Raw genomic sequence first — 57,671 nt, forward strand, 5'->3', positions numbered from 1 at the left:
TAGGATATCATCCAGAAGCTTTGTTACCTCTTCCGAACGGTGTGGGTTTTCTATGATGTATTTAGCAAAACGATTGGTGATTTTCTGAATCATTTTGCGGGTCAGATGTAAATCTTCCTCATCTATTTCACCATTCTTCCGGGCAACCTTATGAATTTCATTTTGTTCAATTTTTTTCAGGTTGTTTTTGAAGACATGGATGTGTGGTGCCATCTTTCTTTTTTTCTCCCATTCTATGAAGTCCTTAGACATTTCTTTAATAATGATTTCTGCTTTAGGAATCTCCTTCTTGCGTTGTTCCATTGTCTCCTGAATCTGAACAGAAAGAGCATCAACATCGATAAGTTCTACTCCGGCAACATCCGCAACTGTTTTGTCAACGTTATTCGGAATGGAAAGATCTATAACCAGAATATCTTTTTTAGGCATATTCTCAGGGTAAAGGATAGGCTTACTTGCACCAGTTGCAACGATAAGAATATCGGTTTGTTCAAGTTCCTTAGGGAAGTCCTCGAAATTGATATGAGGAATATGATATTTTTCGGCAATCTTCTCTGCTTTTTCGGCAGTTCTGTTTGCGATTTTTACTTTTGGCTTGTAAATATGTTTTACAAGATTTTCAATTGTATTTTGCCCGATTTCACCAACACCCAATAATAAGATGTTTTTCTCAGGAAGTTGTTTCTGAGTTTTCAGAATATAATGAACCGCAGCATAAGAAACAGAAGCTGCCCCATTGCTGATCCCGGTTTCATTCTTTATTCTTTTCGATATCTGAATAGAAGAGTTAATTGCTCTTTCCAGATATGCGTTGGAATGTAGTTTGTATTCTTTGAAACGGTTGTAGGCATTTTTGATCTGAGAAATAATCTCAAAATCTCCGATAATCTGACTTTCCAGGCCAGCAGCAACTCTGAAAAGGTGATCCAGAGCATCAGTCCCTTTTTTTACAGTTACAAACTGCATGAAATCCATTAATTGTACACCAACGGTTTCACAAAACAACTGAGCCACAAACATATAATTATGTGTTGTGGTATAAATTTCGGTTCTATTACATGTGGAAACGACAAAAGCGTCACCCATTTCGCGATCGTGAATATGATTAACAAAACTTTTTATATGATCGTCGAAAAAGGCAAATCTCCCTCTGGTAACAGCATCGGCTTTCTCGAAACTAATACTGAGAACCGTAAATTGTGAGGTTTGATATGTATTCAATTTGGCTGCCATTATATCAGGGTGCAAATTTAAGCTATTAATTGTTAAAAAGAATTGATATGTATAAACGGTGAAATGACTTTCATTAGATTTCATTAATTTAGAATAGTTACAAATTATACAGCCTTCATAATTTGTGTCTAAGAGCGCTTTAAGATGCTGCGCTTTACAGACTATTTGTCTATATTTGATACTATATTTCGAGGAACGTTGGTTATGAAAAGATCTCTATATTGTTTTTGCTTTTTATTGTTTTCTGTTTTTTATTTTTCACAACAAACTGAAGAGTTCAGAGAGGTCAAGAACTTTTATGATCAGCATCAGTTAAAAGTTAACGAAGAGTTTAAACGGAGGCTGGGGCTGGTTCGAAATTTCGAAGAAAAAATAAAATTGGAAAGTGAATACGGTTTCTTTATCAAGAAGTTGGATAGTGTCCGTAATCAGGCTTATCTTGGAGTTTTAATCAAGACGAAAAACCTTGAACAACTGGCAAAGCTAAAGAAAGAAGTTCCCCAGAAAAAAGAAGTAATTGTAGAGAAAAATCCTGATCATGCAGCTGAGTATCCGGGTGGAATTGATAGGCTGAGAGAAATAGTAAGCAGTTCTTTTTATTTTGATGCTGATGTAGATCGTAATGCTGTGTTGAAAAGCGTTGTTACCTTTGTTGTTGAAAGGGACGGAAGCATTGCTCAGGTAAAATCCGAAGGGGATAATATTGTCTTCAACAGACAGGCAGAAATATGTATGTATCTTGTTCCGGATAAATTTATCCCGGGAACATTGCATGGCGTAGCAGTACGGTCCAGGTTTACCTTTCCAATTACTATGAAATTTGATTAGATGTTTACAGACGAATATTTTATGAAAATGGCCTTTCAGGAGGCACAGGCAGCATTGGAAAAGGATGAAGTACCGGTAGGTTGTATTGTGGTGTATAATGACAGGATCATTGCCAGAGCACATAATCTTACAGAACTACTGAATGATGTAACAGCTCATGCCGAAATGCAGGCGATAACAGCTGCCGCGAATATGTTGGGCGGAAAATACCTTATAGACTGTACAATGTATGTAACGCTTGAGCCTTGTGTAATGTGTGCCGGAGCACTGGCATGGTCACAGCTTTCAAAAATAGTGATAGGAGCGAGGGATGAAAAGAGAGGATTTATCAATAAAGGTTTATCACTTCATCCTAAAACAGAAATAATTTCCGGAGTTTTGGAAAATGAATGCTCGGCACTCATCAAAGATTTTTTTAAATCGAAACGTTAGACGATAAGAGAGTACATTTGTAAGTCAAGGTATTCATTTCCCTTTTTCACATGTTGTTTTAAAACAGCTTCCTTCTGCATGCCAATTTTTTCCATAATCTTTCCTGAAGCCGGATTGTGAAGAAAATGTGTGGCATAAATCTTATGGAACTTTAACTCTTTAATTCCGAAATTCAGAATTGCAGATGCTGCTTCTGTGGCATAACCTTTGTTCCAGAAAGGAACAGCAATCCAGTAGCCTAATTCAGCTTTATCATCTGCTCTGTCATGCAGGCCAATGGCACCAATTATTTTTCCGTCTTTTTCGCGTATAGCAAAGGTATAACCTGTTTTGGCTACCAAAGCATCATCAGACATTTTTATCCAGATCTGGGCATCGGATTCAGTATAAGGGTGTGGGATATTAGAAGTATTGTCAGAAATAATTTTTTCCTGTAAATATTCTGTAATCAACGGAATATCTGATTCTTCCAAAGGAGAAAGAATCAGACGTTCTGTTTCTATTTTCAAAGGAATTTGCATTTTATATTTTATAAATCTTTACCTAAATAATAAAGTCCTTTAAGAGTATGTAGCCTGTCTGCAACATGAATTTTTTCTGTCAGAGGCTTGTATACATGTGATACACCGCCTGTTGCAATTACAAAACAGTTGTCATTTACTTCGTTATTGATTCTGTCTACAAAGCCTTCTACCATCCCAAGGAAGCCGTAAACCATTCCGCTTTGCATACAGGTTACCGTATCTAATCCCAATACAGATTTTGGTTTCTTTAATTCAATTTCAGGCAGTTGGGCCGTCTGATTAATCAATGAATTAAGTGAGGTAATAATACCGGGAGCAATAATAACGCCCAATGTTTCACCTGTTTCGGCAACGCAGCTCGCCGTAAGTGCGGTTCCGAAATCCAGAATAATCTTTTTTCTGTCTGGATAAAGATTGTGTGCTGCTACAAGATTTGCGTAGATATCTGTACCCATCTGTTTAGACTTGGCTTGTACACCAGAAGGCGTACTGCGGTCTACCAGAATAGGTTTCATGTTATGGATCTTGTGTACAGCTCTGGAAATATCATATGTAAGTTGAGGCACAACAGAACCAATGATGATTTTCTCAATATTATCAATATCAATTTTATTATACTGATAAAGCGTAAGAAACTGAATAAAGAGTTCATCGCTTGTACGGTATGGTTTTGTATTGATTACCCAGGAAATCTCACAACTGTCCCCGTTAAATAAACCGAAACGGATATTGGTATTTCCGATATTGATGACTATTGATTTCATAAAACTATTTTACCTCGATAATATTATCAGCAGGGTTAACATCTGCTAAACGCTGACTGAAATCGATTCCGATAGCCTGAAGCTGAGCTTTTCCGTACGGAATAGTCAATTCATAATCTTTCATTGTCCAGTTCCAGAAAGGCATTACGGTAATAGGACCATAGATATCTGTAGTTTTAGCCGTACGCATCATATTAAGCGGGATGTGGTATGTTAATACCTTTTTATCCTTGGTTAAGACATTGAAATCTATAGGCATCGGAAGGGTCCCGTTATTTGTTAATGTAATTGTTGTGGAAGCATCTCCGTATTTTACACTTTTAATACCATAATCAATCGTTTTTGTAGTGTTGATCCAGTAATTTTGGAACCACTTCAAATCCATTCCGGAAATTTTTTGTGCGATGTGTATGAAATCTCTATCTGTAGGATGCTTCATGCTCCAATCATCATAGTATTTCTTCATTGTTTTCGAAAGGTTCTGCTCACCCATAATGTAGCCTAATTCTACTAAGAATAATTCACCTTTTACATAAGAAGCAAAAGTATATGCTGTTCCATCATCGTGGTGATCTCCTAACCATGAAGCAGGTTCTTCTTTTCCTGTTTTTACAAATTTTATATAGTTATTGATGCTGGAAACAAAAGGATTAGCCTGTGGTTTAGCAGGAGGGAAAAGCTGGTTGCTCACATAAGCCTCTGCATAGCTTGTAAATCCTTCATCCATCCAAGGTCTCACGCTTTCGTTAGTAGCCAGCATTTGCTGGTACCAGGAATGGGATCCTTCGTGGAACATAAGGCCGCATAAATCTTTTACCGATTTGGCTTCTCCTAAGATCATGGTACACATCCCGTATTCCATTCCTCCATCTCCACCTTGTATAAAGGAATAAGTAGGCCAGGCATATTGCCCGAACTGTGCATTCATTATCTGGAAATACTTGGTTACATAGGGCTTAGCTTCTTCCCAGTATTTTGTTTTTTCCGATTTCTGATAGACAAAATAGACTTTAGGTCCGCCTAATACAGTGAACTCGTCAACGGAATAATCTCTGTCCGCAGCCCATGCAAAATCCAGAATATTTTTAGCTGTCCATTTCCATGTTGCCTTACCCTCCTGGTCTGCTTTTACATTTGATGCTGCGGTATAACCTTTTACTTCCGTAGGATTCTCCAGATTTCCTCCGGCACCTAATACGTAGTTTTTATCTATTTTTATTGTAACGTCAAAGTCTGAAAACGGAGCGTGGAACTCTCGTCCGATATAGTCGAAAGCTGCCCAGCCATCATAATCGTATTCAGAAATTTTAGGGTACCATTGTGTCATCGTCATATCTACCCCTTCGCTATTATTACGGCCGGCTCTACGGATTTGCATTGGAATATTAGCATCCCATTCCATAGATAAAGAGGTGGTACTGTTAGGCTTTAAAGGCTCATTAAGGATAACTTTCATTACAGTTTCCTGTATTTCAAATTTTAGATCCTTTCCGTTTTGTTTAATCCAGTGAATATTTTGGCGGCCTTCCTGATCTGTAGGAATTGATGCTAAACGTGATACACCATCTTTTTGTAATCTTTTATCAGAATTTTTACCCTGATTCCTTACTCTTTCATCCATCATGGAGCCAGATTTGAAGGCATTCCAATAAAGATGCATATAAATAACTTTTAATTCGTCAGGTGAATTGTTGGTATACTGAATGCTTTGTTTTCCAAGGTAAGTGAACTTAGTAGCATCTACATCAATATCCATCTTGTACTTTGCCTTTTGCTGATAGTAAGGCCCTTTTTGAGCCAATCCCAGTCCGAAAACCAGCATAAGAGCAATAGAAAGGAAGTTTCTAACCATTTTATTAATTTTTCCCAAAGATAAAAAATTATGATAAAGGGATTGCTGTTTTAGAAAGGATACTGTTCATTCAGTGATAAAAAGAGAATATTTACAGGTGAAAAAGAGAAGGTATTTGGTGTGTTTTTACTATCAGACATTTTATTTATGAAAAATATTTTTTTTAGTTGTTAGAGTTCTGATAATGAAAAAGTTTTATTTTGGTTGGACTAATCAATAAAATATTTATTATGAAAAACCTGAAAGCTATTTCTTTATCAAGAAGACAATTGAAAAACATCAGTGGAGGAACTCAGAAAACATGTGCAGATGTACCGTGCAGGCCTGGAACGTGTAATTTTAATAATAGCTACGACGGCTATGTAGCTTGTTTTATTAACTATACTAAAGTTAATGGTTCTGTGGGATTTGGACCGTTGGGTTGTTGGTATGAATTCTGTCCGGGATCATGATAATTAAAAAAGGGACTCCAGAAGAGTCCCTTTTTTAATTATTTTTTATCCCACCACAATTTGGTGCCGCCAGTATCTGGCCCACCGAGTGTGGCTGCTGCTCTTTGATAACCAGGTCCGTTATTTTCACGATATTTCAATGGAATAGGTATCCTTCTGATGAAATCTTTTGTGCTAATTGTTCCCTGACTATTATTAATAATATTAGGTAATATTTTAGGATATCCCGTTCTTCTTTGCTCTGCCCAAGCTTCAGAACCGTCTGGATAAAGAGCTATCCATTTTTGAGTAATAATACGTTCCAGCTTCCTTTCGAAGCTATCGGCATCATTCCATTTGATAGTAATTGTACTTAGTACAGGATCTCCGGCAGCAACACTATTGGTTGCGTTTTTAGGATCTGTATAAGGTTGCTGAGTGGATGTAGCATCGTTTATATAAGTGCTGTATGCACCAGATTTGCCCCATTCATCCAAAGAAGTTTGTACTCCTTTTTCATAGTTTGTTTTTGCATCTCCTGCTCCGGCATAGCCTCTAAGTGCAGCTTCAGCTTTGAGAAACCATGATTCAGCTGCTGTGAATAGTTTAGCCTGGCCATTAGACTGAGAAAAATAATCTCCGTATGCAGATTGTGCAATGTTGTTGGAGAAATTGCCATAACGGTCTTTACTGCCTCCGAGATCAATTCCCAAACGTACTCCCGCATATTGATCTTTCACGCTCGGATCTGTTGCTTTGGTGATATAAGAGGAAATCCTAGGGTCATTATAGCCATTAAGATAAGAGGTTAAGGATGCTCCGGATTTAGAGTCACCATAGTTAAAAATAACAACATATACAGGTGATATAGCTCCATAGCGAGCTAGTGCATTTTGACTATTGTTATCAATAAGCCCAACCGGAGAATTCAATGCTTCTTCTGCATATTTTCTTGATGCTGCAGGGTCCGCATATGACATACGCATTGCAAGTCTTAGCTTTAGAGAGTTGGCAAATTTAGCCCATGATAGAGCAGTACCATTAAAAATTGCATCAGACTTCTGAATAACAGCTTTATCTTCTACACCTAGGTTTGACTGCAGCGCTTCAATATCTTTGGATAAATCCTGCATGAAATATTTGTAGGCATCTTGCTGAGAGTCATAGTCTACAGAATAATCCGGATTAGATTTACCAAATTTACTATAGATTACTGGTCCATGTTTGTCAGATACAACTGCTGAAGACAATACTTTTATGATATTGAACACAGCATAACTCCCTTTGAAATCAACATTAGGATATAGTTTTTTTTGTGTTTCTTCAAAATCAACATAGCGCTGCATGGCTTCTTCAAGTTGATTTTTCATAATCCATTCATTCCATCCACTATTCATGAAGTAATTATTGTTCCAGTTCCAGCCTCCGGTTGCAGTACTAAAATAGCCACTGTAAAAATCTGAATTCAGATTATTCTGAAGCTGGTACATGTAATCTGTCTGATAAATAATATTTCTTTGTGCCTGATTTAATCTGTTGACCAGGCCAGTGAAATCTGCCTGCAATACTCCATCCGTAACATTAGCGTACTCGGAATTGATGTCCTTAAAGTCGCTAGTGCAGGAGGATACTCCAATTAATGCAATGAGAGGTAAATATGTTTTTAATATGTTAAGTTTCATAATTTTAAAAATTTAGTTTTACAGAAAGTCCTAAAGAACGTGTGATTGGCATTCCATATACGTCTACACCAACACCTCCGGGATTAACTCCTGAAACTTGTTCCGGATCAAATGGAGCTTTTTTGTAGAAGAAGAATAGATTGGAGCCAATAAAGCTGACAGTTGCATCCTGCATATACTTAGAATTCATTTTGAAAGTATAGGATAAAGAAACTTGTCTCAATCTTATCGCAGTAGCTTTATAGATATAAGCTTCATCTATATTAGGTGCGTCTTGTCCACCAATTCGTTCGTAATATTTTTTAGCATCTGTTTTTCCGGTATATGCTGTACCATCTTCATATACGGCATTCGGAATACTTACACCACCATTTTTTCTGGCATCAGCAGATCTTTGACTTACTCCCGCATAATCATAAGCAGCTTCTGCAAGACTTAAAACGTGTCCGCCAAATTTCCCATCAATTAAGAAGCTTAGATTAATATTCTTGTAATTAAAGGAGTTATTAAGACCAATAATAAATTTGGGGTTAGGATTTCCAAGGTAGATGTTGTTGTCGGTATTAGTTAATGGAGCACCGTCTTTGTCTACAACAATTTTACCATCTGCATTACGCATAAATCCTTTCCCGTAAAGGTCCCCAAAAGAACCTCCAACTTTCAGCTTATTATAGTTACCTCCGGCTAGTGTAAACAATGATTTACTTGCATCGTAGAAGTTGGCAGGAAGTAATTCCTTTATCTTGTTCTTATTTGCCGAAGCATTTAATGTAGCTGTCCAGTTGAATGAAGAGGTTTTAAAAATATCATAGGATAAAGAAGATTCAAATCCGGTATTCTGAATTTTTCCTGCATTCATATCTATCAGTGTTCCAGATTGCTTACTAAGTCCCGGAGCTGCTTCTACTTTTGTTAAATACTGGTTAGATACATTTGAGTTATAATATGTAAAATCAAAATTTAATCGATTGTTGAACATTCTGAATTCAGTACCAACTTCAAACGTCCTGTTTAATTCCGGCTTAGGAGTAAGTTCCGGGTAACGTTGCAAATCAGGAAGATTCGCGCTGTTGCCAAATACTCCGTTATTAAATGTAGGTTGTGGATTTGCAAAGGTCGGTTCCAGAGCGTTACCAACGGTAGCATAAGAAGCTCTTAATTTCCAGAAAGTAATAGCTTTTGGCATTTGGAGAATATCACTCATGATAAGGTTTCCACCAATAGACTCATAATCAAATGCATTTTGGGAGCTTCCAAATAATGTAGAAGACCAGTCATTACGGAAAGTTAGATCTATATATGCCAGTTTCTTATAACCAAAAGTTGTACTGGCAAATACAGAAGTAGTTTTTCCATGTGGATAATAGATCTTGTAAGTGTCTGTAGGTGTCCAGTTGAGGTTGTTTAATTCAAAATAATTGGCATTTTTTAAATTATTGTTTTGAATAGCAGTGATCTTATCTTTCTTGTCGTTAACACTTGTACCAACTGTAAAATCAAAACTGATGTTATCAGAAATATGTGGGCTACCAATTAATAAAAAGTCTCCGTACAGGGCTGTAGTTTCGAGTTGGTCGTAGTAGAGTTTTCCATTTGGATTAGCAAGAAGCTTTGCTGTGTTGGCATACAGATTCCTACTGGTTTCGGAATTGAAGTAAGTATAATTACCTCTTAGTTTTGCTGTTAACCAGTCGTTGATAGCGTAGCTTAAAGCGACAGAGGTATATAGGTTTTTATTATTGGAGGTAACCTTGTTTCTGTTAAGAATCCAATATGGGTTTTGAGAATATTGTCTTGTGCTCCCGGTTTTGTCAAACCAGTTTTGATCCTGTATATATCGGGTTCTGTCCAAATATTCATAATCTTTATATTGGTCGAAGTCTACTCCTCTTGGCAATGTGTAAAGCTGGAAAAGAGGATTAAAATAAAGTCCCGGAGCAATTCTGTTTTCCACCTTCTGAATAGATCCCATTAAATTGGCATCTAAAGTTAACTTGTCATCAAAGAATTTACTTGAATTTCTAAAGTTAATGTTGTATTGGTCAAACTTGGAATTTGGAACAATTCCTTTGTTGGTTGTATTAGCAAGAGAGAAGAAATTTGTAGACTTTTGAGTACCTGCTGAAAACGTAATACTGTTGGTCCATGTTGTCCCAGTGCGAAGGAAATCTTTTACATAATCTTTAGAGGAACCTTCCTGTCCCCAGCTTCCTGTAGAGCCTGCAGAACCTGTACTAGGATCATAAGGTGTGGTTTGTAGATAATTGTGCTGCAGTTTTGGAAGGCTATAGGCTTTGTCAAAAGTAAGACTGGAAGAAAATGAAATATTGCTTCTTCCTGCAACTCCTTTTTTGGTGGTAACCAAAATGGCACCGTTACTACCCTGGGAACCATATAGTGCTGCAGCTGAAGCTCCTTTTAAAAAGTTGATGCTCTGGATGTCTTCAGGGTTGATGGTACTGAAAATATCTCCTGAATCTGTTCCTCCATTATAGGCATCTGCTGTTGGAGCCCCGGGACCACCTCCGATAGAGTTGGTTACCGGTATACCATCAATTACTAATAGAGGGGAGCTGTTTCTGGTAGACTTGTCTCCTCTCATAATTACTCTTACAGATCCACCAGCACCGCCGGATGCTCTGTTAATTTGTACATTGGATACTTTTCCGTTGATGGAGTTTAGTAAGTTTGGAGTTTTGACTTCTGTAAGGTCATCTCCTCCAATTTGCTGTGAGGAATATGTCAGTGATCTGGCTTGTCTTTTAATACCCAGAGAGGTGATTACTACCTCTTGAATATTGGCTGTTTTTGTAGAATCTTTAGCTTTTCCTTCCTGGGCGTATAGGCCAATAGAGGATGCTAAAAGAACCATCATAATGGATCGTTTTTTCATACTAACTTAAATTTTATAATTTGGACTAATAACTTCTTGCGTCAAGTTTATATTAACACAATGTTAACGAATGTAGGAATAAAATTTAATGAATTGTTAAATAAGAAAAAAATTAATCTATTTATTTATTGTAAGTATGAACCTTTTTACTTTTTACTGTTATGACGTTAAAATTTGAATTGAAAAAGCTTAAATATATTTATGGTAAAACTAGTATTATGTTAGTTTTATTATCTAATTTTTAAAGCTAAACAGTGAAATTGAATTGTTGGATAATTATTTATATAAATTATTGAAATAAATTCAATGATTGTTTTTGTCGATTGATGACTAAATAAAAGCGGCAAGGGTATATATAATAAGCCCAACTAATCCACCTACTATAGTTCCGTTGATCCTGATAAACTGAAGGTCTTTGCCTACTTCTAATTCTAATTTTCGGCTCAGTTCCTTGCCTTCCCAGTTGCCAACAGTAGTACTGATAAGTTCAGATACTTTTCCGGTATTTTTTAGAATGAGCCTGTAGGCGTTAAAACGGATCCATTGATCTATTTTGTTTTGTTGAGATTCGTTTTTGTTCAGGTCCTCTGCAAACTGACGTATGTTTTTCTGAGCATATTGCTTTAGTGCAGAATGATCATTGTCCAGCTCTGACATCAATGTTTTCTTTAGAGAATGCCATATATCTGTAGCATAATCATTTAATTTATCCTCATTCAGAATGGATGCTTTTATTTTACTCAGCTCGTTTTCCCATCGATCAGAGGTTTTTATTTCGTTTGCAAATTGATAAATACTTTCTGAAATTTCATTTCTGACTTTATGATCAAGATTGTTTTCTATATCTTCAAAAAAGCTGGCTAGTCCAGTAGTGATTTTGTTTGCTATTTTATTATCAACAAATTTTGGAACCAGAGAATAGCTGCTTTGGTGGACTTTGTCGCGGATCAATTCATCATTTTCAAGGATGTAATTCTTGATTTTTGAGGACAGAAAGGTTATAATTGCTTGTTGCTCACCTTTCTCCAAAAGATAGAAAATACCATTGGAAAGGATATGGTTGATTTTTAAATTTTCTCCAGCCTCTTTTATTTTTCCGGCAATAAAGCTGACGATATCCGGATCCTGAAACTGGGAGATGGCATTTTTCAGTAAAACAGCAATTTCTTTAACCAGTATTTCCTGATTCTTTTCTTTTAAAAGCCATTCACTTAGAAAACCGGTTACTTTTATTTTTTCTATATACGGACGGATATTTTCTGCAGAAGCAAAATTTTCGACCACAAAGTTCCCGAGATTATCTCCGATTTTCTGTTTACTGTTCTCAATCAGATTGGTATGTGGTATTTTTATACCCATAGGATAATGAAATAGTGCCGTAACAGCAAACCAGTCTGCAAGAGCTCCCACCATGGCTGCTTCGGAAAATGCATGTATATAACCGATCCAATGAGAGGTATATTGCTTCTGTAGTATAGTTGTTGTTATAAAGATACAGGCCATCAGAAGAAATAATCCGGTAGCCAGAGCTTTGTACTTAAAGAGTTGTTTTCTTTTTTGTGATTCTGTCATCTGAACAAATTTAGTAAATTTGAAATATGAAAACCTGGCACCTTATATTTAATCTATGCATTCTGAGTTTGTTCTTACAATGCTCAGAAATGAAAGTGCCTGTTAAAACCAATTCTATGAACACAGAAACATCAAAAAACAATCCATACTACTCCAGAACAGACAAAACAAAGTTAAATGTGTCTAATGAAGAGTGGAAAAAGATACTGTCTCCGGATCTTTATGCGGTTGCCAGAGAGGCTGCAACGGAACGCCCTTTTACCGGGAAATATAATGAAACGGATGAACTAGGAGAGTATTACTGTGCTGTATGTGGAAATCATCTTTTTCGCTCATCTTCAAAATTTGCAAGTACTTGCGGATGGCCTAGCTTCTTTCAATCTGAAAAAGATGCAGTGAAGTATAAAAGAGATTCCTCCCACGGAATGGAAAGAATAGAGGTTGTTTGTGGCAGATGCGACTCTCATTTGGGTCATGTTTTTAATGATGGACCGGAGCCTACGGGAGTACGCTATTGTATGAATTCTGTTAGTCTGGATTTTGTTCCGGATAGTGAATCTCAGCGTTAAAGTTTCTTAAATAAAGTTAAACTTGTGTCTATTTAAAGTGTTGATATTGAATTTGTTCTAATTTTGCCGAAGCAATTTTCAAAAAAGACATCTTAAATAGTATTACATGAAGAAATTAATCATTTCATTAATTTCTGTTTATGTTGTGTCAACCTCTTTTTTTGTCAACGATACCAATTTTGAGGAATCAAAATCTTTGGTAAAGAAAGACGTTGCTGTGACAGTAAAAAAAACAGAAACAAAACATGAAGCTGTCTCTTCCTCCTCAGTATTGTACGAGGCAATTGACTTTACCGGCTTCAACAAATTATCAGAAACAGTTTTCGAAAAAGCATATCTTGGATATGTAAATCTTAAAAAGGCAGGAAAAGTGCCTGAAAACAGTAACCTTTTAACAATCTGCGATTTTAGTCTGTCATCCAATCTGAAAAGATTATGGGTAATTGACATAAAAGAGAAGAAGATTATTTTCAACTCTTTGGTGGCGCATGGAAAGGGTACCGGAGAAGAGTTTGCGGAAAAGTTTTCAAACAGAGAAAGTTCACATCAGAGTAGCTTAGGTTTTTACACAACCGAAAATACCTATGAAGGCGATAATGGATATTCTCTGAAATTAGAAGGATTAGATGCAGGCTATAATGATGCTGCATATAAAAGAGCAATAGTAATGCATGGTGCAGATTATGTTAATGAAGCATTTGCAATACAGCACAAGCGCATAGGAAGAAGCTGGGGCTGTCCGGCTGTGCCAAGAGATATAGCTGCTTCTCTTATCGATGCAATAAAAGAAAAAAACATACTGTTTATTTATTATCCAGATCAGAACTACCTTGCTTCTTCACAGTGGTTGAAAACTCCTGTTGAGAATCTAAGCATGGAAAAATCACGTTTAGCAAATAACTAAAAAGAGCGCCGGTAGGCGCTCTTTTTTAATTTAGTTCAATAGGATTATTGTTCTTTTTCTGTTCTTCTTTAAAACGGTCCTGCATTTGTTTCATCCGCTGAGGATCCATGTTCATTCTTCGGCCGTTTCCTCCTCCGCCACCTGAATTATTGGTAAAGAAAGATCCGGGATCGTCCTGGAATCTTTTTTCCATTTTCAGGTAATCAGCCTTTTTCACAGTTATTACTTGACCGCCTCTGTTTTGAATAACATATGGTTCTGCAATTTTTTTAGTCTGCATCAGATCAAAAGAGTAGTCGCCATTATTATCTTCAGCTTTTACAATAAGGCCAGGCAAACCACTGAATTTATAAGGCCCGTCCTGAAACGGAACTTCAGTCGTAAACCATGCATACCAGGTTCTGCCTCCGTATTGTGTTTCTGCTTTTTGGGTATTGTATTCTCCGATTTTAGCCGTTTCATTTAGTATTTTCCACTGGAACGGCTGAGTTTCAGAATAAGAATACTGATCTCGACCAATTCTGTTTTTAAGAGTTATATTTTGCTTTGGATAATCCTTCTCAATAATATAATTAATGGCAGAACGAAGATCTTGCATCTGAGTACGGTCAAAATTTCTTGTCTGGCGCATACGATCCATTATAGAGTCCCTCTGTATTGTTTTAGCACTATAGAATATAGATCCTTGTGGTGTTACATCCAAGTTGGCCTGTTCTGTTTTAATGTCTCCTTTGTTAGTAGCGTCAGGCTTCATGCTTACCTGATACACAAACCTTGTACTCTGCGAAAATGCAAGAGAAACAATAAATATTGGTAATAGTTTGAATGCTTTCATTGTAATTATTTCTGCCTTTTTGGATTATAAAAGTGTGACAATGTTAAAAGTGATAATGAATTTTAGAAATATTTATTTAGTCAAACTCGATTGGGTTATTGAAACTGTTTGTTCTTTTATTTACTTCGTCTCTGTATTTTTTATCGGCATTGAGATCTGAATCTACTCTTTGAGATGTGCCATTAGCACTTACAGGAGGTGCTGGACGAAAAGCTATTGGATCCGCATTAACTTTTTTATAAACTTTAAGAAATTCCTCTTTTTTTACAATAATAGGCTGTTTCCATGGAGTTGGAGCTTTGTATAAGTCAGAGATTTTTCTGGTTTCTATCAACTCAAAAAGATAATCTCCTTTTGAATCTTCAGCTTTTACAATAAGCCCGGGAAGGCCGCAAAATTTATAAGGCCCATCCTGAAAAGGAACCTCTGTGGTAAACCATGCATACCATGTTCTCCCTGCGTATTGAGTCTGGGCTTTTTGGGTATTATAGGTGCCAATCTTTTTTGTCTCTGTGGTTATTTTCCAATTAAAAGGTTTTAACTCGGTATAAATAAAAATGTCTTTAGCAATTGCTGCGTTATATGATACTTCTTGTTTTTTGTAGTTTTTTTCGATTCGGTAACCAATATTTGATGCCGTCATATTAAACTGTTCTTTGGAGATATACCCAATTTGACTTTTTTTATTTGAATCCATTATAGAATCCCGCAGAATAGCCTTTGCAGCATAAAAAACAGAATTAGTTTTACCGATGTCCAGATTAGCAAGTTCAGATTTTACCTGATCCCGTTGGGTTGAATCTGTTTTCATCCGGACTTGATAAACAAACCGGATGTTTTGTGTAAAATAAAAGCTTGTAATACAAAAAATGAATAATTGTAAGGTTTTCATAGTAATGGTTTTATGTCGGTTTAATGATGTATCCTGTAAAAAGTTAAAGCTATCTATTCTTGTTATAGATAAATATATGATGGACGGATTTGAATTTGGTATTATTTGTCTTAATTTTGCAATCTAAATTTATTCTAAATTATTGAAATAATGATAAAAGTATCCGATCAGGCAAAATTAAAAGCTGTTCAGTTAATGACTGAGGATGGCTTTGATCCAACACAAGATTATATCCGTGTTGGAGTGAAGAGTGGTGGATGCTCTGGATTGGAGTATGTTCTGAATTTTGATAAAGAAAAACACGATATTGACCAGGTTTTTGAAGACAACGGGATCAAAATTATCGTAGACAAAAAGTCATTTCTTTATCTGGTAGGGACAACTTTAGAATATTCCGGAGGACTTAATGGGAAAGGCTTTATCTTCAATAATCCAAATGCATCAAGAACATGTGGATGTGGAGAAAGCTTTAGTTTATAAATTTATAAAAATACAGGAGACATCGGAAATTAGGACTTTTTTGTCCATAATTTCCAAAACAAAATAAATAATGAGTAAATACACAGAAGACGACCTAAGGGTTGACCTCGAGAATAAAAAATATGAATTCGGTTGGGAAACAAAGATCGATTACGAAGATTTCCCGATTGGACTGAATGAAGATATTATTCGTGCTATTTCGGCAAAAAAAGAAGAGCCAGAATGGATGACGGAATGGAGACTGGAATCTTACCGTATCTGGTTGAAAATGGAAGAACCGGATTGGGCAAATATTAAGTATGAAAAACCTGATTTCCAGGCTATTCGTTATTATGCTGCACCAAAAGTTAAACCGGAATTGGCTAATCTTGATGAAGTAGATCCGGAATTACTGAAAACTTTTGAAAAGCTAGGTATTTCAATTGATGAACAAAAACGTTTAACAGGTGTTGCTGTAGATATCGTAATGGATTCCGTTTCGGTAAAAACTACATTCCAGGAAACACTTGCTGAAAAAGGAATTATATTCTGCTCTATATCCGAAGCGATTAAAAATCACCCGGATTTAGTAAAACAATATATTGGTAAAGTTGTACCAAGAGGAGATAACTTCTATGCTGCACTTAACTCTGCGGTATTCTCTGACGGTAGTTTCTGTTATATTCCAAAAGGGATAAGATGTCCAATGGAACTTTCAACTTATTTCCGTATTAACCAGGCAGGAACAGGCCAGTTTGAAAGAACGTTGCTTATTGCTGATGAAGGAAGTTATGTTTCTTATCTGGAAGGGTGTACAGCGCCATCCAGAGATGAAAACCAATTGCACGCTGCCGTTGTAGAGCTAATCGCAATGGACGATGCTGAGATTAAATATTCTACTGTACAGAACTGGTATCCTGGTGATGAAAGCGGTAAAGGAGGGGTTTTCAACTTCGTAACAAAAAGAGGTCTTTGTGAGAAAAGAGCAAAAATCTCCTGGACGCAGGTTGAAACAGGATCTGCCGTTACATGGAAGTATCCGTCTTGTATTCTGAAAGGTGACTATTCTGTAGGAGAATTTTATTCTATAGCAGTTACCAATAACCATCAGTATGCAGATACCGGAACCAAAATGATTCATATTGGTAAGAATACCAAATCGACAATTATTTCTAAAGGTATTTCTGCAGGTAAGTCTAACAATTCATACCGTGGACAGGTGAAAGTAATGCCTTCTGCAAAGGGAGCAAGAAACTTCTCACAATGTGACTCGTTGTTAATGGGTAACGAATGCGGAGCACACACTTTCCCTTATATAGAAATTAAAGACCCTACTGCTCAGTTAGAGCACGAAGCAACAACTTCTAAGATTGGAGAAGATCAGATTTTCTACTGTAACCAGAGAGGTATAGATACCGAAAGAGCAATTGCATTAATTGTAAATGGTTTTAGTAAAGAAGTTCTGAATAAGCTGCCAATGGAATTTGCTATTGAAGCACAGAAACTTTTAGAGATCTCATTAGAAGGATCAGTAGGATAAAAAAATAATCAACAATAATTTACCACATTTAACATGTTAAATATAAAGAATCTTCATGCAGGAATTGAAGAAAGAGAAATTTTAAAAGGAATCAACTTAGAAATAAAACCAGGTGAGGTTCATGCTATTATGGGGCCTAACGGTGCCGGAAAGTCTACACTTTCTTCTGTTATTGCAGGGAAAGAAGAGTATGAAGTAACTGAAGGTGAAATTCTTTTTGAAGGTGAAGAAATTCTTGAAGATGCTCCGGAAGAAAGAGCACACAAAGGTATTTTCCTTTCTTTCCAATACCCGGTAGAAATTCCTGGAGTTTCGGTAACTAACTTCATTAAAGCAGCAATGAACGAAACCAGAAAAGCAAAAGGTTTGGAAGAAATGCCTGCAAAAGAAATGTTGGCGTTAATTCGTGAAAAATCTGAGCTTTTGGAGATCAAAAAAGATTTCCTTTCCCGTTCTTTAAATGAAGGGTTCTCTGGTGGAGAGAAAAAGAGAAATGAAATTTTCCAGATGATGATGTTAGATCCGAAATTAGCTATTCTGGATGAAACGGATTCAGGTTTGGATATCGATGCGTTGAGAATTGTAGCAGACGGTGTAAACAAATTCCGTAACGAAGGAAACGCTGTTTTAGTTATTACTCACTATCAGAGACTACTGAACTACATTCAGCCAGATTTTGTACACGTATTAGCAGATGGTAAGATTGTAAAAACAGGAGATAAAACTTTAGCATTAGAGCTTGAAGCGAAAGGTTATGACTGGCTTATCTAATCCTTAGAAGGAGAGTAAGAAGATCATAATCAAATTCAAACTTAAATCATTACAATGTTACAAGAACAAGTTTTACAACAACACGAAGCTTTTTTAGAAACCCTAAAACACCGCTTTCTAGATGATAAAAGAAAGGCGGCCCTGGCTAAGTTCCAGGAGATAGGATTTCCTAAAAAGAAAAACGAAGAATATAAATATACCAACCTTGCGGAAATCGTTAATAAGGAATATAATTTCTTCCCTAAAAAAGAGCATAATGTATCTAAAAAGGACTTAGATGCTTTACATATTGGTGAAGAGAATTTTGATTATATTGTTTTCATTAACGGAGAGTTACGCAAAGAGTTTTCAAAGATTTCAATTGAAAATGTAGAGTTTTTATCTTTCAATTATGCGTTGAATGATGAAAAGCACAAAGAAGTTTTTGAAAAGTATTTCAATACAATTACCCATGAGGATAATCCATTTGCAGACCTTAACCTTGCGTACTGCAAATATGGTTTTTTCCTTCATGTACCGAAAAATACAGTGATTGAAAAACCAATTCATGTATTTTATTTATCACAAAATCAGGAAGAAAACACTTTCTACAATACAAGAAATTTACTAATTGCTGAAGCAGGATCTAAAGTTGAGGTTATTGAAAGCCATCATAACTTCGATGATACATTTACCTTCACCAATTCTGTAACCGAGATTTTTGTTTATCCAAATGCTAAAGCAGACTGGCATAAACTACAAAATGACAGCGATACTTCTTATTTAGTGGACAATACCTATGCAAGACAGGAGAAAGACAGCCTTGCGACAGTAAATACCTTCTCTTTCGGAGGTAAGCTGGTAAGAAACAACCTGGATTTTATTCATAACGGAGAGAATATCAACAGCTTTATGAACGGAATTACGATCATTAATAACGATCAGTTAGTAGACCACCATACAGCTGTACATCATAACTTCCCTAATTGTGAAAGCTACCAGAATTATAAAGGTGTTTACAATGGTAAATCACATGGAGTATTCAATGGGAAAGTATTTGTAGATAAAATAGCACAAAAAACCAATGCTTATCAGCAAAACAACAATGTTTTGTTAAGCGAAGGAGCAACAATAGATACCAAACCTCAGTTAGAAATCTTTGCAGATGATGTAAAGTGTTCTCACGGCTGTACAGTAGGACAGCTGGATGATGAAGCATTATTCTATCTTAGAGCCAGAGGTATCTCTAAAAATGAAGCAAGAGCACTATTGCTATATGCCTTTGCTCATGATGCAATGCAGAATATTGACATTGAACCTCTTAAGTTAAAAGTTTCTAAGCTTTTAGCTGAGAAGTTAGAAGTAGATATCGAATTCTAATTAACATAAAGATGATACTAACTACCACCAACACAATCGAAGGACATCCAGTAAAAGAATACAAAGGAATTGTTACCGGAGAAACCATTATCGGAGCGAATGCTCTTAAAGACTTCATGGCAGGATTAACCGACTTTTTCGGAGGAAGATCTACTACCTATGAAAAGGTTCTTATCGAAGGAAAAGATACTGCTTTAAGAGAGCTACAGGAGCGTGCGGTACAAATGGGTGCTAATGCAGTTATCGGAATCGACTTAGATTACGAAACTGTTGGACCTAACGGTGGTATGCTAATGGTAACAGCCAGCGGCACTGCGGTAGTTATATAATACAGTAATGAACCTGGAGAAGATCAACTTTAATCTCAATGCTTATAAACAGCATGGCCAGATTCTGGAAGCCGCAGACTTTGTGGTACACCAGTTTGGTTTGGAGAATAAAGATTTTTCAGGATTTGGTTTTCGGGATGAGATGGAACCAAACTCTATTTTGTTGACCACAGAAGGTACTTTTGGAGAGGCTCAGAAAATTATAATTCCCCGGAACCTGTTTGATTTTGATTTAGCTCTTGTAATGAATGTGATTGCCCACGAGATGGTTCATGTTTCACAAAGAGCAGCTAAAGACTTTGTTGAAGATAAAAATGAAAGAGAATGGCAGGCTTATTATGAAATGCTGTTTCATAAACGCTTTCCTCAGTTACCGGAACTTTCCGACTTTCATAAAAAATTCTTTGCAGACAAAGCTCTCGTATATTACGGAAGAATGGGTGAAGGCTCTGAACTTCAACAGAAATATGCTGATGAAAAAGCAGAAGTTGATGCCTATATAAAGGCTTTAACAGAACAAAAAAACTAAAAGTAATGTTTGATGTACAAGAAATCCGTTCGCAGTTTCCTATTCTTCAGGAAAAGGTTAATGGTAAAGATTTAGTTTACTTGGATAATGCAGCAACCAGCCAGAAACCTAAAATGGTTTTGGATGCTATTAATAACTACTACGAGCATTACAATGCAAATGTTCACAGAGGTATTCATACACTTAGCCAGGTTGCTACAGAGATGATGGAAGATGCCCGTAAGAAGGTACAGCATTTTATCAATGCGGAGCATGACTATGAAGTGCTTTTTACTAAAGGTACAACAGAAGGTATAAACCTTGTTGCTTATGCAATTACTGATCTTATTAAGAAAGATGACGAGATCATTATTTCTTACCTGGAGCATCACTCTAATATTGTTCCTTGGCAGATATTGTGTCAGAGAACGGGAGCAAAACTTCGTGTAATTCCGATGAATGAAGACGGTATTTTGCAAATCGATGTTCTGGATGAATGGCTTTCTGAGAAAACAAAACTTGTTTCTGTAAATCAGGTTTCCAATGCCCTAGGTATTGTTAATCCGGTTGATGAAATCATCAGAAAAGTAAGAGCAAAATCTAATGCTTTTGTATTCATAGACGGTGCGCAGGCTGCACCACATTTCGAAATAAATGTACAGGCAATGGACTGCGATTTCTTCGCTTTCTCAGGTCATAAAATGTACGGACCAACAGGAACCGGAATTTTATATGGTAAGGCAGCCGTTTTAGAACAGCTAAACCCATTCCATGGTGGTGGCGAAATGATTGACCATTGTACATTTGAGAAAACAACTTACGCAGGACTTCCTTTCAGATTTGAAGCCGGAACACCAAACATTGCAGGTAATATTGCATTGGGAACAGCGGTAGATTTTATGGAGAAAGTTGGAAGATCCAATATTGCAGCACATGAACATGCATTGTTGGAATATGCACAACGCAAGCTTCTGGAAATAGAAGGTCTAAAAGTATATGGTGAAAAAGCCAATAGAGCAGGTGTAGTTTCCTTTAATCTGTCCGGAATAGGTATTGCCTCGGATGTAGGTATGATCCTGGATAAATTGGGTATTGCTGTAAGAACAGGACACCATTGTACACAACCAATCATGGAATACTTTGGTGTTGCAGGAACGGTAAGAGCCAGTTTTGCTGTATATAATACATTTGAAGAAATAGACATCTTAACAGAGGGTGTGAAAAAAGCTCAAAAGATGTTGGCATAAAACAAGAAGATAAATATCTCTTATAAAATAAAAATGATCGGAAATTTTCCGATCATTTTTTTATAATGTTATTTTTAATGCTGGAATCCTGTAATCTTTGCTTCGTCCAGATCGAGGCTTAATTCCTGCTTTCGAAGGACAGAATCGTCAAATTCATCCATTCTGCGAAGCTCGGAAAGTAACTTTCTCTGTTCCTTTATAATCTCTCTCCGGATTTCTGTTACCGATTTTACCGCATCACCATGAAAACTGTTGTTAATGCACTTTAATCGATTTTCCAATAGTTCCAGATCTGCCTGCAATTGCATTTTTCGGTTATTGACCAAAGAATATTTTTTCACTTCTTCCGAATAGTTCTTATCCAGAGTATGCAGAGCAATTCTTTTTAATTTCCATAATATTCTTGTTTCCTGCTCTTCTTCAGACATAGTAGCCCCGACTTCTTTAATGTCAATATATTTCAAAATAATAGGCAATAAAAGCCCCTGTCCTACAAGGGTGAGCAGGATAATAATAAATGTTACAAAAATAATCATATCTCTGTGTGGGAAAGCTTCTCCTGATGGTAATGCCAAAGGAATTGCCAGTGCTCCGGCAAGGGATACAACGCCCCGCATGGCTGCAAGGCTGAGTATAAAAGGTTCCCTCCAGTCCAAATGTTTGTCTTTTTTACGGATACTTTTAAATAATAAAGGCGGGAGATAGGTCCAGGTAAAGGTCCATACAAACCGGGTTAATACAATAGCTCCGCCAATGATTACGGCATAGCCTAAACCTGATTTTATAGCTTCCGGTGACATCTCATCTATGATAGCAGGCATTTGTAACCCTATCAGGATAAAGATAAAAGCATTCATCAGGAATATAATTGTACTCCACACATTTACAGCCTGTATACGTGTTGTATGCGTCTGGAAACGATTAGAGTTATATGACATAACAAGTCCACCGGTGACAACAGCCAGAACCCCTGAATAATGGAAGTGTTCTGCAACAATATACATGATATATGGCGTAATCAGCGTAAATATAGTATCTATATCAGAGGTTGTTGGTAAAACTCTGAAAATCAGCATGAGCAGGAAAGCAATTACAAGACCGACAATTGCTCCCATAATAGCCATTGCAAAGAAATTTCCTATGGCTTCCTGCATTACAAACTGACCTGTAAGTATAGCCGCCAGTGCAAACTTCATTACAATTAAACTCGACGCATCATTTATTAAGCTTTCCCCTTCCAGAATGCTAAGAGTTCTCTTAGGAATCTTTAGGTGTTTTAAGATGGATGTAGCGGCAACAGCGTCCGGAGGGGAGTTAATCCCTCCCAGTAAGAACCCCATTGCTACAGTTATTCCCGGAATCATATTAGAAGAGAGATAGGCTACCACTATAGATGTCAGAAAGACCAAACCAAATGCCAGTCCCAGAATGGGTCTTCTGAACCTTAGAAAGTCTTTCCATGAGGTATTCCATGCCGCTTCAAAAAGAATAGGAGGAAGGAAAATAAGGAAAACAATACTAGGATCTACCTGAAAAGTCGGTAAACCAGGGATAAAACTTATCAGAAGTCCGGCAACTGTAAGGAATATAGGATAGGCAATGCGGATCCTTTGTCCTAGCATTACCAGGAGCATTACGCCAAAGGCAATGCCTATTCCCCAGAGTAAATAGTTTTCGATCATTTGGTAGTTATATTAAATTGTGTGTTGGAAACAATAAAGAATTGACATCAAAAATATGAAAAATTTCATTTATGGAAATACCTTATTCTGATAGATAAATATAATAATTGTAACCAAAAAACGGGCGTTTCAATTGAAATGCCCGTTATGTCTTGTGAAAAAGAAGATTTGATTATTTTTTTAACTCTTCTTTAGCAGCTGTTGCAGCTCTGTCTATTTTATCACCTGCTTTTTGAGCACCCTGCTTAATATCTTTACCTGCCTTGTCTACAGCGTCACCAGTCTTATGAGCAGCATCTTTCACTGCATCGCCAGTCTTGTTAGCGGCGTCTTTTACTGCATCGCCGGTTTTATCAGCTGCATTTTTTATTGCATCACCCGTTTTGTTAGCCGCATTTTCTACTTTGTCCCCGGCTTTCTGAACGTCTTCTTTTACTTTCGTGCTATCTAATTTAGTTTCAGTAGTTGTAGTCGTTGTAACTGTGCCAGAATCTGTAGATTTAGTCTCAGTAGTTGTAGTTTCTTTTTTGCAAGAAGTCAAAGCCAGTGCAGAGAATACTGCTACACCTAAAATTGTTTTTTTCATATTTAGTTGATTAAATGTTTGAGATGTGAATTTAACGTAAAAAAATGATATTTATTTCACTTTAAAAGAAGAAATTACAGGGAAGTGATCAGAAATTTTTAATTCTCGGTCTACAGTATAACCTGTAGGCTTTATTGCCGGGCTGCTGAAGAGATAATCTATACGAATTGGAAATTTGTAATCGTGAAAACTTGTAGCAGATCCAGAACCTGCATCCATAAATGCATCATTAAGGTTTTTGCTTAAATGGTAATATTCATACGAGCTTGGTACAGAATTGAAATCGCCACCCAGGATAACAGGATAGGGGGAGTTTTGTACAAATTCCCGCACAGCAGCAACCTGGTCTTGGTGAATTCTGAAACTTTCCGCCATTCGGGAACCCAAAATTTTTGCTTTTTCTTCATTGATTTTATTGTCACCAGTTGGACGAAGCATGTCTTTTTTTAAATAAAAAGGCTCAAGATAAACATTAATAAAACGGATGGTTTTTCCATTTATATTGATATCTGCATACAGAGCATGTCCATTGCTGCCATCCTTTATAATTTCACCCTGATTTTTCACCGGATATTTAGAATATATAGCGACAACTTGTTCCTCTACAACATGTTTAAACCCGGTAATAGAAAGAGATTCTTTATTGTGATAGCCTTTTTCCTGAAAAAAGATAACATCAGGAGCTTCGCCTTCCAAAAAGGATTTTAAGGCAGGAAGATCCTGTCCGCCATGAATATTGTAGGTGACAACTTTTAAATTTCCTACTCCAGAAACGGGGCTGTAATTAACCCATCTTCTGATAGGGTTGAAAAAGAAAAGAAGACCAATAAGGAAAAATATAGCTCTCTTTTTCCAGGTAGCAATCCATACAATAGTAAGTACAATGTATGCGATTATAAGCGGTGGAAATACTAACGGGACAAAATTAAACCACTTAAAAACCTTAGGTGGTATAAAACTGTTGAGCAACATTGCAGCAAGGGCAAAAAATAGCACCAAGTGCAATAATGTAAGTATAAGTCGAATAACTTTCATCGGCGATCTATCCTGAATCTGTTTTTAGTCCAAATTTTGATCAGGATAAAAGCAATAACTGCGCCACCAAGGTGTGCGAAGTGTGCAACATTATCTCCCTGAGAATCTCTCACACCCAAGAAAAACTCAACGATGATAAGGAAAGGCATTAGATACTTAGCTTTAATAGGAATTGGCGGGATAAGCATCATAATCTTAGCATCCGGATAAAGCATGGCAAATGCCACTAAAAGTCCATAGATAGCTCCCGAAGCACCCACCATAGGTGTTATTAAATATCCGAAAAGTTCTTTAACTTCCTCCGGATTTCCTCTGAAAGTTGCATTTGTAGTATCATTTATCAGGTTACCATTAATACCGAGTTTTGAAAGGTGAAAAAGCTGTTCGATATCTGTTCCCTGTGCAACAAGGCTCTTAATAAGGCTGTCTACCTGGATATAATTAACAACGTTAAATAGAACATAAGCACCAATGCCACATACAAAATAGAATATAGCATACTTTTTTGGCCCTAAAGTCATTTCAATAGCAGACCCGAAAGACCACAGCGCTATCATATTGAATAAGATATGTGCAAACCCACCATGCATAAACATGTGAGTAATAACCTGATAAAATTGGAAGTTAGGCGATCCCGGGAAAAAAGCTCCCAGAACGACTTCTAAATTTACTCCTAGTGATTGTATAAGATAAGTAGCTGCAAAGAGCAGGACATTAACGATCAATAGGGTTTTGGTAATAGGTGGAATATATCTTTGCATATTTTTTACATTTTAAGTTTATTTTTCAGCTCTTCAATAGGAAGCTCTATATAACACTTCTTTTTATTGTGATTGTATTCCGGGAATCCCAATGCTGAAAAATCTTGAATAAGGCTTTCTACGTCTTCTTTCTGATGGAAGTCGAAGTTGGATTTAGATTGTAATTTTACCTGTTTGCTTTCAAAGAATTCAAAAAAGTCTAAGCTTTCGTCTTCATATTCTGCAAAAATTTTCTGTAAAAGAGGAATAACATCTTTGTCCGATAAGTCTTCCGGTACAGCATGAACATGTAATATATGCTCACTTGCATCCAGATTCATATCAAAACCTATTTTAATCAACTTCTCACGAACCGCCAGGTATGTCATTTTTTCTATTTCATTAAGATAAATCTCGTGAGAGAATAATAACTTCTGGCTATGTGTCTGAGAGGTTTTTTTCTTTTGTTTTCTTTCATAGAGTACCAATTGATGCATTCTGCCCAAATCAAGCATCAATGTCTTATTGTGATGATTGTAAAGCCAGAAACCATTAGGAAGGCGCATTAGCTCATCCTCGGTATCATCTTCATCAAATAAGTTGATTTTTGAGGGCGAAGGAGAGACACTGGTTTGATACATCTCTGTAAGACTAACTATTTCCTGTGGTTTCGGGGTGGTAGTTTCCTCCCGAAAAGGATTATAATTGCGGTCTACCTGAATAGTTGGGATTACAACTCTGTCACTAGGTGAACGGGAAACAATCATTTCATCATGCATAGGTTCTCTGTCAAAATCCAGACTTGGTGAAATGTTATAAATCCCGAGAGATCTTTTGATAGAGGAACGCAGCATGGCGAAAATAACGTTTTCATCTTCAAATTTCACCTCAGTTTTCTGTGGATGAATGTTTACATCTATTTTCTCCGGATCTATTTCTAGAAACAGGAAATAGCTCGGGATATACTGAGGTTGTAAAAGTCCTTCGAACGCTTCCTGAACTGCGCGGGAAAGATAAGGACTCTTAAAGTAACGGCCATTAACAAAGAAAAACTGTTCACCTCGGTTCTTTCTTGCAGCTTCTGGCTTTCCTACATATCCGTTAAGCCTTACCCAGTCTGTTTCTTCTTTAATTGGAACTAAAAGGGAGTGCAAACGTCTTCCGAAAATATCAACGATTCTCTGTAATTCTGTACTTTTCCGTAAACGGAATACTTCAGAATCATTATTGTAAAGTGAAAATTCTAATCCCGGATGTGCGAGAGCAACACGTTGGAATTCATCCATTATATGACGAATTTCAACATTGTCCGACTTTAAGAACTTTCTTCTTGCAGGAACATTGTAGAAAAGATTTTTTACAGCAAAATTACTTCCGTCTGTACTTTGCACAGGTTCCTGTTCAATCAGTTCTCCTCCGTGGATCATAATATGTGTTCCGTAGGAAGTGTCTGCCTGTTTGGTTTTAAGATCTATCTGAGCAACAGCTGCAATAGATGCTAAAGCTTCACCCCTGAAACCTTTAGTAGCAATTCGGAAAATATCTTCCGTTGTTCTTATTTTGGAAGTGGCATGACGCTCAAAAGCTAATCTGGCATCTGTAGCCGACATTCCGCTTCCGTTATCTACAACCTGCACCAGAGTCCGGCCACCATCCTTCACAATTAGTTCTATGGACGTTGCACCAGCATCTATAGCATTCTCCAAAAGCTCTTTAACGATGGATGCAGGTCTCTGCACCACTTCGCCGGCGGCAATCTGGTTCGCTACATGATCGGGAAGGAGTCTAATGATATCAGGCATTGTAGATTTTTATTTTTCTAATGTCAAAAATACATATAAGATTTTGGAAAAAAAATTTCATTTTCGGTAAAATTAGTATTCTGAAACGGAAAAGGAGTACTAATTAGTATCTAAATAATAATGACTTTTATGAAAAAATTGAAAGAACTCCCTAAAAAACTTATTTTTGCACTTTAAATAATATTATGGCTAAACAGGAAGACGTTTTCAAGAAGGTGATTTCTCACGCGAAAGAGTATGGTTTTATATTTCCGTCAAGTGAAATTTATGACGGACTTTCTGCAATCTATGACTACGGACAGAATGGTGCTGAGCTGAAAAACAATATCAAGCAGTATTGGTGGAAAGCAATGGTACAACTGAACGAAAACATTGTGGGAATCGATTCAGCAATCTTTATGCACCCTACAATCTGGAAAGCTTCCGGACACGTAGACGCTTTCAATGATCCATTAATTGATAATAAAGATTCTAAAAAACGTTTCCGTGCAGATGTTCTGGTGGAAGACTATTGTGCGAAATTAGAAGATAAAGCTCAGAAAGAGATAGATAAAGCAGCAAAACGTTTCGGCGAAGCTTTTGATAAAGATCAGTTTGAAGCTACAAACCCAAGAGTAATAGAGTACAGAGAGAAGCAGAAAACAATTCTGTCCCGTCTGGCAAAATCTCTTGAAAATGAAGATCTGGCAGATGTGAAATCTCTGATTGAAGAATTGGAAATTGCAGATCCGGATACAGGTTCTAAAAACTGGACAGAAGTAAGACAATTTAATCTGATGTTTGGTACTAAGCTTGGTGCTACTACAGAAACAGCAATGGATCTTTATCTTCGTCCGGAAACAGCACAAGGTATTTTTGTAAATTACCTGAACGTTCAGAAAACTTCCCGCCATAAGCTTCCTTTTGGTATTGCCCAAATAGGTAAAGCATTCCGTAACGAAATTGTAGCAAGACAATTTATCTTCAGAATGCGTGAGTTCGAACAAATGGAAATGCAATTCTTTGTACCTCCCGGAACAGAGCTTGAATATTATGAAAAATGGAAACAAACCCGTTTGAAATGGCACCTGGCTTTAGGTCTTGGTGAAGAGAATTACAAATTCCACGATCATGAAAAATTAGCGCACTATGCAAATGCTGCGGCTGATATAGAGTTTAAATTCCCATTTGGATTCAAAGAATTGGAGGGTATTCACAGCAGAACTGATTTTGACCTTTCTGCACATGAGAAATTCTCTGGTAAAAAACTACAATATTTTGATCCGGAAAGAAATGAAAGCTATGTACCATACGTAGTGGAAACTTCCGTAGGTCTGGACAGATTATTCCTTTCTATCCTTTCTCACTGTCTGAAAGATGAAGCACTTGAGGACGGATCTGAGAGAACAGTTCTTTCTCTTCCTCCAGCTTTAGCACCAGTAAAAGCAGCTATTCTTCCGCTAATGAAGAAAGATGGTTTAGGTGAGTATGCTGAAAAAATCTTTAACGATCTTAAATTTGACTTCAATCTTATTTATGAGGATAAAGATAGTATAGGTAAGCGTTACAGAAGAAATGATGCTTTAGGAACGCCATTCTGTATTACAATTGATCATGATTCATTAAACGATCATACTGTAACACTTAGAGACAGAGATACAATGCAACAGGAGAGAGTTCCGGTTTCTGAACTAAGAAGAATTATCGATGATAAGGTTAATTTCAGAAATCTTTTGAGTAAAATATAATCTTAACGATATAAGTATAAAGCCCTTACAAATACTGTAAGGGCTTTTTTATTTTACTAGAGAAATGTCGGGTTATTTACCTTGTTGTAAAATAGTTTTAAGAAATCTTTAAGCATCATTAATTTTATTTAATAATGGCTTTTTTACGTGGGACAGAGGATAGAAAACTTTCACGGAATGAGAATATCTCCTATATTTGCTAAAAGAAATAGTATGGTAAATTCAAGAGCGAGAGAAACGACAGAGGCTATCGAGCGTATCTATGTTTCCATGCGACACTTATTCTACAGAGGGTTTTTCAAACCTGGAGGTATTTCCGGAGAAGCATTACGAAAACTTTTAATGATCATTCAACCAGAGATCTACGGTAGTATGGGGAATCCCAACAAAGTAGAGCTTAATGGTCTTTTATATGTTTTGGACAGACTTCCGGAAGGAATAGAAGAATGTGCTTTCATTCATTTAACTTCAGATGAAGGCTTCGAAAAAGGAAGCTTTGACCCTATAGTTCCTAAGAAACGTCGAAGAAATTGTTATCGTATAGATGAACACCAAATGAACATTGAAGTTCTTTTGGGAAGATCAGAGATTTATGATATTCTAACTCACCTTACATTCTTATATCTTGAAGCGGATAAAATACGTGATATTGGCTTCGATATGAATGAAGGCGGGCGTCCTAAGCGTGTTTGGAAAATTATTGAAGAGGTTGCATTAGGAGAGAAAAAGTTTTCCAGAAAGGAAAAAGAAGTGGCATTGGTTCATCTTTCAGCATTGCTGGGCAGACCGTTTGATGAAACTTTAGAAGCATATAATAACTTCGGAGACGATGATAACCCAGATCGTTTATTCAAGATTATTTACTGGTTGGGTCAGATAAGTCTTGATGACTGGAAGGAAAGCAGAGAACGTGAAATTTATTTCAGTTCAATCCTTCAGGAGCGTGTGGGGCATCACTTCTTTGGTGAAAAATGGGCGAATAATGTAAAGAGAGTTTTGGTGGAAAATAACCTTCATGAAAGACCTTTACATATAATAAGTGCCAATATGCACAGTGTGCAGAATATGCTTTTTGCAAATGATGCACTGAACAAAAAAGTTACAAAAGAAGTAGATTATCTTCTGTATCAGAAAATAAGTAACACAAAAGAGCTTAGAGATAAGATATCAGATTATGCTCAGAATAAAAGTGTTATCTACATAGATGATGACAGTGGAAGTAATATCGATGTTCAGATCATTGATCTTGCCAAAACTGATCTTAAAAACAGTCCGCTGGGACACTATAAGTATTCCGGAGACGATGTTATTATGGTCTTTGATTATGCTTTTGGAGAACAGGCTTTTGAGGTAATGGATGAGTTGCTTCGTCCATTTGAAACAAATAACATTACATTTAAAATGAATGTAAAATCTGTTTCTGTAATGGGTAAAGCAGGTATTCTTACCGGAGGCAAGGGGGATATTATGATTCCTACATCTCATATTTTTGAGGGAACTGCAGATAACTATGTTTTCAAAAATGCATTGAGCAAAGATGACTTTAACGACAACGAGCTGAAGGCATTCGAAGGAAGCATGATCACGGTTTTGGGAACTTCACTTCAGAATAAAGATATCCTTTCTTACTTTATGACAACTTCATGGAAAGCTGTAGGGCTGGAAATGGAAGGTGCACATTATCAGAAAGCAATTCAGATTGCATCTAAAATCAGAAATCACATTGAAGAAGATTTGTTTGTAATCTATGCTTATTATGCATCGGATAACCCACTGGAAACAGGTAGTACACTATCTTCCGGAGGATTGGGTCTTACAGGTGTAAAACCGACATATCTGATAACATTAAGAATTCTGGAAAAGATTATTGAAAAAGCGAACCAGAAGAAAGCTAAATAAACTAAAAACTCCCTGAAATTTCAGGGAGTTTTTAGTTTATTGAATACTGTTGATTCTATTGATAATAGGTAGTGCGAAGATTCCGCTGGTTTGCAGGTATTTCTGATACATTGCTTTTGCTTTTTGTGCATATTCAGCATTATTATCCTGTTGGTAATGAAAGTAAAAAAGATTTCCCAGCATCTCATAATAATCGGGATGATCTTTAGTTTCCCTCTCCTCGACCAGTAGAATCAGTTCTTCCGAAGTTTTGGAAGATACATCTTCAAAATTCATTTTGAAAATATCCCTCATAAGAGAATCAAAATCCAGTTCTTTCTGCATCAAGCTTTCTTCCGGTTTTCCTAAAAGCAGCTTTTCCAATGCCTGGGAAAGCTGTCTGATTAATCGTATTGTAAAGTCTTTATCCTGAATCATATTTTTAATTTATCCAAAGAACATGTAAGCTAATAAAATAGAAGTGATAACACCTACTAAGTCGGCTAAAAGCATTGCGCCTACCGTATACCGCGTATCGCGAATAGAAACAGCACCAAAATACACTGCAATCACATAAAATGTAGTATCAGAGCTTCCCTGTAATATAGCAGAAAGTCTTCCCTGAAAACTGTCTGGTCCAAATGTCTGCATGGTATCTACCATCATTCCACGAGCTCCGGAGCCACTTAGAGGTTTAATTAATGCTGTCGGAAGTCCATCTACAAACCTGGTATCTAAATGGGAGAGGTTTGCCAGATATTTCATTCCGTCGATAATAATATCGAAAACACCGCTGGTTCTAAGTAAAGAGATAGCGATAAGAATACCCACTAAGTAAGGTATAATCTTTACACAGGTATAGAAACCTTCCTTTGCACCTTCTATAAAAGCATCGAAAATATTGATCTTTTTATAAATACCTCCTAATACAATAAGTAAGAAGATTAACAGAATAATACCATTACTCAGAAGCTTACTAAAGTCATCCAGCTCTTCCTTGTTCAGACGAACCAGAAACATTACCAATAGCGCTATAATAGCAGAAATCCCCCCTAAATAAGCCAAAATGACTGGCTGTAACAAGTTAATCTTTTGTTTAAAAGAAACAATAATCATCGCTGCCATAGTTGCAAGGAAAGTGGCAATCATACATGGCAGAAAGATATCTGTAGGAGTTGCAGACTTCATGGAAGCCCGGATAGCAATAATACTAACAGGAATTAAGGTTAATCCACTGGCATGCAGACACAAAAACATGATTTGTGCATTGCTGGCTTTGTCCTTATTTGGATTTAGGGTTTGCAGGCTTTCCATGGCTTTTAGACCAAAAGGTGTTGCTGCATTATCTAATCCCAGAAGATTAGCACTAAAATTCAGCATCATATGACCAAAAGAGGGGTGTCCTTTCGGGATTTCCGGAAACAGTTTTGAGAAAAACGGTTGTATTAGACGACTAAGGAAATTGATTCCACCTGCTTTTTCAGCAATGCTCATAAAACCCATGAATAAGGTCATAATACCGATAAGACCTATACAAATGTCAACAGCAGTTTTACTGGTGCTAATTACCCCGTCTGAGGCTTGAATCCGGTATATTCTAACATCTTCACTGCCTTCTTTCTTACTATAGTGAATTCTGCTCTCCTGATAATTTGGGTTTTTAGCAATTGAATCCCGGATTATCGGTGAAAATTGTGTCAGATTTTTTTTTCCGATTTGTATAGTATCTCCGCTTTTTCCTACAATCATATCATTGTAGACCGATTTATAATCATTAGAGCTGAGGTATTTAATACTTGCAACGGCAATTGCAACGATAATGAAAGCACTCCAGATTCTGCTTAAAGCCATTTATGCTAAATTTTAGTAAATGTAAGGAATTTGTAATTCTGTTCTTTAGTCTTTTTGAGAATTTCTTATTACTGTACAATTTAGAGTTTTAGATATTCTTTTGCTGTCAGTATAGGCAATATGGAAGATTTAAAATCTTTTTTGTTTCTGGTAATAATATGAGTCATATTATTTTCAATGGCGGTATAATATTGTATCCCGTTCTCGAAATCCCGAAAGTCAGATGACAAAGACAATTCTATTATTTTATCATCAATTGCAAGAATGTTGACTAAGACCTTAAACTGAGAAATAATTTTTCTTGTATCATTAACATTATAGTGTCTTGACAAAAGATAATAAGTATTGGCTATTGTTAGAGCTGATATGTTGAGTTTTAATTCTTTTTTATCGGCAAGTGTAAATAGTTCTTGTGCTTCTTTGTAGTATTCTGGACGTTTCTGAAGCAGGTCAATAACGATATTAGTGTCTACAAAAATATTTTCCATTATAAATATTTTTTACTTAAATATTCTGAGTAGTTTATTTTGTAATCTTCTTCAGATTCATACGGAATTATACCTGTCAAAATATTCACCAACGGGCTTATTTTTACTTTCTTATCTTCTTTTATTATTAGAGAATTTAGATAGTTTTCGATCAGTTTTGAAAGGCTGGTATGATTGTTTTTTGCATAATCTTTAGCACTTTCAATAATATCTTTGTCTAAGTTTAATGTTAATTTAGTATTCATTACATTTTGTTTTACGTGTAAAATTAAATATTTAATACGTGATATCAAAATATTATATTGATTCTACTTCTTATTCACATGTACAGTAATGTTGTGGCGGTAATTTTGGAAAATTATTATTCATAATCGTTAAAAAACTTATATTTGATTGTATAATAGCTATTTGTCTGCATTAAATCTATTTCACACAATATAATGAGAAGTATACCATATATCATTAGAAGAGCGACTTTTCTGATCAAAGAGCGAGGAGTTGTCAACAGTTGTAAATTTATTTATTCCCGCTATGGATATTTCTTAAAATACAGAATAAAGTTATCTACAGTTTTAACTCCCGATCAGCTTAATATACAGAACAGATATGCCTATAAGTACGAGCCTATTATGCATTATTCATTCAACAGAATGCTGAAAGGAATTGATTGGGACTGGAAGGAGAGTACATTCATTGATATTGGCTGTGGTAAAGGAGCTGCTATTTTACTGGCGACACGCTACAATTTTAAAAAATATATTGGGGTAGAATTATCTCCCTTATTGGCTGAAGAATGTCGGAAAAATATCAGAAAATTTATTGGAAAAAAGGAAATAGATTATGCCGTTTATAATTGTGATGCCACAAAATATACTATTCCGGACGATGTAAATGTATTCTATTTACCGATAGTTTTGGATAGTGGATATAAAATCATTTATGAAGAGAAAACAGATCCTGTTGCCAGATACAAATACGGAAGTTTTGCGCTTACTAACTGAGTATAAGGAGCCGGAACTATAACTGAATATACATTAGCTGCTCTCCAGCATCTTCATCCGTACTGGAAATAAATACAGCATGACGTGTCTTTTCGATAAGACCATTTATAAAAAATGAAGTCTCGAAAAACTGGCGGTGCACACCAGGTAACAGGCTTTCAAAAAACTGAATTCCTATTGCGTTATTGTGCAGATCCATTTTGGTTTGTAAAGGTTCGTTGGGGAAAAGCTCTTCATGAAAGTCTGTAACTCTTTTGCACCAATGGATGCTCTTTTTGGGCGAAGATACCTTGCAGCAATACATCAGAATCAGACAACACCATAAAGCATGTCTGAAGGCGTTTCCTTTACCATCTGTGCTGTTGGTTCTCGGGAAATATTTTTTGGCAATAAGATAGGCCCGGACAGTTGCGACAAAGGATAATATAGAAAAAATAGGGTTGCTTAAAGAGAGTTTAAGCAACCTTATAAATTTTTTAAATGTTAATTGTCTAAAAGTATTAATAAAAACTTTTAGGGTTTTCATTAACTGATATATTAAGCGTTAACATTCATCAGTAACCTCATTGATCTGGATACTGTATCTTTAATTTCGTTTCTTCTTACGATAAAATCTACAAAACCTTTTTCTAAAAGGAATTCAGATGTTTGGAAACCTTCAGGAAGATCTTTACCGATAGTTTCTCTGATAACTCTAGGACCTGCAAAACCGATAAGTGCACCAGGTTCAGCCATAATGATATCAGCAGTCATCGCAAAAGAAGCTGTAATACCACCAAAAGTAGGGTCAGTTAAATAAGCAACATACGGTAAGCCTTTGTCTGAAAGCTGAGCTAATTTAGCCTGAACTTTTGCTAACTGCATTAGTGAATAAGCTGCTTCCTGCATTCTTGCTCCACCAGACTGGCAAATGATCATAAATGGTAATTTATGCTTCATTGCATAGTCGATAGCACGGCTGATTTTTTCTCCCATTACAGAACCCAATGAACCTCCGATAAAAGAGAAGTCCATGCAGGAAACTACAAGTTCCAGTCCGTTTACTTTACCAACAGCATTACGTACAGAATCCGTTAATTTAGTCTTGCCTTTTACCTCTTTTAATCGGTCAGTATAAGCTTTAGTATCTTTAAAATTAAGAATATCTACACTTTCTACATTAGCATCTAACTCTTTAAACTTGCTGCCATCGAAAAGCATATCGAAGTACTCTCTGCTTCCGATTCTCACGTGGAATCCATCCTCAGGAGAAACGAAGTTGTTGTTCTTCAGCTCTTCGTGTTCAATAATTTTTCCTGTTGGTGTTTGGTGCCACAATCCTTTCGGAGAATCTTTCTTCTGCTCCGTTGGTGTGTTGATGTTTTGTTTCTTTCTTTTAAACCAGTCAAAAGCCATTTTCTAATTTATTTAAGAGAAGAAACAGAGCTAAAAATTTAACTCTGTTTCTGTTGATTTATTATTTAAGGGTATCAATATTATTTAGATCCTCGAAAGCTTGAACAAGACGTTTAGAGAATGTTTCCTCTCCTTTTCTAACCCATACTCTCGGGTCGTAAAATTTCTTGTTTGGAACATCTGCTCCTTCCGGGTTGCCAATCTGATGTCTCAGGTATTCTATTTTTTCATTCATATAATCTCTGATTCCTTCTGCATAAGCAAACTGAAGGTCAGTATCAATATTCATTTTGATAACACCATAACCAATTGCTTCACGAATTTCATCAAGAGTAGAACCAGAACCTCCGTGGAATACAAAGTTTATTGGTTTATCAGCTGTTCCGAATTTCTCCTGAACATATTTCTGTGAATTATCTAAGATTTTTGGTGTAAGTTTTACGTTACCAGGCTTGTATACTCCGTGAACGTTACCAAAAGCAGCTGCAATAGTAAAGTTATCAGAAATTGCTTTTAGCTTTTCGTATGTGTAAGCTACGTCTTCCGGCTGAGTATATAACAATGAATTGTCTACACCAGAGTTGTCTACACCATCTTCTTCACCTCCTGTTACACCGATCTCTACTTCCAAAGTCATCTGCATTTTTGCCATTCTTTCAAAATATTTTGCGCTGATCTCCAGGTTTTCTTCTAAAGGCTCTTCAGAAAGGTCAAGCATGTGAGAAGAATATAAAGATTTGCCATTTTGCTTATAGAAAGCTTCACTGGCATCTAAAAGTCCATCGATCCAAGGAAGTAATTTTTTTGCACAGTGGTCAGTGTGTAAAATAACAGTTGCTCCATAAGCTTCTGCTAATGTGTGGATATGTTGTGCTCCGGCAATAGCTCCAAGTATTGCAGCTCTTTGCCCTTCGTTAGATAATCCTTTTCCTGCATTGTAGATTGCTCCACCATTGGAAAACTGAATAATAACCGGTGCGTTAAGTTTAGCGGCTGTTTCCATTGTTGCATTGATGTTGCTGGAACCGATAACATTTACTGCCGGTAAGGCAAATTTGTTTTCTTTTGCATACTGAAAAATGTCAGTAACCATTGAACCTGTGGCTACGCCAGCTGGAAACATTTTGCTCATTTTCTTATTTTTTTATTTGATGTAGGTTATTTAAAATTTTTATTTGGTAAAGATAAGAAATTCAGGTTAATTTCTTTTATCGTTCCCCCAAAGTAGTTTTTGTCTTATTGTTTCGAAAAAGCTTATGTCATCAGGCTGCACTAAAGACAGTGTGAATGGCGCTTTTTCAAGAGAAATTTCTTCCAAAGTATCGATATGATATAACCTGGAATCCAGAGAAAGTGAATATTGCGGTACACGACTTTCTACTTTCAGGCGGATTTTTACATTATCTTTTAATATTAGCGGTCTTACATTAAGGTTGTGTGGTGCAATTGGTGTAATGGCAAAGTTGTCATTCTCCGGAGAGATAATAGGTCCGCCACAACTTAATGAATAGGCAGTGGATCCTGTAGGAGTTGAAATAATAAGTCCATCTCCCCAGAAAACATTCAGAAACTCATCATTGATATAAGAATTAACTGTAATCATAGAGGTTGTTTCTTTTCTGGAAATAGTAACATCGTTCAATGCATACGGAAAATCTATATTAACACCATTTACTTTAATAACCGATCTTTGAGTAATGATAAGTTCCTTATTCAGTACTTTATCTATATTGTCAAAAACTTCTTCTTTGGTAAAGCTGGCCAAAAATCCTAATCTGCCGGTATTGACCCCGACTACAGGAATTCCCAAATCCTGAACAAAAATTAAGGCATTCAGAATGGTACCGTCTCCACCAAAACTAAAAAAATAATCAATCTCCTGATCCTTAAGATCTTCTTTGTTTGAAAAAATAGGGAAAACCTTGGAAAACTGTAATCCTTCGGCAGTGTCCTTATGAAGTACAGCGGTAACATTTCGTTTGTTAAGCTCAGAGATAAACCTGCTCAGATATAGAAATGTATCCAGATCTCTCTTTTGTGTGTATATAGCTGCCTTCATAAATCAAAATTCCATATATTTTTGTAAAAAACCAAAACGATCTTTTAATAAGTCATCTTTTTCATTGTGGTAAAATTTGTGAACCACAATATAGTTGTAACGGTCAAATGTTTCGTCAATAGAGCTAAGGTTTTCGCTGCTTATTTTCAGTGCTATCTGAATTGTTTCTTCAGTCATATGGTAGATGAAGGCTCCGTAAAATTTCCCGTTATTGCTTTCTACAATTTTAGCAATCTCGGTCATAGAATAATTCCGGGTAGCAGTCTCAATAATTAAAACAGCTCCGTTTTCTGAAAACAAAGGATATTTTGAGAAGTCTGCAAAAACATCTTCGCAAGAAATGTAACCTAAATATTTTTCATTCTGATTGATAATAGGAACAACATTCGCGTTGAAAGTATGCAGAAGCCTGATGCTGTCCAGAGATGTGCTGTCTTCCAGCATTGCAAATCTTTCCAGATGATGACTTAGTTCATTAAGATGTTTCGCTTCACTTTCTTCTATAAGTTCGGTACTTATATTTCCGAGAAATATATTATTCTTTTTTACAAAAATATGGGAGTAGCCAAAGTCCCGCACAATAGTCTTAACTTCTTCCAGATAATCTGATAGATGAAAGGCGGGATAGTCTTTAGAAATATATTCCTTAATAAACATTGCGCTAATTTAGTAAAATATTAAAATATCTTTTTTAGCTTCGTATCAATAAATATAATAAAAATGAATGGTAAAAATGATAATCTTCAGATAATTCTTATTACGGGCAGTAATGGTTTTTTAGGAAGACGCCTGATAAAAGAATTTTCGGGGCTGTCTTATAGAATTATAGCAACATCTCTTAGCGATAACAAAATTGCAGATTTACCAGAAAATACAACCTTCAGAAAACTCAATATTTCCAATAAAGAAGAGTTAAACAATATTTTTAATGAATACAAACCTTCTTTTGTAATCAATGCAGGAGCCGTAACCAATGTAGAAGGATGTGAAAAAGATAAAGATTTTGCTTATGCTATTAATGTTGATGCAGTAGTTAATATTGCAGAACAGGCTAAAAAGTATAAGAGTTTTGTAATACAATTATCAACAGATTTTGTATTTGACGGTCTAAACGGACCTTATAAGGAAGATGATAAGACATGTCCGGTCAACGAATATGGAAGAACCAAAGCTTTGGCAGAAGAAAAGTTGACAGCGTCCGGATGTGACTATGCTATTCTGAGAACTATTCTGGTATATGGGAATTCGGATGATCCGGCCAGAGGGAATTTTGTTTTATGGGTAAGGAAAATGCTGTCTGAAGGAAAGGAAATTAAAGTTGTAAATAACCATTGGAGAATGCCTACGTTTATTAATGACCTTGCGGTGGCCTGTCGTTTGGTTGTAGAAAAGAAAGCTAAAGGAACCTTTAACATTAGCGGGGAAGAGGAATACAGTATAGAAGAGTTTGCCAGAAAAATTGCACAGTTTTACCAGTTGGACGAGAGCTTAATTACCGCCATTTCATCAGAAGATATAGGGCAGGATAAGAATAGACCGGTGAGAACCGGGTTTGATCTTTCTCATACAAAAGAACAATTAGGATTTAGCCCTAAAAGCCTTACTGAAGCGCTAACAATAATGAAAAAAGAGGCTGAAAAATAATTTTCGGAAGTATTGTAACAAACTAATATTTTATACGTCTAATTGAAGTAAAACAAGACTATGAAGAAAATCTGTTGTTTATTGTTATGCGTTGGATTTTATTTTTCAGCAAGTGCACAAAAAAAATGGACTTTGCAGGAATGCGTAGAATATGCAATGAAAAATAATCTGAAAGTCATACAGAATCAGTACAATAAACAGATTCAGGATAAAAACCTTTCAATGGCTAAAAATTCTTCTTTGCCAACGCTGGGAGGGTCTATATCCAATAATGCCAATTTTGGGCAGAACGTAACAAATACCGGGATCATTAACCGTACCGATAACTACAATAACTCTATCGGACTAGGGGCTAATATCCTTATATATAATAACGGCAGGCTGGAAAAACAGGTACGCAAGGCTAATTATGATATAGAGGCAAGTATCTATGATCTGGAAACGGTGAAAAATGACGTTTCGCTTCAGATTGCACAGCAATATCTTTCGGTTTTACTGAATAAAGAAATTATAAAAATTAATGAGAGTGCTGTAAACAATGCTCAGAAGGCATTTGATAAAGCAAAGATGACAACAGATGTAGGAACAACTCCATTAACCGTTCAGTACGAAGCTGAAGCTGCATTGGCAAGAGAAAAGCAAAATCTTAGTAATGCCCGTATTGAAACTGAAAGAGCACTGTTTAATCTGGCGCAGTTATTACAACTGGCAGATTATAAAACTTTTGATGTAGAAGACCACAGAATAGATGCTTTAAGTGCACCTTTGACATCGGATGAGAGTATTTTGAGTAAAGCATACGAAACTCAGCCGCAGATTAAAGCTGCGGAATCAAGAATAAAATCATCTGAGACCCAGACTTTGATAACAAAAGCTGCTTATTGGCCTACAATAACAGGAAATGCGGGTATAGGAACTAACTATTATACATCACTAAATCAGAATCAGTATACAGCGCCAGCGTTGTTTAAGCAGTATAAAGACAATTTTTCTCAGCAATTAGGTCTATCTGCTAACATTCCTATTTTTAATCAGGGAAATACAAAGCTGCAGGTAGAGCAGGCTAAGATTAATGAGGAAATTGCAAAGAACTCATTGGCACAACAAAAGCAAGCTGTAAAAGAGAATGTGCAGAAAGCTGCATTTGATGTTAATGCTAATTATGAAAAGTATTTGGCGGCACAGGAAGCTGAAAAAAGTACAGGATTGGCTTTGGATTTTGCACAGAAAAGTTATGATGCAGGGAAAACTACAATTTATGATCTGAATATTGCCCGTAACAATTATGCAAATGCCCAGGGATCTGTAGCGCAGGCGAAGTACAATTACCTGTTTAGTCAGAAATTACTGAACTTCTATGCAGGTATACCATTGAGTTTATAATTGAGAGAAAAAATTATTCTTCAAATATTTTTTAAATAAGGTTCTAAATGAAAAATCCCGCTTTATGCGGGATTTTATTTTATAAATACTGGAATGATTATGCTTCTGCTGCTTCAGTTGTTTCTTCATCATCATCGTCATCAGCCATTGCTCCAGCTTTCATAGCATTTCTAGACATCTTAACAGCTGCAATAACTGCATTGTCTGGGTGCATGAATGTGTAAGTTTCGGTCTTGATGTCTCCAACATAGATTTTGTTACCAATGTTTAGTTTAGTAACATCAACAACAACTTCATCTGGTAAGTTAGCTGGAAGAGCTCTTAACTTCAGTTTTCTGAAAGACTGACGTAGAACACCACCTCTAACAACACCTTTTGCACGTCCTGTAATTCTTACAGGAACTTCCATAATCACAGGCTTATCTTCTGATAACTGGTAGAAGTCAACGTGTAAAATTTTGTCAGTAATTGGGTGGAACTGAATGTCCTGAAGAACAGCTGGAATTACCTGACCATCAACCTCAATAGATACCGTGTGTGCTTCAGGAGTATAAACTAAAGCTTTAAAACTTTTCTCTTCAGTAGAGAAGTTTAAAATTTCAGTTCCTCCATAAACAACACAAGGAACTAATTCAGCATCACGTAAAGCTTTTGTAGACTTTTTGCCCACGCTTTCTCTTTTTGTACCTTGAATTGTAATAGATTTCATTATAAATGAATTTTAAAATGTTTAAAATTTTTCGAGTGCAAAGATATTAATTATTTTTTAAATAATAAATTTATCACTAATAGATTGATGCTCATGAACGCTTCTCATTACATCTGCGAACAAAGGAGCACAAGATAATACCTTAATTTTAGAGGATAATTCAGTGTTTACAGGAATTGTATCTGTAACGATTACTTCTAAAAGTTGAGACTTTTCAATGTTTTCATATGCTTTTCCGGAAAGTACACCATGTGTAGCCATTGCTCTTACTGTTTTAGCACCTTTTTCCATAAGGATGTCGGCGGCCTTGCAAAGAGTTCCTGCTGTATCGATCATATCGTCTATAAGAACAACATTTCTGTCTTTTACATCACCAATAAGGAACATTTCTTCTACTACATTTGCCTTTTTTCTTTCCTTATAGGCAATTACTACTTCTGCGCCTAGGTGGCCAGCATAGTTTTTAGCTCTTTTAGCTCCTCCCATATCCGGAGAGGCTATAGTAAGGTTTTCAAGATCTAAAGACTGAATGTAGTCAATGAAAATTGTAGAAGCATACAGGTGATCTACCGGAATTTCGAAGAATCCCTGAATCTGATCTGCATGTAAATCCATTGTCATAATTCTTGTAGCGCCAGCAGCTGTTAAAAGATTAGCCACTAATTTAGCACCTATCGGAGCTCTTGGCTTATCTTTTCTGTCTTGTCTTGCCAATCCATAGTAAGGGATAACAACTGTAATGTTTTTTGCAGAGGCTCTCTTTGCAGCATCAATCATTAGAAGAAGCTCTAATAAATTGTCTGCCGGAGGAAATGTTGATCCAATTAAGAATACCCTTCCGCCTCTTACAGACTGTTCTAATATAGGCTCAAACTCGCCATCGCTAAAATTTAAGATATTAATGGCTCCAAGATTCTGGCCATAGTGGGTAGCAATTTTCTCCGCCAGTTCTTTACTAGTTCTTGTAGAGAAAAGGTAGGTTGGTTGACTCTCAATCATCTTTACTTTTTATTTGGTGCAAATTTAAAAAAAACCACTCAATTGCTCGAGTGGTTTTTATAATTAATATTTAAATATTTGATTTACGGGAATTTAACGCCAGAGTAATCATTCGGATTCACCTGTGTTAAAGTGGATTTGTAAGTTTTATTAATTGCCTTAATAAACTCATTTGCAATAACTGCATATCCACGTCCTGTTAAGTGTACGCCATCAAGAGAGAAGGCTCCTCCTGTAACAAATGTTGCAGTATATTTTACGCCGTTGTACTGAATTCCTGACTGAGAACTCAACTCTTTCATTTTTGCGTTAGCATCTACGAAAGCATAGCCATTGGCAGTAGCGGCTGCCTGAATAGTTGTATTATAGCTTGCAATTGCTGCATTTATAGCTGTAACTTCTTTAACAGTTAATACATAATTGTCAGCGAAAGGATAAGCAACACCATTAGCTCCTAATGCTGCAGGAATTCCAGGAGGTAATGTAACCTGCGCTCCGATAGCACTTCTTGTAGTTAATGGAACCAAATCTCCCGGAGCTGCCTGTCTGGCCTGCCCGTATGTTGCACCTAAATAAGGAGCTAAAGCCACTAGTGTAGCATTTCCACTAGCAAGAGCTGCTGCAGTAATCTGTGGACCTAAATTAGTTAAACTTTCATCCTGAATTAGTAGAGGATTTGCTACAGTTTTAGAAAGAGGTTTAATTCTGTCTCCTGCCCCAAAAGCTGTTAATATCTGGTTTAGCGGTCCGTAAAGATTTGCATTCAACTGATCGATTGTTGCATTACCAACATTAACATCTCCTTTACCTAATGATGCAGCTGTAAGGGGGTTGTAAGGTACTGTTGTTAATGAAGGAATTGTTGTAACGTCCGGAATGTTTGCAATTACACCTTTTGCTTTTGTGCTGGCAATCTGAGCAACAAGAGCATTGTAGTAGGTTTTAAACATATCAGGAGGTGTTAACGTTTCTTTCGTGTCATCAGCACCTGCCAGAGCGTATAGTAAAGCATCATTGTTTCCGATCCATAATGAAAAGAATGTAGGCTTCTGAGAAATAAAGTCGGCAATAACAGAAGTTGTAGCACTGGATGCAAATCTTACAAAGTAAGGGTTTGCAGTTTTAGCAGCAAGACCTCCTGGATTACCATATCCTGGAGCAAGTAAATGCGCAACTTTTGCTCCTGGTACGCCCATATTATTGTAAGGTCTTCCGGCTGCTACATTATCTAATGCTGCTCCTGGATCTGAAGGTACAGGAGTTAAAGCTCCGTCCACAACTTTTAATTCTAATTTTCCTGAGAAACCAGGAATACCAATAAATCCGCCTGTATTATTAGGCATTAATGGTTGTTTGAATTCGCCTCCACCTGCAAGCTTCATCTGAGCTGCGATTATGGAAGGATAAGACTCCTTTTGTCCATCAAGGTAAAGAGCATTATCTCTATATCCGGAAGTTAGTGAGTTTCCTAAAGATATATAATTACTGAAGTCAGCATCACCGTTGGTAGGCTTTATACTTGATACATTTTGATCGAAGTCTGTTTTACAGCTCGATAAAGCAAGAAATGAAGCAACAGATAATGATGTTAGAATATATTTTTTCATGTTATTCAAGATTAAAATGCATTATATGAAAGACCAAGTCCAAAGATAAAAGCATTTCCTTTTATCTGTCCGTTCATGTTGTAGAAGTCATTGCTAACAGTTCTGCTTTTGTAGAAATTGTAGCTGGCTGCTAAGTCTACTCCAAGTTTTCCAAACTTAAGTCCAATACCTCCTGTTAATACATTGTTGTTCATAGAAGGAGTTTCCGGGCTAAATTGGTTATCGTTGTAAGGAGACTCGTCATAGTAATATCCAAGTCTTCCGGCGATCATATCAGTAAACCAGTATTGTGTACCGACTCTGTAAGATTTCGTGTTTTTGAAATTTTTAGGAGCTGAATAAACTCTCATATCACTTGGGTCGTTTCCTAATTTTGCGTTAGCAAAGTTAATGTTCAGCTTACTGTAACGATCCCATCCATAATAGTTGAAGTCTCCTGAAACTGACCATCTTGGAGTTACTTTATAAGTTAAACCAATTGTATATTCATCAACCAGTGGTAACATTGCTTTGAATGAATCTGATCCGGAACTGCTTAATCCCAAAGCAGGATATAATGCTGGCGATACATTGCTAAGTTGTACTGTACCATTGTCTGCTTTCATATCTACGGCAGAACGGTATGCGACAGAGATGTCTAATTTTTCGTCCGGACGGAAATAGAAACCTAATCCAAATCCATTTCCTTTTGCTTTTTCATCTTTAAGATTAGCTTCTCCGTTAACTAAAGTAGCGGACTTTGTCCAGTCCAGTTTACCTGTCGCGTGGATATAGCTAACCCCTACAGACATCCATGGTGCTAGCTTCACGGAGATCATAGGCTGGAAGAAGAATGATCTTAGATTTAGTTCCTGAACAACCTCTCTGCCTTCCCAGTTCTTATCCCAAACCAGGTGGCTGCCATATGGTGTTGTGAAACTGAAACCAACAGAAACATTCTCTAAAACCTTATAAGTTACTGCCGCGTAGATCGGAGTACTTATAGGATTGTCTGTTTTGTAGGATTGTAATGTTGAAGGATTCTGAAATGTCATTGATGTTTTTACCCCAAAGCCTCCAGCTGCAACGCTAAGCTTAGAAGGGATAAATGAAATACCTGCCGGGTTGAAGAATGCTACACTGGCATCTTCTGTATGAGCACTGGTATGAGCCATTGCAAGTTGCTTAACCCCTTGTAAGGATAGCCTGAAACCACCTGCATATGTTGCCATACTTGCTGCTAGTGCTACAGATAAAAAAACTTTTTTCATAATTACTGGAATAATTAATTTTCTCAAATATAAAATTATTTTATTTACAATTGTTAATTCTTCGTTAATATTTAAGGTTTTATCGGAAGAAAAACTATGTTTAAAATACTATTTAGCTACAAATATACTATATTAGGAGCGTTTAGGAGTCCTTGTTTTTTTGTTTAATTTTTGTATTTGTTAAATTAGCGGGGTATTCAGAAATTGCACTGTTTTTATATTTTTAATAATAGGTTTTATTATTTGAGAAAATGTTATTAAAATATGCCTAGTTGTGAAAAATATAAAATAAAAAAAGCATCAAAAAAATATTATAAATTTGCAGTAATTAATATAAATAGAAAATATGAGTTGTGGATGTAAGACATCCGGCGATTCTTCCCATTCGTGTGGACCGAAAATCTCCTCGAATGGCTGTGAAAATGTAGATACCTGCGGGAATAGTTATAAATTAAGCGTTTTTGACTGGTTATCCAATGTAGCTCAGCCTACATCGAATCAATGTCATTATGTAGAAGTAAGGTTTAAGAATGACCGTAAAGCTTTTTATTATAATGTAAATAAGCTGCCGCTTCATATTGGTAGTGTTGTCACAGTAGAATCAAGTCCCGGACATGATATAGGTGTCGTGAGCCTCACCGGAGAACTGGTGAAAATCCAAATGAAAAAGAAAAAGACCTCAGAAGATCAGGCTTTAAAAGTATACCGGATTGCTTCGGCTAAAGATGTAGAAATCTGGCAGGAAGCGCGTAGAAAGGAGGATGCTATTAAGCTGGAGGCTAGAAAAATTGCTCGGAATCTCAATCTTGAAATGAAGATTACTGATATCGAATATCAGGGAGATGGAGCAAAAATAACATTCTATTATACTGCGGAAGGAAGAGTAGACTTTAGACAGCTTATCAAAGAGTATGCTGTTGCTTTCCGTACTAAGATTGATATGAAACAGATTGGTTATCGCCAGGAAGCTGCTAAAGTAGGAGGTATAGGTTCTTGTGGGCGCGAGTTATGCTGCTCCACATGGCTAACAGACTTCCGTTCTGTAAATACACAGGCTGCAAGATACCAACAGCTAAGTATTAATCCGCAGAAATTAGCGGGTCAGTGCGGTAAACTGAAATGTTGTCTTAATTATGAGCTGGACAGTTATGTAGACGCTCTTAGTGATTTTCCGTCTTCATCTACTGTTTTAGATACTGAAAAAGGAAGAGCTTTCTGTATAAAGATCGACGTTTTCAAAAGAAAAATGTGGTTTGCGTATGTAGAAAATTCTATGAGTTGGTACGATTTGGATATCCAGATTGTAAAGAAGTTTATTGGTATGAATAAGAGAGGCGAAAAGATTCCACCTTTAGAAGACTATAAGGTAGACGATAAACCATTGCAGACTGTAGACCTTATTCAGGAGAATAATGTGGACCGTTTTGAAAGAAAAAGTAAAAACAGCCGCAACAGACAAAAAGGTCAAAAGCCTAATAATAACAATAAACAGGAAAACAGAACATTACAGCCAAAATCGGAAACAGAGCAAGTTTCTAAACCTAGACAGAAGCAAGAAGCTGAAAATACTGCTAAAGTTGCTCCTCAGGGAGAAAAAAAGCCAAATAAGCCGAATAATAAAAGTAAAGCGAATTTCCATAAAAATAAAAAGAGACCACCGAAGCCTGATGCAGGGGTATAAATTTCTTGTAGTTATTGCATTTTTAGGAGTACTAACTGGTTGTGTATCTCCTGATGAACAAGTTAGGACAATCTCTCTTGATGGTAAATGGGTGTCTAAATATCCGGCTCGTTTTGAGTTTGATATTCAGGATGCGCAGAATCCAAAAAATATTATATTTGTTATCCGGAATAATAATGAATATCCTTATATGAATCTACGCTTACAGGCCTCTGTATCAAAGATTAATGAAAAAGGAAAAGCTACTGAAATTCTGAATTATATGCTTGCAGAACCTAACGGAACATGGACCGGTACAGGATTTGGTGCAACAAAAGAGACCTTAGGTCGTTATAAGATGAATTACAGATTTCCGGGTAATGGGAAATATAAAATAGAACTAAAACACCTGATGTTTAAGAGTCCATTAACGGGACTGGAAGACATAGGAATAAAAATAGAAACGGTTAAGCCATAATATATTAAATGGAAAATAACACTAAAAATAAGCAGCAGTCATTTCCGCTGCCCCCTAAAAAGAAAAAACAGACTTCGGATAAAGGGGTGAAGAGATGGATAAAGTTTATATGGTTAGCTCTTGCGGCATTTGTCGTTGGGATTGCCGGACTTTTCTTTATGGTTTCTCAAGGATTTCTTGGAGAAATGCCGGATGTTAAAGAGCTTGAGAATCCTGACATCTATGTTGCATCAGAGATTATTTCATCCGATGGTGTTTCATTAGGAAAGTTTGAAAAGGAAAAAGTTATTCCTGTTAAATACAAAGACCTGCCACCTCACCTTATTTTTGCACTTCAGGCAAAAGAAGATGAGCGATTTAAAGAGCACTCAGGGATTGATATGAAATCCATTTTCAGAGCTGTTCGTTTTGGTGGTGGACGTGGTGGTGGATCTACTATTACTCAGCAGTTAGCAAAACTTCTTTTTACAAGAAATGTTTCTAAGAATAAGTTCCAGAGGGTATTTCAGAAACTAAAAGAATGGTCTGTAGCAGTAAGTTTGGAAAAGAGGTATACGAAAGAAGAAATCATAACACTTTATTTCAATAAATTCGACTTTACCTACAATGCAAACGGGATTGAAATGGCTTCAAGAATCTATTTCAATAAACATACAAATGAACTGACTCTGCCGGAAGCTGCAATGTTTGTGGCAATGCTGGAAGCTCCGAATGCAAACAATCCATTGAAAAATCCGGAGCGGGCAAAGCTCCGTAGAGATGTAGTATTAAAGCAAATGCTGGATACGGGGTATATTGATGATAATACCTATAATCAGGCTATTAATACACCAATTGTTACGGATTTTCATCCTGTAAAGAGTGTTAATGAAGGTTACTCAGCTTATTTTAAATTCTATCTTAGAAAAGAAATTGACGGATATCTTAAAGATTATGAAAAAGAAACAGGAAAACCTCTGAATCTTTTCCGTGACGGATTAAAGATATATGTGACTCTTGATTCAAGAATGCAGAAATATGCTGAAGAGGCTATTAAGCAACACTTAACTGTTCTTCAGAAAAACTTTGATGCTGAACAGGCACGAAATCCAAACAGACCTTACTATAAGATCAGTAAACAAACGGCGAATGATCTGATGATGGCTGCTGTAAAAAGAACAGGACGCTATAAACAAATGAAGGCTGAAGGAACATCTGAAGATTCCATCATGTTGGATTTTCACAAAAAGACTAAGTTAACAAGGTTTACATGGGATGGAGAAGAAGAAGTAGAAATGTCTCCCTGGGATTCGATCCGTTATCATAAGCAAATTGCACAGGCTGGTTTAATGTCTATGGAACCTGCTACAGGAAATATCAAGGCATGGGTAGGAGGAATTAACTGGCAGCACTATCAGTACGACCACGTAAAACAAGGTAAACGTCAGGTAGGATCTACATTCAAGCCATTTGTTTATGCTACTGCTATTATGAACCTGGGATATACACCATGTACGCCAGTCTCTAATGCAACATATAGCAAAGGAAAATATACAGTAGTAGGTAGAGGAGGAACACCAATGTTAAAAGATGCACTTGCTTATTCTCAAAACCCGGTAGCACTTAGATTAATTGATGCAACAGGAGTAGATAAAGTAATTCAGTTAGCAAGAGATTTAGGTGTTCAGAGTGATATGCCAAAAAACAATACAATTGCTCTGGGTTCTTCAGATATTACAATTTATGAGATGTTGGGCGCATACAGTACATTTGCTAACTTTGGTACTTATACTAAACCAGAAATGGTATGGCGTATTGAAGATCCAAACGGCCGATTAATAAAAGAAGTAAAGCCTGAATCCAAAGAAGTCATGAATGAAGTGTATGCTTATACAATGATTGACATGATGAAGGGTGTTGCAGAATATGGTACAGCATCTTCCGGACTGAAAAGATTGGGGATTAATGCTGAGATAGCCGCTAAAACAGGTACAACCAATAATAACTCGGACGGTTGGTTTATGGGGATTACTCCTAAACTGGCAACTGGTGTATGGGTAGGTTGGGAAGACCGTGCAACCCACTTCTATAGTACTGGTGAAGGGCAAGGTGCGAGAATGGCACTGCCAATATGGGGATATTTTATGCAGCGTGTTTATAAGGACAAATCATTGGGGATAACACAGGAAGATAGATTCGTGAAACCTTCCGCATATGACGGATGTAATTCACTAAAAGGTCTTGGAGGTTATGGTGATGAAGGAGGACTTCAGACGATTGATGAGGTGAGGAATCCTAGACCGCCATCCAATAATGGTAACCCTGATAACAATGGGCAACCGGCGAAAAAAGAAGAAAATATTAACGATAAGATCAATAAGACAGACGATATTGATTTTAATAAATAAAAATATAAGCCGGATAACATCCGGCTTTTTTTATCATGATGAACTTGCCAGAAATCAAACAGCCTTTTAAAGAAGCTTTCCCAGGCGATAATACATACAATAATTATCCAAGGCAGACTCCAGGTATACTTTATGCCCTTGTTGAGCCTATGGAATTCCCAAAACCTGAACTGATTCTCTTTAATGAAGAATTAGGAAAAGAGCTGATGATCTCTAAAGATAACATCGGTCTGTTTAGCGGGCAGATGCTTCCGGAAGGAGTTACAACATATGCTACTGCCTATGCCGGACACCAGTTTGGTAACTGGGCAGGTCAGTTAGGAGATGGTCGTGCAATCAATATTGGAGAAGTTAAGAGCCAATCCGGGAAGAATATAGAATTGCAATATAAAGGAGCCGGAAGTACTCCTTACTCCAGAAATGCGGATGGCAGAGCTGTTTTTCGATCTTCACTCAGAGAATATCTGATGAGCGAGTCTATGTATCATTTAAGGATTTCTACAACCCGTGCTTTAAGCCTTGTAAAGACAGGCGAAAATGTAATACGGGATATGTTCTACAATGGGCATCCGGAAGCAGAAAACGGAGCTGTGATTATAAGAACTGCCGAAAGCTTTATTAGATTCGGACATTTTGAATTATTGGCTGCAAGAAAAGAAACGGATACGCTGAAGCAGTTAATGGACTGGGTAATAGAACGATATTTTCCGGAAATTAAAGGGGAAACGAATACTGAGAAATACCTTATTTGGTTCCGGGAAGTTGCTCAGAGAACGGCTGATACTATTATTGACTGGTTTAGGGTAGGTTTTGTTCATGGTGTAATGAATACCGATAATATGTCCATTCTGGGACTAACTATAGATTATGGACCCTTCAGTATGTTAGATGAATATAGTTTGAATTTTACGCCCAATACAACCGATCTGCCAGGGAGAAGATATGCCTTTGGAAAGCAGGCTAATATTGCACACTGGAATTTGTTTCAGTTGGCGAATGCTATTTTTGCCGTTATAAATGATCAGGAAGGCTTAGAAGAAATACTCAATGATTTTTCAAAATACTTCTGGACTGGTTATGATAAGATGATGGCTGAAAAGCTAGGCTTAGATGGAGTAAAAGAAAGTGATCAGTCACTTCTTCTGGAATGGCAGAAATTAATGGACGAGCTAAAGCTGGATTATACTTTGTTTTTTTCTTTATTAGAGAAAGTAGATACTCAGACCAATGCGGCTTTGCATTTCGAGCCTTGTTTTTACTACAGTCTTACCCAATCACAGGCATTGCAACTTGAGAGCTTTGTACAGCATTATTCAGACAGGAAGGCGCTAAATACAATTCCCGCAGAAGAATCTCTGCAAAAAATGCAGAAAGCAAATCCTAAATTTATTTTAAGAAATTACCTGCTTTTTCAATGTATTGAAGAAACAGATCAAGGTGATTTTACTTTACTCAACAAGCTATTGAAAGCATTAGAGAATCCTTATGAAGAACTGTATCCGGAGTTCTCGGTAAAACGACCAGACTGGGCGGGAGATCAGCCAGGCTGTTCGACATTATCATGTAGCTCATAGTATACAAAGCTTCTCTGATGGTAGAGAATACGATACGTAAATATTGATTTTCTGTTTTTTATCATGCCAAGAATGGTTACTTTTGAGTAAACAATCTTTTCTATGAAAAAACTAATTAAAATAGGAATGCTTGCTTCTATGGGATTGACATTAGCTGTGATATCCTGTCAGAAGAAAGATTCTGCAAAAAATGAAGCTGCGGATAGTAGAGAAAATGATAAACTGGTAAAACTTGCAGATAAATACTATGAGGCATACCTGAAGCTTAGTCCTTTAGATGCTACATATCAGGGAGATTTAAGATATAATGATCTGTTGCCTGATAATATCGACGCAAAAGTTATTACCGGAGAAATTAATTTTTACAATAACACGATAAAAGAGCTTTCTAAAGTTAATTATGAAGCTTTGGATGATCAGCACAAGGTAATCTTTGATGTACTGGATAATCAGCTTAAAACAAAGGTAGAGAGCTATGTCTATCATCCCGAATATATTCCGTTTAGCCAGTTTGATGGTCTGCCACTTACAATGCCTTTACTGGGAAGCGGGAAGGGAAGTCAGCCCTTCAAAACAGCAAAAGATTACGATAACTGGTTAAAGCGTATGGATCAGTTTCCTGCATGGATGGCTACTGCCGAGCAAAACTTCCGTACAGGAATAAAAAATAAAATGGTATTGCCTAAAAAGCTTGTGGTGAAAATGATCCCACAGATGAATGCCTCTGAAATTATAACGACAGAATTTGATAAAAATATCTTTTACGGGCCTGTAAAGGAGTTTCCAAAAGACTTCACTGCAGATCAGAAGCAGAAATATACCAAACTTTTCCAGGAGGCTATTAAAGATAAAATTATTCCTGTGTATTCTCGTATGGGTAAATTCCTAAAAGAAGAATATTTGCCTAATGCCCGTGATACAGATGGTTATAATGCTTTGCCAAATGGTAAGGATATATACGCTTATTATGTAAAAACATGGACAACAACCAGCAGAACGCCGGATGAAATACATAAAACGGGCCTTGAGGAAGTGGCGCGAATCCGTGGAGAAATGGAAAAAGTAAAAGAGCAGGTAGGTTATAAAGGATCATTGGAAGAGTTTTTGGCTCATGTGAAAAATGACCCAAAAGCAATGCCGTATAAAACTTCAAAAGAGATTCTGGATGGATTTCAGGGGATTCTGACAAAGATTACCCCGAAGCTAAAAACAATGTTTAACGTAACGCCAAAAACACCATTTGAAATACGTCAGACTGAGAAATTCAGGGAGGCTACTGCCAGTGCAGAATATATGCAGGGAACTCCTGATGGTAAGAGACCAGGGATTTTTTATATTCCTATTCCCGACCCTAAGAAGTTTAATGTAACCAGTGGAATGGAATCTTTGTTTCTGCATGAAGCAATCCCGGGGCATCATTATCAGGTTTCTTTGCAACAGGAAAATACAAAATTGCCTAAGTTTATGCGTTTTGGCTGGTTAGGAGCCTATGGTGAAGGTTGGGCGCTGTATTGCGAATCCCTGGGACCAGAGTTTGGACTTTATACGGATCCTTATCAGAAATTGGGTTCGCTGAGCGACGAAATGATGAGAGCGGTTCGACTGGTAGTTGATACGGGTATTCATACAGGACAAATGACGAGAGAGCAGGCTATAAAATATTTTCTGAGTAATGTGGCTTATGATGAAGCGGGAGCAACTGCGGAGATCGAACGTTATATGGCGATACCAGGACAAGCGTTGAGTTATAAAACCGGGGCTTTAAAAATAAGAGAGCTAAGAACAAAATATGAAAAACAACTTGGGGCTAAATTTAGTCTGGCATCTTTCCATGATGAGGTACTGAGTCAGGGATGCCTGCCACTAAGTGTTCTGGAAAGAAAAATGGAGCTTTGGTCTAAGAAGCAATAAAAGACAGGATATTTCCTTTAGAATATAAAGACATCATAGGTATTGGCCTATGATGTCTTTTTATAGAATGTACTCAGGAAGATAGGTTTTAGTAGCCTCTTCCTACTTTTTCCAGGTCATCATTGCGTTTGTTTCGGAATCTGAATTGGTGAAAAGAGGGATCAGAATAAACTTCCAATTCCATGCTCTTTAGCTCTGCAATTTCTATTTTAAGATTTTCAGCTGTAAAGTCTAAAAGATGACCGCCATGCTTTTTGTCGGCAGAGAGAAAGTGAAAATGAAAACCACTCACATTTATTCCGTTTAAATATTCTGGTAAAAAATAACCAATAAGTGTCCCCTGGACGTTGTTGAAATTAAATACCCTCTGCTTGTCCAGAATAGTAGAAAGAATAGGAAAAGGAGCTTCTGTCAGTGGAAAAGCTCTTGTTCTTATATGTTCGAATTCTCCGGTTATTTTTATAGCATACATGGCGTTTTTGTTCTCGAGAGTATTCGTAATAATTCTATATAGTGATTCTCTGGCTGTTGTGGTATTGATATGGGAAATCAAATCAGCTTCAAAAAATGTAACAGATGAAAATGCAATCAGATGATCGTCTTTGAGAATTGTAGTTTCTCCATCTGATTTGGTTTGGAAAGCCTTTCCGTCCAGGATTGTTAATTCTCCGTCCAGCATTCCGGGAGCGCCAAGGCCAAAATCACCTTTTTGTTTCAGGCTTCTGACAGAAATGGTTCCTTCATAAAGTCCCCCGATCAGGGCTTCGGATATGCCATAATTATAGAGAATATTCGTGGTTTTTTCTTTCTGCCTACTTGTACTCATTGTGTTGTAATTTGGTGTGTGATTATTTTGAATAGCAATTTCTTTACTTTTGCATTCCTAAATTAAAAATTATTATGTAATCTGGCCTAATTTATTTGTTATATTTTGCTTAATAAATAATTATTATTGAATTAATTTTAACTTCAATAAGTTTTAATTACAAATTATTATTAATTTATATAACAGCCCCGATAAGAGAACTTTCTTATCGGGGCTGATTTTTCACTCCAGAAATAGAGTTTATTTTATATGAAAAGATAAGTGCTACTTATCAAATAACATTTTAGTTAAAAAATCCTTTTCACCTTTACCGCGGGCAGGAGAATACTCTCTTCCGTAAAATATAATCTGAAGATGAAGTTTGTTCCATGCGCTTTTTGGAAATAGCTTTTTAGCATCGGCTTCTACCTGTTCTACATTTTTGCCTTCTGAAAGTTTCCATTGCTTCATTAGTCTGTTGATATGGGTGTCCACCGGAAATGCGGGGTGTCCGAATGCTTGTGACATTACTACAGAAGCTGTTTTATGGCCAACACCCGGTAGATTTTCAAGATCTTCAAAACTTTCCGGGACAATTCCCTGATGTCTTTCTACAAGAAGCTCAGCCATTCTTTTCAGATTTTTAGCTTTGGTATTCGATAAGCCAATCTCTTTTATCAGCTCTTTAATTTCGAATTCTTCCAAACGGGCCATCTGTTGTGGGGTTTGTGCTTTTGCAAAAAGCATAGGAGTTACTTCATTTACTTTTTTGTCTGTTGTCTGTGCAGAAAGCGCTACAGCAACTAAAAGTGTATAAGGATCGAAGTGGTCTAAAGGGATTGGTACCTGAGGATATAGTTTCTCCAGTTCTGTCATTACAGTTTCCGCTCTTTGCTTTTTGGTCATAGAAGTAGTAATTTTAAACAAAAATAAAGAATATGTTACAAGTAGGTGATAAGCTTCCTCAATTTAAAGGAATAAACCAAAATGGTGCTGAAATCGATTCAAGAAATTATTCAGGTAAGAAGCTGGTTGTTTTCTTTTATCCTAAAGCAAGTACTCCGGGATGTACAGCAGAGGCATGCAACCTGAGAGACAATTATACAATACTAAAAGAAAAAGGATATCAGCTATTAGGTATTAGTGCTGACGATGAAAAGAGACAAAAGAATTTCTCCGATAAATACAGTTTTCCTTTTGATCTTTTAGCAGATACTAATAAAGAAGTGATAGAAGCTTTTGGTGTATGGCAGCTAAAGAAATTCATGGGAAGAGAATTTATGGGAATTGTACGCACAACTTTTGTTTTTGATGAAAATGGAACCTGTATAAAGGTTATTGATAAGGTTAAAACTAAAGATCACGCACAGCAATTATTAGAAGAATAGCGTTTCATAAGGGAGTGTATGAATTTTATTATGCCAAACATAGTAATAAAAAATATTAAATTATAGTTGATTGGTAGAATAAATGTAGATTTACCACCGCATGATAAAAGTCATATTTAATCATGTGAATAAACCAAATAACAAATTAATTTATTATGAAAAAAAGATTCATTCCCCTTTTGCTGGTAGGGACACTAGCAACGACTCTTCTTGTTTCCTGCAGCAGAGAAGACAACACAGCAGAACAATCAATCACAACAGAAGCATTGGTATCGCCGTCTGCGTCTGAACTATTATGTAGCTATGTAGATCAAAACTGGACCTTTAGCTCTGTTTTAAAGACTGGACTTACTACAACAGCTGACACTAATTTTATGAACACTCAGGTTCAAAAAAACGCTTCGCTTTGGGGGTTAAGTACTCCTGTTCTGAGATTTGTAGATGATCCGTCAAATCCTTCATCTACTTACAATGCAATCTCCTATTCAACAGGGAAAATTTATTATGGTTATGCAATCTATAAGGATGCGAAAACAAAAAGCTCTGACAATATTGTAAATGCCATGATACTTGCCCATGAGTACGGACACCAGTTACAATATAAATACAATATTCCTTCAGTTCAGGAAAGTACAGCACGTTCCAGTGAATTGGAAGCCGATGGTTTTGCAGGTTATTACCTAAGAAGACCTGCAGGTTTTAATAAGACTGATTTCTCTCAGATTGCAGCGGCTTATGAGTTTGCAGCATCTATCGGAGATAATCAGGTTAATAATCCCAATCATCATGGTACTTCTCCTCAGAGAAGAGCTGCGGTACGTTTAGGATTTTTATTAGGTCAGTATTCTTTGACTGCGACGGGATTTGACTCTAACTTCTTTTATTATTATTCCAATGTGTTAAACGGGCAGGATCCTGCTTTGCAACCTAGTGCCAGCAACTTTAAAGTTGATCCTGAAATTGATAAAACTATCCGTGCACACATGGCTGAGTTGAAGAAAATTGCAAGTGGAGAAATTTCTGCTGAGGAATTCAAAAACCTTAACTAAATTAAACTCAGATATAAATCTATCAAAAAAGACCGGCTCATTAGAGCCGGTCTTTTATTTTATTCAGTTTCAAAGTACATGAGTACTTCATTGTCATTTGGGAGGGAGACATCTTTTACATAAGTCAATCCTAACTTTCCGAGAAGCTTTTGAGATGCAAAATTTTCTTTTGAAGTGATAGCGGAAAGTTTTTCCAGGCCGAAATCTTTCATGCCGATTTCTTTTACTTTTATGGCTGCTTCATAAGCGTAGCCCTTTCCTTCGTATTCTTCCAGAAAGGAATAGCCAATATCCATTATAGGAAGGCCTTCTCTTTCGAAAATACCTACAGCTCCAATGGTCTCATTGTTCTCTTTCAGTGTAATTGTGTAATTCCCGAAACCAGATCTTTCGAGCTGAGGAAGAAATCTGTTCTGAATATAAGTCTGAGCATCATCGATGCTACGTAGATTTTTATCTCCTATATATTGAATAAACTTAGGTCTGTTATACAGATCCAGGAGAAAAGCAGCGTCATCAAGCGTTATAGGCTTTATAATCAGACGTTCAGTTTCATATGTTTTCAATGCGATTACCTTTTATAATTTTAAATATTTCATCCCGGCCGGTTTCTGCGTCCATTATATATTTTCCTCTTCCAAAAATAAAAATAATAAATCCTATGGAAAGTATTATAAGTAAAGATGTTAAATCGTTATATGATGAATATAGAGCGTATAATAAGATGCAAGAATAAATAATAATATCAGTCCAGGGGTACAGTGCAGAAATATCAACAATATTATATCCTTCTCTTTTAATAATATCTCCCTGAAGAGTCACTTTTGTAATGCTCCTATAAGTTTCAATTTTTCTTAGCCTAAAACTTCTTGTATTGATATCTCCCTCGAACAGTTTTGGTTTATTTTTTAAATAATTTCTAAAAAATACCTTGGATTCAATATGTTCGGAAAGTGCAT

General features: G+C 36.5%; 55 protein-coding genes (2 of these 55 only partly in view). 24 read left to right on the plus strand and 31 right to left on the minus strand.

Annotated elements, in window-relative coordinates:
• Positions 1–1,233, minus strand: the 5' portion of a protein-coding gene (hemA, locus tag BAZ10_RS11495; protein WP_078772475.1) for a glutamyl-tRNA reductase. It extends 39 nt beyond the left edge of the window; only the first 1,233 of its 1,272 coding nucleotides appear in the window; its start codon is at positions 1,231–1,233; the stop codon falls past the left edge of the window.
• A gap of 204 nt (positions 1,234–1,437) precedes the next feature.
• Here hemA and BAZ10_RS11500 point away from each other — a divergent pair, with 204 nt between their 5' ends.
• Together BAZ10_RS11500 and BAZ10_RS11505 are read left to right on the plus strand one after the other, a co-directional pair.
• Positions 1,438–2,061, plus strand: coding sequence for an energy transducer TonB (locus tag BAZ10_RS11500; protein WP_078772476.1), 624 nt, complete (start codon positions 1,438–1,440; stop codon positions 2,059–2,061).
• Positions 2,062–2,493: a nucleoside deaminase gene (locus BAZ10_RS11505; RefSeq protein ID WP_078772173.1), complete on the plus strand. Its 432-nt coding sequence runs from the start codon at positions 2,062–2,064 to the stop codon at positions 2,491–2,493.
• On the opposite strand, the gene BAZ10_RS11510 is transcribed toward BAZ10_RS11505, so the two are convergent.
• The 3 genes from BAZ10_RS11510 to BAZ10_RS11520 are packed head-to-tail and all read right to left on the minus strand — an operon-like array spanning position 2,490 to position 5,633.
• Positions 2,490–3,002, minus strand: a complete 513-nt coding sequence (locus BAZ10_RS11510) for a GNAT family N-acetyltransferase (protein ID WP_245803805.1) — start codon at positions 3,000–3,002, stop codon at positions 2,490–2,492. The two genes, BAZ10_RS11505 and BAZ10_RS11510, sit on opposite strands and share 4 nt — an antisense overlap.
• Positions 3,003–3,022: 20 nt before the next feature.
• Positions 3,023–3,781, minus strand: a complete 759-nt coding sequence (locus BAZ10_RS11515) for a type III pantothenate kinase (protein ID WP_078772175.1) — start codon at positions 3,779–3,781, stop codon at positions 3,023–3,025.
• A gap of 4 nt (positions 3,782–3,785) precedes the next feature.
• Entirely contained in the window at positions 3,786–5,633 is a 1,848-nt protein-coding gene (locus tag BAZ10_RS11520) for a M1 family metallopeptidase (protein ID WP_078772176.1), read from the minus strand.
• Between the two features lie 230 nt (positions 5,634–5,863).
• Between BAZ10_RS11520 and BAZ10_RS11525 the strand changes: the two genes are divergently transcribed.
• The gene (locus BAZ10_RS11525) at positions 5,864–6,085 is read left to right on the plus strand and encodes a hypothetical protein (RefSeq protein ID WP_078772177.1); all 222 of its coding nucleotides are present in this window, start codon (positions 5,864–5,866) and stop codon (positions 6,083–6,085) included.
• 38 nt (positions 6,086–6,123) lie between these two features.
• Here BAZ10_RS11525 and BAZ10_RS11530 read toward each other — a convergent pair whose 3' ends face one another.
• From BAZ10_RS11530 to BAZ10_RS11540, 3 genes are all read right to left on the minus strand, one after another.
• Complete coding sequence (locus tag BAZ10_RS11530; RefSeq protein WP_078772178.1) at positions 6,124–7,746, minus strand: SusD/RagB family nutrient-binding outer membrane lipoprotein; 1,623 nt, start codon at positions 7,744–7,746, stop codon at positions 6,124–6,126.
• 4 nt (positions 7,747–7,750) lie between these two features.
• On the minus strand, positions 7,751–10,639 hold the full coding sequence (locus BAZ10_RS11535) for a SusC/RagA family TonB-linked outer membrane protein (protein WP_245803806.1): 2,889 nt from the start codon (positions 10,637–10,639) through the stop codon (positions 7,751–7,753).
• 330 nt (positions 10,640–10,969) lie between these two features.
• Positions 10,970–12,211 carry a DUF445 domain-containing protein gene (locus BAZ10_RS11540; protein ID WP_078772180.1) on the minus strand — a complete coding sequence of 414 codons (1,242 nt, stop codon included), beginning with the start codon at positions 12,209–12,211 and terminating at the stop codon, positions 10,970–10,972.
• 116 nt (positions 12,212–12,327) lie between these two features.
• Between BAZ10_RS11540 and msrB the strand changes: the two genes are divergently transcribed.
• Positions 12,328–12,780 carry a peptide-methionine (R)-S-oxide reductase MsrB gene (msrB, locus tag BAZ10_RS11545; protein WP_179124258.1) on the plus strand — a complete coding sequence of 151 codons (453 nt, stop codon included), beginning with the start codon at positions 12,328–12,330 and terminating at the stop codon, positions 12,778–12,780.
• Between the two features lie 106 nt (positions 12,781–12,886).
• Positions 12,887–13,684 carry a murein L,D-transpeptidase catalytic domain family protein gene (locus BAZ10_RS11550; RefSeq protein WP_078772182.1) on the plus strand — a complete coding sequence of 266 codons (798 nt, stop codon included), beginning with the start codon at positions 12,887–12,889 and terminating at the stop codon, positions 13,682–13,684.
• 25 nt (positions 13,685–13,709) lie between these two features.
• Here the strand turns inward: BAZ10_RS11550 and BAZ10_RS11555 are convergent, their stop codons facing one another.
• Together BAZ10_RS11555 and BAZ10_RS11560 are read right to left on the minus strand one after the other, a co-directional pair.
• Positions 13,710–14,519, minus strand: coding sequence for a GLPGLI family protein (locus BAZ10_RS11555; protein WP_078772183.1), 810 nt, complete (start codon positions 14,517–14,519; stop codon positions 13,710–13,712).
• A 76-nt stretch (positions 14,520–14,595) separates the two neighbouring features.
• Complete coding sequence (locus BAZ10_RS11560; RefSeq protein WP_078772184.1) at positions 14,596–15,411, minus strand: GLPGLI family protein; 816 nt, start codon at positions 15,409–15,411, stop codon at positions 14,596–14,598.
• Between the two features lie 150 nt (positions 15,412–15,561).
• Here BAZ10_RS11560 and BAZ10_RS11565 point away from each other — a divergent pair, with 150 nt between their 5' ends.
• The 7 genes from BAZ10_RS11565 (at position 15,562) to BAZ10_RS11595 (ending at position 21,624) form a co-directional block, all read left to right on the plus strand.
• Positions 15,562–15,891: a HesB/IscA family protein gene (locus BAZ10_RS11565; protein ID WP_009086664.1), complete on the plus strand. Its 330-nt coding sequence runs from the start codon at positions 15,562–15,564 to the stop codon at positions 15,889–15,891.
• 70 nt (positions 15,892–15,961) lie between these two features.
• The gene (gene sufB / locus BAZ10_RS11570) at positions 15,962–17,410 is read left to right on the plus strand and encodes a Fe-S cluster assembly protein SufB (RefSeq protein ID WP_078722558.1); all 1,449 of its coding nucleotides are present in this window, start codon (positions 15,962–15,964) and stop codon (positions 17,408–17,410) included.
• A gap of 33 nt (positions 17,411–17,443) precedes the next feature.
• Positions 17,444–18,181 carry a Fe-S cluster assembly ATPase SufC gene (gene sufC / locus BAZ10_RS11575; protein ID WP_034871824.1) on the plus strand — a complete coding sequence of 246 codons (738 nt, stop codon included), beginning with the start codon at positions 17,444–17,446 and terminating at the stop codon, positions 18,179–18,181.
• A 54-nt stretch (positions 18,182–18,235) separates the two neighbouring features.
• Entirely contained in the window at positions 18,236–19,540 is a 1,305-nt protein-coding gene (gene sufD / locus BAZ10_RS11580) for a Fe-S cluster assembly protein SufD (protein ID WP_065082982.1), read from the plus strand.
• 11 nt (positions 19,541–19,551) lie between these two features.
• The gene (locus BAZ10_RS11585; RefSeq protein WP_059325747.1) at positions 19,552–19,869 is read left to right on the plus strand and encodes a YbjQ family protein; all 318 of its coding nucleotides are present in this window, start codon (positions 19,552–19,554) and stop codon (positions 19,867–19,869) included.
• Between the two features lie 7 nt (positions 19,870–19,876).
• Positions 19,877–20,398 (plus strand): hypothetical protein, encoded by a 522-nt coding sequence (locus BAZ10_RS11590; protein ID WP_078772185.1) that lies wholly within the window; start codon positions 19,877–19,879, stop codon positions 20,396–20,398.
• A gap of 5 nt (positions 20,399–20,403) precedes the next feature.
• A complete protein-coding gene (locus tag BAZ10_RS11595; RefSeq protein WP_078772186.1) occupies positions 20,404–21,624 on the plus strand; it encodes an aminotransferase class V-fold PLP-dependent enzyme in 1,221 nt (406 codons plus the stop codon).
• A gap of 74 nt (positions 21,625–21,698) precedes the next feature.
• Here BAZ10_RS11595 and BAZ10_RS11600 read toward each other — a convergent pair whose 3' ends face one another.
• From BAZ10_RS11600 to mutL, 5 genes are all read right to left on the minus strand, one after another.
• Positions 21,699–23,306: a Na+/H+ antiporter gene (locus BAZ10_RS11600; RefSeq protein ID WP_078772187.1), complete on the minus strand. Its 1,608-nt coding sequence runs from the start codon at positions 23,304–23,306 to the stop codon at positions 21,699–21,701.
• A 172-nt stretch (positions 23,307–23,478) separates the two neighbouring features.
• Positions 23,479–23,892 (minus strand): hypothetical protein, encoded by a 414-nt coding sequence (locus tag BAZ10_RS11605; protein ID WP_078772188.1) that lies wholly within the window; start codon positions 23,890–23,892, stop codon positions 23,479–23,481.
• Positions 23,893–23,943: 51 nt separating this feature from the next.
• Positions 23,944–24,927: an endonuclease/exonuclease/phosphatase family protein gene (locus BAZ10_RS11610; RefSeq protein WP_078772189.1), complete on the minus strand. Its 984-nt coding sequence runs from the start codon at positions 24,925–24,927 to the stop codon at positions 23,944–23,946.
• Positions 24,924–25,688 carry a rhomboid family intramembrane serine protease gene (locus BAZ10_RS11615; RefSeq protein WP_078772190.1) on the minus strand — a complete coding sequence of 255 codons (765 nt, stop codon included), beginning with the start codon at positions 25,686–25,688 and terminating at the stop codon, positions 24,924–24,926. The genes BAZ10_RS11610 and BAZ10_RS11615 overlap by 4 nt, the downstream gene beginning before the upstream one ends.
• A gap of 5 nt (positions 25,689–25,693) precedes the next feature.
• A complete protein-coding gene (gene mutL, locus BAZ10_RS11620) occupies positions 25,694–27,469 on the minus strand; it encodes a DNA mismatch repair endonuclease MutL (protein ID WP_078772191.1) in 1,776 nt (591 codons plus the stop codon).
• Positions 27,470–27,654: 185 nt separating this feature from the next.
• Here mutL and BAZ10_RS11625 point away from each other — a divergent pair, with 185 nt between their 5' ends.
• Together BAZ10_RS11625 and BAZ10_RS11630 are read left to right on the plus strand one after the other, a co-directional pair.
• A complete protein-coding gene (locus BAZ10_RS11625) occupies positions 27,655–29,196 on the plus strand; it encodes a glycine--tRNA ligase (RefSeq protein ID WP_078772192.1) in 1,542 nt (513 codons plus the stop codon).
• Positions 29,197–29,409: 213 nt separating this feature from the next.
• A complete protein-coding gene (locus tag BAZ10_RS11630) occupies positions 29,410–31,095 on the plus strand; it encodes a DUF6909 family protein (protein WP_078772477.1) in 1,686 nt (561 codons plus the stop codon).
• A 36-nt stretch (positions 31,096–31,131) separates the two neighbouring features.
• Here BAZ10_RS11630 and BAZ10_RS11635 read toward each other — a convergent pair whose 3' ends face one another.
• The 4 genes from BAZ10_RS11635 to BAZ10_RS11650 all read right to left on the minus strand — a co-directional run bounded on the left by BAZ10_RS11635 (position 31,132) and on the right by BAZ10_RS11650 (position 33,658).
• Positions 31,132–31,512 carry a hypothetical protein gene (locus BAZ10_RS11635; RefSeq protein ID WP_078772193.1) on the minus strand — a complete coding sequence of 127 codons (381 nt, stop codon included), beginning with the start codon at positions 31,510–31,512 and terminating at the stop codon, positions 31,132–31,134.
• Positions 31,513–31,521: 9 nt separating this feature from the next.
• A complete protein-coding gene (locus BAZ10_RS11640; protein ID WP_078772194.1) occupies positions 31,522–32,925 on the minus strand; it encodes a nucleoside recognition domain-containing protein in 1,404 nt (467 codons plus the stop codon).
• Between the two features lie 80 nt (positions 32,926–33,005).
• Entirely contained in the window at positions 33,006–33,413 is a 408-nt protein-coding gene (locus BAZ10_RS11645; protein ID WP_078772195.1) for a type II toxin-antitoxin system VapC family toxin, read from the minus strand.
• Entirely contained in the window at positions 33,413–33,658 is a 246-nt protein-coding gene (locus BAZ10_RS11650) for a DUF6364 family protein (protein WP_078772196.1), read from the minus strand. The genes BAZ10_RS11645 and BAZ10_RS11650 overlap by 1 nt, the downstream gene beginning before the upstream one ends.
• A gap of 195 nt (positions 33,659–33,853) precedes the next feature.
• Between BAZ10_RS11650 and BAZ10_RS11655 the strand changes: the two genes are divergently transcribed.
• On the plus strand, positions 33,854–34,414 hold the full coding sequence (locus BAZ10_RS11655) for a methyltransferase domain-containing protein (RefSeq protein WP_078772197.1): 561 nt from the start codon (positions 33,854–33,856) through the stop codon (positions 34,412–34,414).
• Positions 34,415–34,430: 16 nt separating this feature from the next.
• Here the strand turns inward: BAZ10_RS11655 and BAZ10_RS11660 are convergent, their stop codons facing one another.
• From BAZ10_RS11660 to BAZ10_RS11680, 5 genes are all read right to left on the minus strand, one after another.
• Positions 34,431–34,940 carry a DUF6973 domain-containing protein gene (locus BAZ10_RS11660; protein WP_078772198.1) on the minus strand — a complete coding sequence of 170 codons (510 nt, stop codon included), beginning with the start codon at positions 34,938–34,940 and terminating at the stop codon, positions 34,431–34,433.
• Positions 34,941–34,951: 11 nt separating this feature from the next.
• Entirely contained in the window at positions 34,952–35,809 is an 858-nt protein-coding gene (gene accD / locus BAZ10_RS11665; RefSeq protein ID WP_059156077.1) for an acetyl-CoA carboxylase, carboxyltransferase subunit beta, read from the minus strand.
• Positions 35,810–35,870: 61 nt separating this feature from the next.
• Positions 35,871–36,941 carry a class II fructose-bisphosphate aldolase gene (gene fbaA / locus BAZ10_RS11670; RefSeq protein WP_059156076.1) on the minus strand — a complete coding sequence of 357 codons (1,071 nt, stop codon included), beginning with the start codon at positions 36,939–36,941 and terminating at the stop codon, positions 35,871–35,873.
• A 66-nt stretch (positions 36,942–37,007) separates the two neighbouring features.
• Positions 37,008–37,868 (minus strand): NAD kinase, encoded by an 861-nt coding sequence (locus tag BAZ10_RS11675; RefSeq protein ID WP_078772199.1) that lies wholly within the window; start codon positions 37,866–37,868, stop codon positions 37,008–37,010.
• 3 nt (positions 37,869–37,871) lie between these two features.
• Positions 37,872–38,525, minus strand: coding sequence for a CBS domain-containing protein (locus tag BAZ10_RS11680; RefSeq protein ID WP_078772200.1), 654 nt, complete (start codon positions 38,523–38,525; stop codon positions 37,872–37,874).
• A 63-nt stretch (positions 38,526–38,588) separates the two neighbouring features.
• Between BAZ10_RS11680 and BAZ10_RS11685 the strand changes: the two genes are divergently transcribed.
• Both BAZ10_RS11685 and BAZ10_RS11690 read left to right on the plus strand, forming a co-directional pair.
• Positions 38,589–39,512 carry an SDR family oxidoreductase gene (locus BAZ10_RS11685; protein ID WP_078772201.1) on the plus strand — a complete coding sequence of 308 codons (924 nt, stop codon included), beginning with the start codon at positions 38,589–38,591 and terminating at the stop codon, positions 39,510–39,512.
• A 60-nt stretch (positions 39,513–39,572) separates the two neighbouring features.
• On the plus strand, positions 39,573–40,895 hold the full coding sequence (locus BAZ10_RS11690; protein ID WP_078772202.1) for a TolC family protein: 1,323 nt from the start codon (positions 39,573–39,575) through the stop codon (positions 40,893–40,895).
• Positions 40,896–40,992: 97 nt separating this feature from the next.
• On the opposite strand, the gene BAZ10_RS11695 is transcribed toward BAZ10_RS11690, so the two are convergent.
• From BAZ10_RS11695 to BAZ10_RS11710, 4 genes are all read right to left on the minus strand, one after another.
• Positions 40,993–41,604: a 50S ribosomal protein L25/general stress protein Ctc gene (locus BAZ10_RS11695; protein ID WP_009086711.1), complete on the minus strand. Its 612-nt coding sequence runs from the start codon at positions 41,602–41,604 to the stop codon at positions 40,993–40,995.
• Positions 41,605–41,661: 57 nt separating this feature from the next.
• Positions 41,662–42,603 carry a ribose-phosphate pyrophosphokinase gene (locus BAZ10_RS11700; protein ID WP_009086713.1) on the minus strand — a complete coding sequence of 314 codons (942 nt, stop codon included), beginning with the start codon at positions 42,601–42,603 and terminating at the stop codon, positions 41,662–41,664.
• Between the two features lie 83 nt (positions 42,604–42,686).
• The gene (locus BAZ10_RS11705; protein ID WP_078772203.1) at positions 42,687–44,210 is read right to left on the minus strand and encodes an SGNH/GDSL hydrolase family protein; all 1,524 of its coding nucleotides are present in this window, start codon (positions 44,208–44,210) and stop codon (positions 42,687–42,689) included.
• Positions 44,211–44,221: 11 nt separating this feature from the next.
• A complete protein-coding gene (locus BAZ10_RS11710; protein ID WP_078772204.1) occupies positions 44,222–45,460 on the minus strand; it encodes an OmpP1/FadL family transporter in 1,239 nt (412 codons plus the stop codon).
• Between the two features lie 346 nt (positions 45,461–45,806).
• Here BAZ10_RS11710 and BAZ10_RS11715 point away from each other — a divergent pair, with 346 nt between their 5' ends.
• The 5 genes from BAZ10_RS11715 to BAZ10_RS11735 all read left to right on the plus strand — a co-directional run bounded on the left by BAZ10_RS11715 (position 45,807) and on the right by BAZ10_RS11735 (position 53,470).
• Positions 45,807–47,141, plus strand: a complete 1,335-nt coding sequence (locus tag BAZ10_RS11715; RefSeq protein ID WP_078772205.1) for a PSP1 domain-containing protein — start codon at positions 45,807–45,809, stop codon at positions 47,139–47,141.
• Complete coding sequence (locus tag BAZ10_RS11720; RefSeq protein ID WP_078772206.1) at positions 47,128–47,598, plus strand: gliding motility lipoprotein GldH; 471 nt, start codon at positions 47,128–47,130, stop codon at positions 47,596–47,598. The genes BAZ10_RS11715 and BAZ10_RS11720 overlap by 14 nt, the downstream gene beginning before the upstream one ends.
• Before the next feature lie 8 nt (positions 47,599–47,606).
• On the plus strand, positions 47,607–49,985 hold the full coding sequence (locus BAZ10_RS11725; RefSeq protein ID WP_078772207.1) for a transglycosylase domain-containing protein: 2,379 nt from the start codon (positions 47,607–47,609) through the stop codon (positions 49,983–49,985).
• A gap of 35 nt (positions 49,986–50,020) precedes the next feature.
• A complete protein-coding gene (locus BAZ10_RS11730; RefSeq protein ID WP_078772208.1) occupies positions 50,021–51,559 on the plus strand; it encodes a protein adenylyltransferase SelO in 1,539 nt (512 codons plus the stop codon).
• A gap of 102 nt (positions 51,560–51,661) precedes the next feature.
• Positions 51,662–53,470: a DUF885 domain-containing protein gene (locus BAZ10_RS11735; protein ID WP_078772209.1), complete on the plus strand. Its 1,809-nt coding sequence runs from the start codon at positions 51,662–51,664 to the stop codon at positions 53,468–53,470.
• An 88-nt stretch (positions 53,471–53,558) separates the two neighbouring features.
• On the opposite strand, the gene budA is transcribed toward BAZ10_RS11735, so the two are convergent.
• Both budA and nth read right to left on the minus strand, forming a co-directional pair.
• On the minus strand, positions 53,559–54,296 hold the full coding sequence (gene budA, locus BAZ10_RS11740) for an acetolactate decarboxylase (RefSeq protein ID WP_078772210.1): 738 nt from the start codon (positions 54,294–54,296) through the stop codon (positions 53,559–53,561).
• A gap of 264 nt (positions 54,297–54,560) precedes the next feature.
• Positions 54,561–55,181 carry an endonuclease III gene (gene nth, locus BAZ10_RS11745; RefSeq protein ID WP_059156064.1) on the minus strand — a complete coding sequence of 207 codons (621 nt, stop codon included), beginning with the start codon at positions 55,179–55,181 and terminating at the stop codon, positions 54,561–54,563.
• Positions 55,182–55,213: 32 nt separating this feature from the next.
• On the opposite strand from nth, the gene bcp reads away from it, so the two are divergent.
• Positions 55,214–55,663: a thioredoxin-dependent thiol peroxidase gene (gene bcp, locus BAZ10_RS11750; RefSeq protein WP_078772211.1), complete on the plus strand. Its 450-nt coding sequence runs from the start codon at positions 55,214–55,216 to the stop codon at positions 55,661–55,663.
• Positions 55,664–55,818: 155 nt separating this feature from the next.
• The gene (locus tag BAZ10_RS11755; protein WP_078772212.1) at positions 55,819–56,712 is read left to right on the plus strand and encodes a neutral zinc metallopeptidase; all 894 of its coding nucleotides are present in this window, start codon (positions 55,819–55,821) and stop codon (positions 56,710–56,712) included.
• 59 nt (positions 56,713–56,771) lie between these two features.
• Here BAZ10_RS11755 and BAZ10_RS11760 read toward each other — a convergent pair whose 3' ends face one another.
• Together BAZ10_RS11760 and BAZ10_RS11765 are read right to left on the minus strand one after the other, a co-directional pair.
• Positions 56,772–57,278 (minus strand): GNAT family N-acetyltransferase, encoded by a 507-nt coding sequence (locus BAZ10_RS11760; RefSeq protein WP_078772213.1) that lies wholly within the window; start codon positions 57,276–57,278, stop codon positions 56,772–56,774.
• On the minus strand, positions 57,265–57,671 hold the 3' portion of the coding sequence (locus BAZ10_RS11765; RefSeq protein ID WP_059325718.1) for a hypothetical protein. 46 nt of this gene lie beyond the right edge of the window; only the last 407 of its 453 coding nucleotides appear in the window; the start codon falls outside the window, past its right edge; it ends in the stop codon at positions 57,265–57,267. Before BAZ10_RS11765 ends, BAZ10_RS11760 begins: the two co-directional genes overlap by 14 nt.

The organism is Elizabethkingia occulta (assembly GCF_002023715.1).
GTDB lineage: Bacteria > Bacteroidota > Bacteroidia > Flavobacteriales > Weeksellaceae > Elizabethkingia > Elizabethkingia occulta.

Excerpts from the sequence above, each read along its gene's own strand:
- BAZ10_RS11500 (WP_078772476.1), top strand. The coding sequence starts at position 1,438 with ATGAAAAGATCTCTATATTGTTTTTGCTTTTTATTGTTTTCTGTTTTT.
- BAZ10_RS11505 (WP_078772173.1), top strand. The coding sequence starts at position 2,062 with ATGTTTACAGACGAATATTTTATGAAAATGGCCTTTCAGGAGGCACAG.
- BAZ10_RS11515 (WP_078772175.1), bottom strand. The coding sequence starts at position 3,781 with ATGAAATCAATAGTCATCAATATCGGAAATACCAATATCCGTTTCGGT.
- BAZ10_RS11520 (WP_078772176.1), bottom strand. The coding sequence starts at position 5,633 with ATGGTTAGAAACTTCCTTTCTATTGCTCTTATGCTGGTTTTCGGACTG.
- BAZ10_RS11525 (WP_078772177.1), top strand. The coding sequence starts at position 5,864 with ATGAAAAACCTGAAAGCTATTTCTTTATCAAGAAGACAATTGAAAAAC.
- BAZ10_RS11530 (WP_078772178.1), bottom strand. The coding sequence starts at position 7,746 with ATGAAACTTAACATATTAAAAACATATTTACCTCTCATTGCATTAATT.
- BAZ10_RS11535 (WP_245803806.1), bottom strand. The coding sequence starts at position 10,639 with ATGAAAAAACGATCCATTATGATGGTTCTTTTAGCATCCTCTATTGGC.
- BAZ10_RS11540 (WP_078772180.1), bottom strand. The coding sequence starts at position 12,211 with ATGACAGAATCACAAAAAAGAAAACAACTCTTTAAGTACAAAGCTCTG.
- msrB (WP_179124258.1), top strand. The coding sequence starts at position 12,328 with ATGAACACAGAAACATCAAAAAACAATCCATACTACTCCAGAACAGAC.
- BAZ10_RS11550 (WP_078772182.1), top strand. The coding sequence starts at position 12,887 with ATGAAGAAATTAATCATTTCATTAATTTCTGTTTATGTTGTGTCAACC.
- BAZ10_RS11555 (WP_078772183.1), bottom strand. The coding sequence starts at position 14,519 with ATGAAAGCATTCAAACTATTACCAATATTTATTGTTTCTCTTGCATTT.
- BAZ10_RS11560 (WP_078772184.1), bottom strand. The coding sequence starts at position 15,411 with ATGAAAACCTTACAATTATTCATTTTTTGTATTACAAGCTTTTATTTT.
- BAZ10_RS11565 (WP_009086664.1), top strand. The coding sequence starts at position 15,562 with ATGATAAAAGTATCCGATCAGGCAAAATTAAAAGCTGTTCAGTTAATG.
- sufB (WP_078722558.1), top strand. The coding sequence starts at position 15,962 with ATGAGTAAATACACAGAAGACGACCTAAGGGTTGACCTCGAGAATAAA.
- sufC (WP_034871824.1), top strand. The coding sequence starts at position 17,444 with ATGTTAAATATAAAGAATCTTCATGCAGGAATTGAAGAAAGAGAAATT.
- sufD (WP_065082982.1), top strand. The coding sequence starts at position 18,236 with ATGTTACAAGAACAAGTTTTACAACAACACGAAGCTTTTTTAGAAACC.
- BAZ10_RS11585 (WP_059325747.1), top strand. The coding sequence starts at position 19,552 with ATGATACTAACTACCACCAACACAATCGAAGGACATCCAGTAAAAGAA.
- BAZ10_RS11590 (WP_078772185.1), top strand. The coding sequence starts at position 19,877 with ATGAACCTGGAGAAGATCAACTTTAATCTCAATGCTTATAAACAGCAT.
- BAZ10_RS11595 (WP_078772186.1), top strand. The coding sequence starts at position 20,404 with ATGTTTGATGTACAAGAAATCCGTTCGCAGTTTCCTATTCTTCAGGAA.
- BAZ10_RS11600 (WP_078772187.1), bottom strand. The coding sequence starts at position 23,306 with ATGATCGAAAACTATTTACTCTGGGGAATAGGCATTGCCTTTGGCGTA.
- BAZ10_RS11605 (WP_078772188.1), bottom strand. The coding sequence starts at position 23,892 with ATGAAAAAAACAATTTTAGGTGTAGCAGTATTCTCTGCACTGGCTTTG.
- BAZ10_RS11610 (WP_078772189.1), bottom strand. The coding sequence starts at position 24,927 with ATGAAAGTTATTCGACTTATACTTACATTATTGCACTTGGTGCTATTT.
- BAZ10_RS11615 (WP_078772190.1), bottom strand. The coding sequence starts at position 25,688 with ATGCAAAGATATATTCCACCTATTACCAAAACCCTATTGATCGTTAAT.
- mutL (WP_078772191.1), bottom strand. The coding sequence starts at position 27,469 with ATGCCTGATATCATTAGACTCCTTCCCGATCATGTAGCGAACCAGATT.
- BAZ10_RS11625 (WP_078772192.1), top strand. The coding sequence starts at position 27,655 with ATGGCTAAACAGGAAGACGTTTTCAAGAAGGTGATTTCTCACGCGAAA.
- BAZ10_RS11630 (WP_078772477.1), top strand. The coding sequence starts at position 29,410 with ATGGTAAATTCAAGAGCGAGAGAAACGACAGAGGCTATCGAGCGTATC.
- BAZ10_RS11635 (WP_078772193.1), bottom strand. The coding sequence starts at position 31,512 with ATGATTCAGGATAAAGACTTTACAATACGATTAATCAGACAGCTTTCC.
- BAZ10_RS11640 (WP_078772194.1), bottom strand. The coding sequence starts at position 32,925 with ATGGCTTTAAGCAGAATCTGGAGTGCTTTCATTATCGTTGCAATTGCC.
- BAZ10_RS11645 (WP_078772195.1), bottom strand. The coding sequence starts at position 33,413 with ATGGAAAATATTTTTGTAGACACTAATATCGTTATTGACCTGCTTCAG.
- BAZ10_RS11650 (WP_078772196.1), bottom strand. The coding sequence starts at position 33,658 with ATGAATACTAAATTAACATTAAACTTAGACAAAGATATTATTGAAAGT.
- BAZ10_RS11655 (WP_078772197.1), top strand. The coding sequence starts at position 33,854 with ATGAGAAGTATACCATATATCATTAGAAGAGCGACTTTTCTGATCAAA.
- BAZ10_RS11660 (WP_078772198.1), bottom strand. The coding sequence starts at position 34,940 with ATGAAAACCCTAAAAGTTTTTATTAATACTTTTAGACAATTAACATTT.
- accD (WP_059156077.1), bottom strand. The coding sequence starts at position 35,809 with ATGGCTTTTGACTGGTTTAAAAGAAAGAAACAAAACATCAACACACCA.
- fbaA (WP_059156076.1), bottom strand. The coding sequence starts at position 36,941 with ATGAGCAAAATGTTTCCAGCTGGCGTAGCCACAGGTTCAATGGTTACT.
- BAZ10_RS11675 (WP_078772199.1), bottom strand. The coding sequence starts at position 37,868 with ATGAAGGCAGCTATATACACACAAAAGAGAGATCTGGATACATTTCTA.
- BAZ10_RS11680 (WP_078772200.1), bottom strand. The coding sequence starts at position 38,525 with ATGTTTATTAAGGAATATATTTCTAAAGACTATCCCGCCTTTCATCTA.
- BAZ10_RS11685 (WP_078772201.1), top strand. The coding sequence starts at position 38,589 with ATGAATGGTAAAAATGATAATCTTCAGATAATTCTTATTACGGGCAGT.
- BAZ10_RS11690 (WP_078772202.1), top strand. The coding sequence starts at position 39,573 with ATGAAGAAAATCTGTTGTTTATTGTTATGCGTTGGATTTTATTTTTCA.
- BAZ10_RS11695 (WP_009086711.1), bottom strand. The coding sequence starts at position 41,604 with ATGAAATCTATTACAATTCAAGGTACAAAAAGAGAAAGCGTGGGCAAA.
- BAZ10_RS11700 (WP_009086713.1), bottom strand. The coding sequence starts at position 42,603 with ATGATTGAGAGTCAACCAACCTACCTTTTCTCTACAAGAACTAGTAAA.
- BAZ10_RS11705 (WP_078772203.1), bottom strand. The coding sequence starts at position 44,210 with ATGAAAAAATATATTCTAACATCATTATCTGTTGCTTCATTTCTTGCT.
- BAZ10_RS11710 (WP_078772204.1), bottom strand. The coding sequence starts at position 45,460 with ATGAAAAAAGTTTTTTTATCTGTAGCACTAGCAGCAAGTATGGCAACA.
- BAZ10_RS11715 (WP_078772205.1), top strand. The coding sequence starts at position 45,807 with ATGAGTTGTGGATGTAAGACATCCGGCGATTCTTCCCATTCGTGTGGA.
- BAZ10_RS11720 (WP_078772206.1), top strand. The coding sequence starts at position 47,128 with ATGCAGGGGTATAAATTTCTTGTAGTTATTGCATTTTTAGGAGTACTA.
- BAZ10_RS11725 (WP_078772207.1), top strand. The coding sequence starts at position 47,607 with ATGGAAAATAACACTAAAAATAAGCAGCAGTCATTTCCGCTGCCCCCT.
- BAZ10_RS11730 (WP_078772208.1), top strand. The coding sequence starts at position 50,021 with ATGATGAACTTGCCAGAAATCAAACAGCCTTTTAAAGAAGCTTTCCCA.
- BAZ10_RS11735 (WP_078772209.1), top strand. The coding sequence starts at position 51,662 with ATGAAAAAACTAATTAAAATAGGAATGCTTGCTTCTATGGGATTGACA.
- budA (WP_078772210.1), bottom strand. The coding sequence starts at position 54,296 with ATGAGTACAAGTAGGCAGAAAGAAAAAACCACGAATATTCTCTATAAT.
- nth (WP_059156064.1), bottom strand. The coding sequence starts at position 55,181 with ATGACCAAAAAGCAAAGAGCGGAAACTGTAATGACAGAACTGGAGAAA.
- bcp (WP_078772211.1), top strand. The coding sequence starts at position 55,214 with ATGTTACAAGTAGGTGATAAGCTTCCTCAATTTAAAGGAATAAACCAA.
- BAZ10_RS11755 (WP_078772212.1), top strand. The coding sequence starts at position 55,819 with ATGAAAAAAAGATTCATTCCCCTTTTGCTGGTAGGGACACTAGCAACG.